The 51,298-nt window shown below is 65.1% G+C and carries 51 protein-coding genes and 1 pseudogene; 32 read left to right on the top strand and 20 right to left on the bottom strand.

Annotated elements, in window-relative coordinates:
• The first annotated feature begins 214 nt into the window (after positions 1-214).
• Positions 215-808 carry a TetR/AcrR family transcriptional regulator gene (locus DFR69_RS08275; protein WP_110036800.1) on the top strand — a complete coding sequence of 198 codons (594 nt, stop codon included), beginning with the start codon at positions 215-217 and terminating at the stop codon, positions 806-808.
• Here DFR69_RS08275 and DFR69_RS33905 read toward each other — a convergent pair.
• From DFR69_RS33905 to DFR69_RS08255, 4 genes are all read right to left on the bottom strand, one after another.
• Positions 805-1,548: a hypothetical protein gene (locus tag DFR69_RS33905; protein WP_146229233.1), complete on the bottom strand. Its 744-nt coding sequence runs from the start codon at positions 1,546-1,548 to the stop codon at positions 805-807. The genes DFR69_RS08275 and DFR69_RS33905 overlap by 4 nt on opposite strands.
• A 300-nt stretch (positions 1,549-1,848) precedes the next feature.
• Positions 1,849-2,109, bottom strand: a complete 261-nt coding sequence (locus DFR69_RS08265; RefSeq protein ID WP_110036798.1) for a hypothetical protein — start codon at positions 2,107-2,109, stop codon at positions 1,849-1,851.
• Positions 2,110-2,174: 65 nt separating this feature from the next.
• Entirely contained in the window at positions 2,175-2,378 is a 204-nt protein-coding gene (locus tag DFR69_RS08260) for a hypothetical protein (RefSeq protein ID WP_110036797.1), read from the bottom strand.
• A gap of 9 nt (positions 2,379-2,387) precedes the next feature.
• Positions 2,388-2,582 carry a three-helix bundle dimerization domain-containing protein gene (locus DFR69_RS08255; RefSeq protein WP_244198146.1) on the bottom strand — a complete coding sequence of 65 codons (195 nt, stop codon included), beginning with the start codon at positions 2,580-2,582 and terminating at the stop codon, positions 2,388-2,390.
• A 209-nt stretch (positions 2,583-2,791) separates the two neighbouring features.
• Here DFR69_RS08255 and ppk2 point away from each other — a divergent pair, with 209 nt between their 5' ends.
• Together ppk2 and DFR69_RS08245 are read left to right on the top strand one after the other, a co-directional pair.
• A complete protein-coding gene (gene ppk2, locus DFR69_RS08250; RefSeq protein ID WP_244198145.1) occupies positions 2,792-3,730 on the top strand; it encodes a polyphosphate kinase 2 in 939 nt (312 codons plus the stop codon).
• Between the two features lie 146 nt (positions 3,731-3,876).
• On the top strand, positions 3,877-5,148 hold the full coding sequence (locus DFR69_RS08245) for a low temperature requirement protein A (protein ID WP_208643927.1): 1,272 nt from the start codon (positions 3,877-3,879) through the stop codon (positions 5,146-5,148).
• Between the two features lie 36 nt (positions 5,149-5,184).
• Here DFR69_RS08245 and DFR69_RS08240 read toward each other — a convergent pair whose 3' ends face one another.
• Positions 5,185-5,733: a TetR/AcrR family transcriptional regulator gene (locus DFR69_RS08240; protein ID WP_110036796.1), complete on the bottom strand. Its 549-nt coding sequence runs from the start codon at positions 5,731-5,733 to the stop codon at positions 5,185-5,187.
• A gap of 89 nt (positions 5,734-5,822) precedes the next feature.
• On the opposite strand from DFR69_RS08240, the gene DFR69_RS08235 reads away from it, so the two are divergent.
• Positions 5,823-6,716, top strand: coding sequence for an LLM class flavin-dependent oxidoreductase (locus tag DFR69_RS08235; protein WP_110036795.1), 894 nt, complete (start codon positions 5,823-5,825; stop codon positions 6,714-6,716).
• Positions 6,713-8,017, top strand: coding sequence for an FAD-binding oxidoreductase (locus tag DFR69_RS08230; protein WP_110036794.1), 1,305 nt, complete (start codon positions 6,713-6,715; stop codon positions 8,015-8,017). The genes DFR69_RS08235 and DFR69_RS08230 overlap by 4 nt, the downstream gene beginning before the upstream one ends.
• Before the next feature lie 473 nt (positions 8,018-8,490).
• On the opposite strand, the gene DFR69_RS08225 is transcribed toward DFR69_RS08230, so the two are convergent.
• The 5 genes from DFR69_RS08225 to DFR69_RS08205 form a co-directional block, all read right to left on the bottom strand.
• Positions 8,491-9,348, bottom strand: a complete 858-nt coding sequence (locus DFR69_RS08225; RefSeq protein ID WP_110036793.1) for an aldo/keto reductase — start codon at positions 9,346-9,348, stop codon at positions 8,491-8,493.
• Entirely contained in the window at positions 9,345-9,782 is a 438-nt protein-coding gene (locus DFR69_RS08220) for a cupin domain-containing protein (RefSeq protein WP_110036792.1), read from the bottom strand. Before DFR69_RS08220 ends, DFR69_RS08225 begins: the two co-directional genes overlap by 4 nt.
• Positions 9,783-9,871: 89 nt before the next feature.
• The gene (locus DFR69_RS08215) at positions 9,872-10,201 is read right to left on the bottom strand and encodes a carboxymuconolactone decarboxylase family protein (protein ID WP_110036791.1); all 330 of its coding nucleotides are present in this window, start codon (positions 10,199-10,201) and stop codon (positions 9,872-9,874) included.
• A 66-nt stretch (positions 10,202-10,267) separates the two neighbouring features.
• Positions 10,268-11,398, bottom strand: a complete 1,131-nt coding sequence (locus tag DFR69_RS08210; protein ID WP_110036790.1) for an alpha/beta hydrolase — start codon at positions 11,396-11,398, stop codon at positions 10,268-10,270.
• A complete protein-coding gene (locus DFR69_RS08205; protein WP_244198144.1) occupies positions 11,347-12,684 on the bottom strand; it encodes an MFS transporter in 1,338 nt (445 codons plus the stop codon). The genes DFR69_RS08210 and DFR69_RS08205 overlap by 52 nt, the downstream gene beginning before the upstream one ends.
• Before the next feature lie 152 nt (positions 12,685-12,836).
• On the opposite strand from DFR69_RS08205, the gene DFR69_RS08200 reads away from it, so the two are divergent.
• The 7 genes and pseudogenes from DFR69_RS08200 to DFR69_RS08175 all read left to right on the top strand — a co-directional run bounded on the left by DFR69_RS08200 (position 12,837) and on the right by DFR69_RS08175 (position 18,468).
• Entirely contained in the window at positions 12,837-13,751 is a 915-nt protein-coding gene (locus DFR69_RS08200) for a helix-turn-helix transcriptional regulator (RefSeq protein WP_110036789.1), read from the top strand.
• 44 nt (positions 13,752-13,795) lie between these two features.
• Positions 13,796-14,164 (top strand): annotated as a pseudogene (locus tag DFR69_RS35665) (SDR family NAD(P)-dependent oxidoreductase); the annotation flags it as partial.
• A 40-nt stretch (positions 14,165-14,204) separates the two neighbouring features.
• Positions 14,205-14,558, top strand: a complete 354-nt coding sequence (locus DFR69_RS35660) for an SDR family NAD(P)-dependent oxidoreductase (protein ID WP_308633197.1) — start codon at positions 14,205-14,207, stop codon at positions 14,556-14,558.
• Positions 14,555-15,046 (top strand): cyclophilin-like fold protein, encoded by a 492-nt coding sequence (locus DFR69_RS08190; RefSeq protein WP_244198143.1) that lies wholly within the window; start codon positions 14,555-14,557, stop codon positions 15,044-15,046. The genes DFR69_RS35660 and DFR69_RS08190 overlap by 4 nt, the downstream gene beginning before the upstream one ends.
• 37 nt (positions 15,047-15,083) lie before the next feature.
• Complete coding sequence (locus tag DFR69_RS08185) at positions 15,084-16,106, top strand: zinc-dependent alcohol dehydrogenase family protein (RefSeq protein ID WP_110036788.1); 1,023 nt, start codon at positions 15,084-15,086, stop codon at positions 16,104-16,106.
• A 365-nt stretch (positions 16,107-16,471) separates the two neighbouring features.
• Complete coding sequence (locus tag DFR69_RS08180) at positions 16,472-17,278, top strand: hypothetical protein (RefSeq protein WP_110036787.1); 807 nt, start codon at positions 16,472-16,474, stop codon at positions 17,276-17,278.
• Complete coding sequence (locus tag DFR69_RS08175; RefSeq protein WP_110036786.1) at positions 17,275-18,468, top strand: helix-turn-helix domain-containing protein; 1,194 nt, start codon at positions 17,275-17,277, stop codon at positions 18,466-18,468. Before DFR69_RS08180 ends, DFR69_RS08175 begins: the two co-directional genes overlap by 4 nt.
• A gap of 376 nt (positions 18,469-18,844) precedes the next feature.
• Here the strand turns inward: DFR69_RS08175 and DFR69_RS34790 are convergent, their stop codons facing one another.
• Both DFR69_RS34790 and DFR69_RS08170 read right to left on the bottom strand, forming a co-directional pair.
• Positions 18,845-19,333, bottom strand: coding sequence for a restriction endonuclease subunit S domain-containing protein (locus tag DFR69_RS34790; RefSeq protein WP_146229232.1), 489 nt, complete (start codon positions 19,331-19,333; stop codon positions 18,845-18,847).
• Between the two features lie 872 nt (positions 19,334-20,205).
• Positions 20,206-22,605: an N-6 DNA methylase gene (locus DFR69_RS08170; protein WP_110036785.1), complete on the bottom strand. Its 2,400-nt coding sequence runs from the start codon at positions 22,603-22,605 to the stop codon at positions 20,206-20,208.
• Positions 22,606-23,210: 605 nt separating this feature from the next.
• On the opposite strand from DFR69_RS08170, the gene DFR69_RS08165 reads away from it, so the two are divergent.
• Positions 23,211-24,224 carry a DUF4365 domain-containing protein gene (locus DFR69_RS08165; protein WP_146229231.1) on the top strand — a complete coding sequence of 338 codons (1,014 nt, stop codon included), beginning with the start codon at positions 23,211-23,213 and terminating at the stop codon, positions 24,222-24,224.
• 662 nt (positions 24,225-24,886) lie between these two features.
• Here DFR69_RS08165 and DFR69_RS08160 read toward each other — a convergent pair.
• The 3 genes from DFR69_RS08160 to DFR69_RS33895 form a co-directional block, all read right to left on the bottom strand.
• A complete protein-coding gene (locus tag DFR69_RS08160) occupies positions 24,887-25,210 on the bottom strand; it encodes a hypothetical protein (RefSeq protein WP_110036783.1) in 324 nt (107 codons plus the stop codon).
• A 59-nt stretch (positions 25,211-25,269) separates the two neighbouring features.
• A complete protein-coding gene (locus tag DFR69_RS34785; protein WP_147123854.1) occupies positions 25,270-25,620 on the bottom strand; it encodes a hypothetical protein in 351 nt (116 codons plus the stop codon).
• Between the two features lie 353 nt (positions 25,621-25,973).
• On the bottom strand, positions 25,974-26,567 hold the full coding sequence (locus DFR69_RS33895; RefSeq protein ID WP_146229230.1) for a hypothetical protein: 594 nt from the start codon (positions 26,565-26,567) through the stop codon (positions 25,974-25,976).
• Between the two features lie 119 nt (positions 26,568-26,686).
• Here DFR69_RS33895 and DFR69_RS08150 point away from each other — a divergent pair, with 119 nt between their 5' ends.
• The 7 genes from DFR69_RS08150 to DFR69_RS08125 are packed head-to-tail and all read left to right on the top strand — an operon-like array spanning position 26,687 to position 32,653.
• On the top strand, positions 26,687-27,004 hold the full coding sequence (locus DFR69_RS08150; protein WP_110036781.1) for a hypothetical protein: 318 nt from the start codon (positions 26,687-26,689) through the stop codon (positions 27,002-27,004).
• On the top strand, positions 27,001-28,770 hold the full coding sequence (locus tag DFR69_RS08145) for an alpha/beta hydrolase (RefSeq protein ID WP_110036780.1): 1,770 nt from the start codon (positions 27,001-27,003) through the stop codon (positions 28,768-28,770). Before DFR69_RS08150 ends, DFR69_RS08145 begins: the two co-directional genes overlap by 4 nt.
• 41 nt (positions 28,771-28,811) lie before the next feature.
• Entirely contained in the window at positions 28,812-29,429 is a 618-nt protein-coding gene (locus DFR69_RS08140; RefSeq protein ID WP_146229229.1) for an LppA family lipoprotein, read from the top strand.
• A 24-nt stretch (positions 29,430-29,453) separates the two neighbouring features.
• Positions 29,454-29,825, top strand: a complete 372-nt coding sequence (locus DFR69_RS33890) for a hypothetical protein (protein WP_146229228.1) — start codon at positions 29,454-29,456, stop codon at positions 29,823-29,825.
• Between the two features lie 41 nt (positions 29,826-29,866).
• Positions 29,867-30,460 carry a DUF3558 domain-containing protein gene (locus DFR69_RS08135; RefSeq protein ID WP_167456190.1) on the top strand — a complete coding sequence of 198 codons (594 nt, stop codon included), beginning with the start codon at positions 29,867-29,869 and terminating at the stop codon, positions 30,458-30,460.
• 1 nt (position 30,461) lies between these two features.
• Entirely contained in the window at positions 30,462-31,934 is a 1,473-nt protein-coding gene (locus DFR69_RS35520) for a PPE domain-containing protein (RefSeq protein WP_110036777.1), read from the top strand.
• The gene (locus tag DFR69_RS08125) at positions 31,931-32,653 is read left to right on the top strand and encodes an ESX secretion-associated protein EspG (protein ID WP_110036776.1); all 723 of its coding nucleotides are present in this window, start codon (positions 31,931-31,933) and stop codon (positions 32,651-32,653) included. The genes DFR69_RS35520 and DFR69_RS08125 overlap by 4 nt, the downstream gene beginning before the upstream one ends.
• An 86-nt stretch (positions 32,654-32,739) precedes the next feature.
• Here the strand turns inward: DFR69_RS08125 and DFR69_RS08120 are convergent, their stop codons facing one another.
• Entirely contained in the window at positions 32,740-33,834 is a 1,095-nt protein-coding gene (locus DFR69_RS08120; RefSeq protein WP_110036775.1) for a DUF1152 domain-containing protein, read from the bottom strand.
• Between the two features lie 71 nt (positions 33,835-33,905).
• On the opposite strand from DFR69_RS08120, the gene DFR69_RS08115 reads away from it, so the two are divergent.
• Positions 33,906-34,655: a GntR family transcriptional regulator gene (locus DFR69_RS08115; protein ID WP_110036910.1), complete on the top strand. Its 750-nt coding sequence runs from the start codon at positions 33,906-33,908 to the stop codon at positions 34,653-34,655.
• Between the two features lie 661 nt (positions 34,656-35,316).
• On the top strand, positions 35,317-36,207 hold the full coding sequence (locus DFR69_RS08110; protein WP_110036774.1) for a hypothetical protein: 891 nt from the start codon (positions 35,317-35,319) through the stop codon (positions 36,205-36,207).
• A 144-nt stretch (positions 36,208-36,351) separates the two neighbouring features.
• Here the strand turns inward: DFR69_RS08110 and DFR69_RS08105 are convergent, their stop codons facing one another.
• The 4 genes from DFR69_RS08105 to DFR69_RS08095 all read right to left on the bottom strand — a co-directional run bounded on the left by DFR69_RS08105 (position 36,352) and on the right by DFR69_RS08095 (position 38,648).
• Complete coding sequence (locus DFR69_RS08105) at positions 36,352-36,696, bottom strand: histone-like nucleoid-structuring protein Lsr2 (protein WP_110036773.1); 345 nt, start codon at positions 36,694-36,696, stop codon at positions 36,352-36,354.
• 148 nt (positions 36,697-36,844) lie between these two features.
• Complete coding sequence (locus tag DFR69_RS08100; RefSeq protein WP_110036772.1) at positions 36,845-37,615, bottom strand: MmyB family transcriptional regulator; 771 nt, start codon at positions 37,613-37,615, stop codon at positions 36,845-36,847.
• 1 nt (position 37,616) lies between these two features.
• Complete coding sequence (locus tag DFR69_RS35515) at positions 37,617-37,745, bottom strand: hypothetical protein (RefSeq protein WP_261774494.1); 129 nt, start codon at positions 37,743-37,745, stop codon at positions 37,617-37,619.
• A 69-nt stretch (positions 37,746-37,814) separates the two neighbouring features.
• Positions 37,815-38,648, bottom strand: coding sequence for a helix-turn-helix domain-containing protein (locus DFR69_RS08095; protein ID WP_110036771.1), 834 nt, complete (start codon positions 38,646-38,648; stop codon positions 37,815-37,817).
• A gap of 665 nt (positions 38,649-39,313) precedes the next feature.
• Between DFR69_RS08095 and DFR69_RS08090 the strand changes: the two genes are divergently transcribed.
• The 10 genes from DFR69_RS08090 to DFR69_RS35120 all read left to right on the top strand — a co-directional run.
• Entirely contained in the window at positions 39,314-40,222 is a 909-nt protein-coding gene (locus tag DFR69_RS08090; RefSeq protein ID WP_146229227.1) for a hypothetical protein, read from the top strand.
• A complete protein-coding gene (locus DFR69_RS08085; protein ID WP_110036769.1) occupies positions 40,219-41,463 on the top strand; it encodes a cutinase family protein in 1,245 nt (414 codons plus the stop codon). Before DFR69_RS08090 ends, DFR69_RS08085 begins: the two co-directional genes overlap by 4 nt.
• Positions 41,460-42,620, top strand: coding sequence for a lipase family protein (locus DFR69_RS08080; protein ID WP_110036768.1), 1,161 nt, complete (start codon positions 41,460-41,462; stop codon positions 42,618-42,620). Before DFR69_RS08085 ends, DFR69_RS08080 begins: the two co-directional genes overlap by 4 nt.
• Before the next feature lie 115 nt (positions 42,621-42,735).
• Positions 42,736-43,482, top strand: a complete 747-nt coding sequence (locus DFR69_RS08075; RefSeq protein WP_110036767.1) for a DUF8176 domain-containing protein — start codon at positions 42,736-42,738, stop codon at positions 43,480-43,482.
• Positions 43,483-43,493: 11 nt separating this feature from the next.
• Positions 43,494-45,368, top strand: coding sequence for an AfsR/SARP family transcriptional regulator (locus DFR69_RS08070; RefSeq protein WP_110036766.1), 1,875 nt, complete (start codon positions 43,494-43,496; stop codon positions 45,366-45,368).
• Between the two features lie 754 nt (positions 45,369-46,122).
• On the top strand, positions 46,123-47,337 hold the full coding sequence (locus DFR69_RS08065) for an AAA family ATPase (RefSeq protein WP_110036765.1): 1,215 nt from the start codon (positions 46,123-46,125) through the stop codon (positions 47,335-47,337).
• Positions 47,338-47,383: 46 nt separating this feature from the next.
• Positions 47,384-49,228, top strand: a complete 1,845-nt coding sequence (locus DFR69_RS08055) for a VWA domain-containing protein (RefSeq protein WP_279629844.1) — start codon at positions 47,384-47,386, stop codon at positions 49,226-49,228.
• Between the two features lie 99 nt (positions 49,229-49,327).
• Positions 49,328-49,630, top strand: coding sequence for a hypothetical protein (locus tag DFR69_RS08050; RefSeq protein WP_110036764.1), 303 nt, complete (start codon positions 49,328-49,330; stop codon positions 49,628-49,630).
• A gap of 421 nt (positions 49,631-50,051) precedes the next feature.
• A complete protein-coding gene (locus DFR69_RS33885) occupies positions 50,052-50,429 on the top strand; it encodes an effector-associated constant component EACC1 (RefSeq protein WP_146229226.1) in 378 nt (125 codons plus the stop codon).
• A partial coding sequence (locus DFR69_RS35120; protein ID WP_146229234.1) for a caspase family protein occupies positions 50,426-51,298 on the top strand: 873 nt, incomplete at its 3' end. The genes DFR69_RS33885 and DFR69_RS35120, both read left to right, overlap by 4 nt.

Raw genomic sequence — 51,298 nt, 5'->3', positions numbered from 1 at the left:
AGCATCATCACCACCATCAAGATGGCGATCACGGCGAGGCCGATGCCGCCGATGATCACCCAGCGCGGGACGCCGCGACGTTTGGGCGGCTCGGAGGTCTGGTAGGTCATGGTCGTCTCCTGGTTCGAGGAATCTGTCCACCACCAGTCTTTGCTATACAAATTGTCTCTGTCAATACGTTTCGTTCGAACTATGTCGTTGCGTATACTTGGGTATGCCGAAACTCTGGAACGACACCATCGAGGAGCATCGACGTGGTGTCCGCGAAGCGATCCTCGACGCCACCTGGGCACTGGTGAACGAGCGTGGCCCGACCTCGGTGAAGATGTCGGAGGTCGCCGAGCGAGCCGGAATCGGCCGGGCGACGCTGTACAAGTACTTCCCCGATGTCGAAGCCATCCTCGCTGCGTGGCACTACCGCCAGATCACCCGACAGGTCGCCTTTCTCGGCGAGGTTCGTGATGGCGCAACTGGTCCCATGCGGCGGCTGTACGCGGTCTTCGGTGCTTACGGCCACCATCAGCGTCGCCGGGCGCAACACCACCGGCACCAGCCCCATGGCAGTGAATTGGCGATGTTGCTGCACCGCTCCGACGAGCAGGTCGAGGCGGCCCAGCGTCAACTGCATGCGCTGGTCGCCGACCTGCTCGCCGACGCGGGTCGGGCGGGGGAGATCCGTTCCGACGTCACGGCCGACGAGCTGGCGACCTACTGTCTGCACGCGCTCACCGCGGCTGACGCCATGGCCGATGATCAGGCGGTCGAGCGGTTGGTGGATGTTGTCATGGACGGACTGCAGAAGGGCTAGGTCGCAGGAATGGTTCCCATGCGGCACTTCTCTGCGCGGTGCCACGATGCAAGGAGCGCGGGGCGCAACGTGAGCAACTGCTCGCTGGTCATTGGGTAGGGCTTGCTCGTGATCGAGGGATTCGTTTTCCGGGTTCCGCAGGTCAGAGCGTCAAGCTGTTCTCGGCCCCGGCCGGAACGGCGAACAGAAGCATCCGCTGGGTGCCCTCCGGTAGACCGGCGAGCCGTCCGGCGAACAGTCGCTGCAGCCGCGCGGTCAGCGGCAAAACGCTGGGCAGATCGGTGGGGGAGCGGCCGTCGGCGAATACGGTAGGCAGTTCCCAGCAGTGCCAGCGGGTTGCCTGAGGCGTCCGCACGCAACTGTCGGCCCACCCGTGCCGAGAGCGCCGGAAAGGTGCTCCGCAGCAGCTGATCAGAACTAGCTTCGTCCAACAGCCGTAGGTCGTGGACGGGGAAGCCACTGCGGGTGAACCCGTCATCGGCCTCGGCCCACTGCACATCATCGACGATCAGCAGCAGCGGAGTGCTCTGGGTTGCAGCGGCTTTCAATAGCGCCAACGTCGCTGCCGCAGTGATCAGCTGTGGTGGTGCCGCACCCGGCGCCAGCCCCATGACCACGCTCAAGGCCTGGCGGTGAGCCGAGCTGAGGTCGTCGATCTCGGCAAGCAGCGGATGCAGCAGTTGATTGAGCGTGCCGAACTTCGACGTGCCCTCGTACTCGAGCGCCGCCGCCCGCAACACTCGGCTGCCCCGGGCCGGCGATCTCGGCCGCCATGTCCAGCACCGCTGTTTTGCCGACCCCCGGCTCGCCCCGGATGATCAACACGGTCTCGGGTGTCTGCCCGTGGACGAATGCCGTCACCCGGTCCCGCTCGACCTCACGACCAACCAGCACGGCGACCTCACCCTGTTCTTGCGGAACTGTCCATTGAGTTAAGTCCACCGTTGCCAGAGTCGACAGCGACTTCACGGTTGTTACTGGTCGCAGAATCGAGGGTGCCGTTCGGAGCCCGGCCGATTCCGGGACCGCGGAGAGCCGGGTCAGGTGAATTCGGCGCACCAGGTGCGCAGCTGCGGGACCGGGATCGCCGAGGCTTCCTCGGCGGGGACGCGGACCGGCCCGGCCGGGCGTCCGCAGAAGGTCGCGTCGATGAGGTAGTCGAGGTCATCGCCGGAGTATGGGTCGCGGTCGATGCCGATGATCGGGCCGTGTAGCTCGACCAGGATGCCCCAGTGGGAACCGTCGATTCCACGGTGCAGGGTGGTCCAGCCGATTTCCTCTCCGAGCGTGAAGTGCGGCATGGGAAACAACCGTAGGGCCGCCACGTCACGATGCGGTGAACCTCCCGCTCGGCGCGGCGGTCGAACTATTCGGCGGCCAGGTCCGGGAACCGCCGGTGCAGGCCGTCGATGAACCGGCGAATCTGGCGCAGGTCGGATTGCCATGCGGCGCGCTGTTGTGGAGAGCCTGCCATGGCCATGTCGGTTTCGAGCCGTGCCGCGTGTGCGGTGAGCATGTCGAGGAATTCGCGGGCTTGAGCCACGTCGGGATCGTCGTCCGGGTGGGTCATGCCGCTGGCTCAGCTGGAGTTCGACAGGACCCGATCAGCGTTGCGTTCGACCAGCAGCGGAACGAATTCCCGGATCGGGGATGTCGCGAAATGCTGGAAGGCGTTGTGGACGATGTCGGCAACGGTGTCGGCGTCGATCTGGGGGTAGCGCTGCTCGAGGCGGGTGACGACCTCACTGATGTGTTTGTCCTCTTCGTTCGCCATAATCCATAGGTTGCGGCCTGTCGGCGAACGGTCAACCTCGCCGGCCCGATCCCGGCAGTATGGCACCGACCGGCCCCACGTGTCTGGCCAGGCAACCCGAGCTTCGCCGGGTCGCGGTCGGGCTCGCCGCCATCTGGTCCGATGACGACCTCGGCGGCTGGCCGCGTGAGTTCACCATCTGGTCGATATCGATGACTATGGTCACGCGGATGACCGATTTCGCGACGCCTCCGCTGCTGCGTGACCTCAGTTCGATCGCCGATCTCGAGACCGCGCTCGACCTGACCGACACCTCCGGTTTCGTCGTCGACGATCTCGATGACGACGATGATCCGCTGCTGTTGACCGCGGACGGTGGTTTCGTCGTCGACACCTGGCGCGAGGGCTACCCCTACGGTGAGCGCTTGGCCCGCCCGGTCTATGAGGCCGACAAGCGGCTGCTGCAGATCGAGTTGCTCAAGTTGCAGAATTGGGTCAAGGCCACCGGCCGCCGCCTGGTGATCGTGTTCGAAGGCCGCGACGCCGCGGGCAAGGGCGGCACCATCAAACGGTTCATGGAACACCTCAACCCTCGTGGCGCCCAGATCGTCGCGCTCGAGAAGCCCAGCGCCCGCGAGCAGACCCAGTGGTATTTCCAGCGCTACGTCGAGCACCTACCCGCGCAAGGGGAGATCGTGCTGTTCGACCGCTCCTGGTACAACCGGGCCGGGGTCGAGCGGGTGATGGGGTTCTGTACACCCGAGCAGCACCGGCGGTTCCTCGGGCAGGTGCCGCTGTTCGAGCAGATGCTCATCGAGGACGGCATCGACCTGGTGAAGTTCTGGTTCTCGGTGTCTCCGCTCGAGCAGCGCACCCGCTTCGCCATCCGTCAGGTCGATCCGGTTCGGCAGTGGAAGCTCTCGCCGATGGATCTGGCGTCGCTGGACAAGTGGGACGACTACACCGCGGCCAAGGAAGAGAACTTCGAGCACACCGACACCGATCACGCGCCGTGGATCGTGGTCAAGAGCAACGACAAGAAGCGCGCGCGCCTCAACGCGATGCGCTACGTGCTGGGCTTGTTCGACTACGACAACAAGGACGACGAGATCGTCGCCCCCGCCGACCCGCTGATCGTCGGCCGCGCCCGCGACGTCGTGGGTTCCTGACCGTCGCGCGGCGGAGTGGCCCCCGGCCGCGTGCGACAACGAAGACTCCCGAGCGCTCGACGCCGCCGAAATCGGGGCGGCCGAACTAAGGTTCGTCTCGACCCTGAGCTGAGCGGGTCGATCATGAACTCGGCGAAAGGCGCACGATGAGCGAACGCACCGAACCTGCGGAGCGCACCCGCTCGCACCGCCTGCGGCCGATGGTCGGGCGCGACCCGCAGGAACCGCATCGCGCCGCGACCCCGCTCGAGCTGCTGTTCGACCTGACCTTCGTCGTCGCCTTCGGTGTCGCGGGCGAGCAGTTCGCCCACCTCATCGCCGAAGGCCACCTCGGCAGCGGGCTGGCCGGATTCACCTTCGCGATGTTCTCGATCATCTGGGCGTGGATCAACTTCACCTGGTTCGCCTCGGCCTACGACACCGACGACTGGATCTATCGGATCACGACCATGGTCCAGATGGTCGGCGTGGTCATCATGACCCTCGGCATGCCACAGATGTTCGCCTCGATCGACCGTGGAGTCGAGCTGGATAACTCGGTGATGGTCTCGGGCTACATCGTCATGCGCGTCGCGATGGTGTTTCAGTGGCTACGCGCGGCCCGCAACGACCCCGCCCACCGCAGTGCAGCACTCACCTTCGCGCTGACCCTCGTCCTGGCCCAGATCGGCTGGGTAGCAGTCGTCATCGCACCGCTGACCGTGGAGCAGGCCTTCGCCGTCGGGGCCGTGCTGATCCTCGTCGAAATGACCGGACCGGTGATCGCCGAACGCTACAAAGGCGGCACACCCTGGCACGTACACCACATCGTCGAGCGCCACGGCCTGCTGGTCATCATCACCCTCGGTGAGGGCGTCATCGGCACCGTGGCGTCGCTGTCGGCGGTCGTGGGCCGACAGGGCTGGAGCCTGAACGCGATTCTGGTCGCGATCGCGGGCATCGGACTCACGTTCGGGCTGTGGTGGGTGTACTACATGATCCCCTCGGCCGAGGTACTCAGCGTTTTCCGCGGCCGCTCGATCGTCTGGGCTCTGAGCCACATCCCGCTCTTCGCCTCGCTGGCAGCCGTCGGAGCCAGTCTACACGTCGCGGCCTACTACATCGACGACGCCGCGCACATCAGCGCCAAGTCGACGGTGCTGACCGTGGCCACACCGGTCGCGGTTTACCTCCTCCTCGTCTACATGCTCTACGCGTACCTGGTGCGAGTGCCCGACCCGTTCCACCTGTTCCTGCTCGCCGCCACCGGCGCGACACTCGCGTTGGCCGTCGTCTTGGCCCAAGGGGGCGTGTCGATGGCCTGGTGCCTGATCGTGGTGATGGTGGCACCGGTGGTGACCGTTGTCGGCTACGAGGCGATCGGGCATCGGCACCAGAGCCGGGCACTGGCGATCAGTCTGGGAACCGAACAGCGTTGACCCAGTGCCCATCTGGGCGACACATCGACGTAGTCGTTACGCCGCTGACCGCTCGGTGGCCAACCCGTCGAGGAGGAACCCGAGCCCGCGTCGCCACCAGTCGGGGTCGAGACGAATCGACTGGGCGTTGAGCCAGATCAGCCGGTCGAGATCGGTGGCCGTGAGGTCGCCGCGTAGTGACCCGTCGGACTGCGCTTGCCGCATCAGCGATTCGCCGTGGGTGACGGCTCGGCCGTTGACCTCCCGGAGTACGTCGGCATCGGGATAGCGGCGCGCGAACACCTCGTTGAACCAGGGGTCGGCCGCTTGGGACTCGCCGAGGGCGAAGACATAGCTGCAGAACCGTTCCCACGATGTGGTTCCGGTGATCGCCGCCATCGCGGTGTCGAGTTTCTGCGCGGCGACATCGGCGACGACCGCGTCGATGAGCCCCTCGCGACTGCCGAAGCGGTGGTAGATCGTGCCGACGCTGACTCCGGCGCGGCGGGCGATGTCCTCGAGCGGGGCGTCCAGACCACGCTCTTCGAACACCTCCGAGGCCGCCGAGCAGATCCGTTCCAGGTTGCGCCGAGCGTCGGCTCGCATGGGTCTTCTCCTGCCAGGAATAACTTGAAGGAGCGTCAAGTTAGATCGGATATCTCAACTTGAGAGTACTTCAAGATACGGAGGATTCCATGACCGACTACGGCCACGAACCCGTCTTCGGCATCAGCATCGACCCCGCCGCCGCAGGCCTCGACAACGCGTTCAAGCTGGCCCGCCACGCCGACGAGCTGGGCCTGGACCTGCTCGCCGTGCAGGACCACGCCTACCAACCCTCCTACCTCGACGCCTGGACCCTGCTGACCTACCTCTCGGCGGCCACCGAACGGATCTCGGTGATGACCGACGTCGCCGACCTGCAACTGCGGCCCCCGGCGATGCTGGCCAAGGCCGCGTCCTCGCTCGCGGTCCTCAACGGCGGACGAGTCCAGCTCGGCGTCGGCGGCGGCCCGTTCCCCGACGCGATCGCAGGTATGGGCGCGGCGGGTCTGTCCGGACGCGCGATGGTCGACTACGCCGAAGCCTCGGTCGAGATCCTCACTCGCGCTCTGGCCGGCGGCCCCGTCGACGCGGGCAACGACACCCACCGAGTCTCCTACGTCGCCGGACCGCGTGCCACCACGGTTCCCCAGGTGTGGGTCGGCGCGCAGAAGACCCGCATGCTGCAGCTGGTCGGCCGACGCGCCGACGGCTGGATCGCCCCACTGAACATCTACGTCCCGCCTGAAGACGTCCCCGAAAAGCAGCGAATCATCGACGACGCCGCCCGGTCGGCAGGACGTGACCCCGCCGAGGTCCGCCGCATCTACAACGTCATCGGAGGAATCGACCTGCCCGCGCGCCAAGGTCTGGTCGGCGACACCAACACCTGGGTCGAGTTCCTGACCGACGCTGTGGTCGACCTCGGATTCGACACCTTCATCTTCTGGCCCGTCGCCGAGGCCACCACCCAACTGGACCTGTTCGCCGCTCAGATCGTCCCCGCTGTCCGCGAGCGGGTCGCACAGATCAGGAAGACCCGATGACCACACTGTCGTCCACACTCGCCACGGTCACCCCGACCGACAAGGCCTACCGCCTGCTGCGCTCGACCTACACCACGGTCGGATCGCCATCGCTGATCCTGCTGCCCCGCTCGGTCGACGAAGTCTCCGAAGCCCTCACCTACGCAGCATCCACGGACCTGCCGGTCTCGATTCGCAGTGGCGGCCATGGACTTTCGGGATCGGCATCCAACGACGGCGGCATCGTCGTGGACCTGGGCGCGCTGAACACGGTATCGGTCACCGACCCGGCCACCGGGATCGTGCGCGTCGGAGCGGGCGCTCGATGGTCGCAGGTGGCATCGGCGCTGAGCCCACACGAGCTGGTGATCAGCTCCGGTGACCACGGCAACGTCGGTGTCGGTGGTCTGGCGACCGCGGGCGGCATCGGCTGGCTGGTGCGTTCCTACGGCCTGACGATCGATCACGTCCGCGCCGCGACCGTGGTGCTGCCCAACGGTGAGGTGGTTCGCGCCGACGCGGCCGAACCCGACCTGTTCTGGGCGATCCGCGGCGCCGGATCGTATGTCGGTGTCGTCACCGACTTCGACATCGAGGCCGAGCATCTGCCCGGTCTGCAGGTGGGCCAGGTGATGATCGAAGTCGACGATGCGGGTACGGCCCTGCGGCGCTGGTCGGAGTACATGGCCGAGGCGCCACGAGAACTGACGATGAGCGGCATCCTCACGATGTCGGGCAGCCGAGTGGTCCTGGCGATGACCGCTGTTGTCGCCGAGGCCGATCCACGCGCCGCCGCCGCGATGCTCGCGCCGCTGAGTAACCATCGCGGCACCTACCGCAGCCCCCTGACACCCGCCCGCTACACCGAACTGATGCCACCAGGCCACATTCACGCCAACCTCGGCCAGCAGGCCACGACCACCACCAACGCCCTGTTCGGGCGGCTGACCGAAGCTTCGGCCTCTGCCTTGGTCGAGGTCGCGCGCCACCGCGCACGTCCGCTGCTACAGGTCCGCGGTATCGGCGGAGCGGTCAACGACATCGCCACGGACGCGACAGCCTACCCACATCGCGATGCCGAGGTCCTCGTGACCGCGACCTTGTTCCCGCCGCTGGGCGGGCGCGAACTGGGGGAGGCGGTCGCGCCGATGTGGCCGCACGCCCTCGGTGCCTACCGCAACTTCGACAGCAGCCCCTCGTCGGCCACCTTCGACCGTGCCTTTCCCGGAGCCACCGGTGAACGGGTGCGGGAGCTGGCGAACCGGTACGACCCTGACGGCGTGCTCTCTCGGACAGGAGGTGGACCTGAGCGAAAATGCTGACCACGCCGGCCGAGGCGCGCCGGGTGGGCGTCTGTGCTGCACCGGAACGGTCGCAGGTTCGATTCCTCGGCAGGACACGCAAAACATGGGCAACTGGAAAACGCCTGGTCATCGCGGATTCTTACGCGATTTAGCGATCCCGGTTCGCCGGTGTTGATCCTATCGCGTACCGATCTCCGATGTGCCCACGCCGGGGCGCATCGGAGATGGAATGTAGGTGACCTGGGTGTATGCGCCGGGCGGCTGGTGATTGAAGCGGATTTCGCCCTGGGCTGCCTTGGGAGTTGCATGCGCGGATGTTCCTGGACGGTTGACCGCGCGGTGAGATGTAGCTCGGCTTGGGGCCGATGTCGTTCGGACGATGATTTCGGTGTGAAGAGGTGGTCTCTGGACCTGAGCCAGCGCGTCGGTGCCGACCAGCACACTCTGGTGCCAGTCGCGCGCTACTGCACCGAACAATCCGAGCGTGTGGCCTACTTTCCGCTGTAGACGGGGAAGACGCTGTGTTCGCCGTAGTCGCGGGCGCGCAGGTTTCGGAGGATGTCCATGTCGTCGTCGGTGATGTCGAAGTCGAGTTGGGCGTTGCTGCGCATGTGGTCAGGGTTGGCGGTCTTGGGCAGTGAGACGGTTCCCAGTTGCAGCGTGTAGCGGATGCAGAGCTGCGGGACGCTGACCCCGTAGCGGTCGGCCATCGCCGCGACGTCGGGGTTGTTCAGGATTTCCCCGTGGGCGATGGGTGAGTATGCCTCGACGAGGATGCCGTTGTCTTGGCAGTAGGCGATGAGTTCGGTCGGGGTGTTGCCCGCGTGGACGAGGAGCTGGTTGACGTGCGGGGTGGTGGTGCAGTTGGCGAGGATGTTGTCGAGGTCGTGCTGTTCGAAGTTGGAGACGCCGATCGAGCGGAGTTTGCCGGCCTGGTAGGCGTTTTCGAGTGCTCGCCATGCTTCGCGGTTGCCCTCGGCGTAGTCGCCGCCTCGGAAGTCGTTCCATGGCTGGGGGCTGTGGATCAGCATGAGATCGACGTGGTCCAGGCCGAGCGTGGCCAGCGAGGTGTCGATCGCGGCGGTGGCTCGGTCGTAGGCCTTGATCTCGGCGGCGAGCTTGGTCGACACGAACAGGTCCTCACGCGCGATGCCGCTGTCACGGAAGCCTTCACCGACGCCGCGCTCGTTGCCGTATGCCTGCGCGGTGTCGATGTTGCGGTAGCCGATCTCGATCGCCGCCGTGACCGCGTCGGCGGCGTTGTCGTCATCGATGAACCAGGTGCCTAGTCCCAGCTTGGGGATCTCGACACCGTTGGACAGGGTGTAGGTCTCGGTCAGGATGGTCATGCGTCGTCTCCGTTCGTCGTGGGCAGCGTGCTGTAGACCTCGTCGGTGACCGGTTCGAGCCATTCGTTGCTGACGTTGGCGCCTGGGGTGATGAAGGCGAGGTGGGAGAACCACGAGTCGGCCTTCGCGCCGTGCCAGTGCTTGGTGCCCGCCGGGACGCGGACGCTGGTTCCCGGCTCCATGCTGACCGGTTCTTCGCCCTCGGCCTGGTACCAGCCGGACCCGGCCGTGCACAGCAGAACCTGCTCGCCGCCGCCCTCGGTGCCGTGGTGGATGTGCCAGTTGTTGCGACAGCCGGGTTCGAAGGTGATGTTGGCGACGGGCACGCTCCCACCGGTCAACGGAGCGTTGTAGCTCTGGCCGGTGAAATATTGCGCGTAAGCGTCGTTGGGTTCCCCGAGCGGAAAGATCTGGTCGAATTCATCGGTGCTCACGGTGTCTCCTGTTCTGCGCTTCGTGGAGGGGCTTCGCCAGATGTCGAGCTGTTGAGCGGAGCCTGGGCTTGGGCAGCTGGGGTTGTTCGTCAGTTGCCGAAGACTTGTTTGGCGACGGTCATGGCGCTCATGCCGTTGGGCCAGCCGGTGTAGAAGGCGAGCTGGGTGATGGCTTCTTTCAGTTCGGTCTCGGTGAGGCCGTTCTGTCGCGCGTAGTCGAGGTGGAAGGTGAGTTGGTCGGTCTTGCCCATCGCGGTGAGCGCGGCGACGGTGATCAGGCTGCGGTCACGTTTGGACAGGCCCTCGCGTTCCCATACCTCGTCGAAGAGGACCTTGTCGGTGTAGTGAGCCAGGCCGGGCGCGAAATCGCCGAACGCGCGTTGCCCGCCGGTCCAGCCGGTGCTCTGCTCCTGGGTCATTGCTCGTCCTTTCGTCGTCAGTGTCAGGTCCTGGCCCAGCATGCGGGACGACCGCCGCTGTGCAGGTCAGGCCAGGTTCTGCGTGTAGAAGGCGGTCAGCTTGTCGAAGGGAATGAGTTCGGTGCGATCGTAGAGATCGACATGCCCGGCACCGGGGACGATGACCAGTTCCTTGCGGTCACCGGCGAGTCGGTATGCCTCTTCGCTGAATTCACGGGAGTGGGCGTTCTCGCCGGTGACGAACAGCATCGGGCGCGGGGAGATGGTCTCGATGTCGTTGAAGGGGTAGAAGTTCAGGAACTTGACGTTGCTGGACAGGGTGGGGTGGGTGGTGGTTTCCGGTGTCGCACTGTCGGGGGTGACCGCGCCGCGCTGGGTGCGGTAGAAGTCGTAGAACTCGCGCTCGATCGGGGTCGATTCGGCGGTGAGTTCGTGCACGGTGCCGCTGGTGTATTCGGCGGGGCCACCTCGGAATTCGATGTCGCGTTGGGCGGCGGCGTCGTCGATCATGGTGCGGCGTTGGTCGAGGGTGACCGAGTGGTTGAGCCCGTTGCGGGCGGCGGCACCCATGTCGTACATGCTGACTGTCGCGACGGCCTTGATGCGTGGGTCGATCTTGGCGGCCGAGATCACGAAGCTGCCGGAGCCGCAGATGCCCAGGGCGCCGATGCGTTCGGGGTCGACGGTGTCCTGGGTGCGTAGGTAGTCGACTCCGGCGGAGAAGGTTTCGGTGTAAACGTCAGGGGCGACGGCGTTGCGCGGGTTGCCGTCGCTGCCGCCCCAGAAGGCGGTGTCCAGGGAAAGGGTGACGAAGCCCTGTTCGGCCATTTTGGTGGCGTAGAGGTCGGCGCTTTGTTCCTTGACCGCGCCCATCGGATGGCCGACCACCATGGCCGGTGCCCGGGTGCCGGGCGCGAGGTTCTTCGGGACGAACAGGTTGCCCGCCACCTCCATCCGGTACTGATTCTGGAAGGTCACCGGCTGCTTGGTGACCTGGTCGCTGGTGTAGAAGTTGTCGGCCCCGTGGGACAGGTCCCCGGTGGCCAGGTTCGCCGCCGGGGAGACCGGGGCGGAGCTGTTGGTGGTGTCGGCGCCGGTGCAGGCCGCCGCGGTGAGGACCGCCAGTGTGGTGATTCCGGCTCCGGTCAGCTTGCGCAGGCGGTGGCTGCCGGTTGCGGGGGAGAGGTTGGTTCGCATGGTGATTGCTCCTCGATGGCGGAAGTGCTGAAGTGGTTTCGAGCTGCGGTTATCGGGCGAGGGCGAGCTCGCTGGTTTTCGGTGGCGCCGGGAGTCGGCGGTGGCGGGCGGTGGCGGGCGGTGGCGGCGAGCAGGGCGAGCGGGATCAGCGCGGATGCGGTCAGCCCTGCCCCGAGTACGGCAGGCCCGACGACGCCGAGGGCGGTGGTCAGGGTGGTCGCGGCCAGGGCCGAGCCCGCGGCGGTGCCGAGGTTGAACGCGGCAGTAGCCAGCGACGACGCAAGCGTCGAACCGGGTGCGGCGTGGCGCATGGTCTGCGCGATGAGCACCGGGTTGGCACCCAGACCGGTCGCACCGAGCAACACGACCACCCCGACGACGATCAGTGAATGTGACGCGGTGGCGGCCAGGACCAGCAGCAACGTGGCGGTAGCGGTGATCGCGGCGGCGATGACCGGCAGGGGGAACCGGTCGCCGAGACGGCCACCCAGAGCCGTGCCACCGACCGCGCCGATTCCGAAACCGACGAGCACCAGCGGCACCAACGCCGAGGCGATGCCCGCGCGGTCGGTGAGCAGCGGGCTGATGTAGCTGTAGGCGCCGAGGAACCCGGCCTGGGCCAAGGTGATCACCGCGAGCACCACCCACATCCGCCACGGCCGCACCCCTGCCACCTCAGCCGACAGCTGCGCCCGAAGCGACACGGCGGCCGTTTCGCGGTCGTCGGCAGGTGTCAGTTTGACGACGGCCACGATCGTCACCAACGACAGGATCGCGAGAATCCAGAACGAACCGCGCCAGCCCGTGAGCTGCCCGGCGAAGGTCCCCAGCGGAACACCCGCGACCACGGCCAGGCTCAGCCCGCCTGACATGACCGCCAACGCTCGAGCGCTCGCTCCGGGTCCGGCGGCGCGCGTGGCCGTCACCGCCCCGACTGCCCAGAACGTGCCGGTCGCCAGCGCGGTGACCACGCGCGAGGCCGTGACCACGGTGAACGAATCACTGACCGCGCCGAGGACATGCCCGAAGGCGAATACCGCCAGCGCTCCGATCAGGGTCGCTTTCGCGGGGAGTCGCACGGTGGCCAGCGCCATCACCGGTGGTCCGATGATCATCCCGACCGCGAACGCGGTGACCAGCAGTCCGGCCCGCCCGATGTCGACGCCGAGGTCGCCGGCGACCTCGGGCAACAGGCCCGCGAGCATGAACTCGGTGGTGCCCATGAGGAAGATGCCTGCCCCGAGCACGTAGACCACGGTGGGTAGCCGGGTTGCCTGCGCTGTCACTGCCGCCTCTTTCGTCGCTGCTGATTCGCTGTCCGGAATCCATGCAACGCCGAATACGGCGTGTGTGGGAGGCGAGGCTGACAGGGGTGCTGCCAACACCCCCCCTCACAGCACCTGGCACGGGTGGTGAGCTGGGCCGTAGCCTCGCAGACATGGACAGCCAGCAACGTGCGGCACAGATCGGTGAGTTCCTCGCCTCACGGCGCGCCAAGATCACCCCCGAACAAGTCGGCTTGCCGGTCTATGACGCGGCCAAGCGCCGGGTGAAGGGATTGCGCCGCCAAGAGGTCGCCACCTTGGCCGGACTCTCGGTGGACTACTACACCCAGATCGAACGCGGCAAGGTCACCGGCGTCTCAGAGCAGGTCCTCGACGCGATCGCCCGGGCACTCGAACTCGACGAAGCCGAACGCTCCCACCTTTTCGACCTGCATCGCGCGATCACCACCGGCCCGCAACGTGCCCGTCCACGCCGGACCAAAACTGCCCGACTGATCGTGCAGCGGTTGCTCGACGCTTCGACGGTGCCCGCGTTCGTGCGCAACGCCCGCCAGGATCTGGTGTGCGCGAACCAGCTCGCCTACGCCTTCTACGCGCCCATGTATCCCGACCCTCTGCATCCCGATATCAGCACACCGGTGAACTTCGTGCGGTTCTGCTTCCTCGACCCGGGAGCCCGCGAGTTCTACCCGAATTGGGACCAGGCGGCCGACAACGCGGTCAATCTCCTGCGGACCGACGCCGGACGTGACCCGTATGACCGCACCATCTCCGATCTCGTCGGCGAACTGTCCACGCGCAGTGAAGAATTCCGTGTGCGCTGGGCCAAACACAATGTGCGCCTGCACTACACCGGCACCAAACACTTCCACCATCCCGTCGTCGGTGACCTCGAGGTGGCCTACGAAACGATGCCGCTGCCCGCCGAGCCCGGTCTGGTTCTCACCTTCTACAGCCCCGAACCCGCCAGCCCCTCGGCCGATGCCCTGTCGCTGCTGGCGAGTTGGAGCGCAACCAATCTCACCGCCCCCGCACCGCAGCAATCCGCACGGACCGATCCCCACTGAATCAGCCCGGTCCCCACCATCGCGTCCCCGAGAAGGAGTCATCGATGTCCCATGCTGACAGCTTCGCCGGAAAGACCGCGTTCATCACCGGCGCGACCAGCGGCATCGGCCGCGCCACCGCCCTGGCCTTCGCCCGCGCCGGAGCCAACGTCGTCGTCGCCGACATCAGCGAGGACGGTGTTCGTGACACCGCCCGAGCCATCACCGACCTCGGCGGCAACGCCCTGGCGGTGCGCTGCGACGTCACCCGCGCCGAGGACGTCGAGGCCGCACTGGCCGCCACGATCGACACCTACGGTCGCCTCGACGCCGCGTTCAACAACGCCGGTGTCGAGCAGCCGACCGCGCCCCTGGCCGACATCTCCGACGACGAGTTCGACCGCATCATGGCCGTGGACGTCCGCGGGGTGTTCCTGTGCATGAAACACCAAATCCCGCTCATGCTCGCCAACGGTGGCGGCGCGATCGTCAACAACCTCCTCCGGCGCGGGCGTCAAAGGGTTCAAAGACCAATCCGCCTACGCCGCAGCCAAACACGGTGTCATCGGGATGACCAAGTCCGCCGCACTGGACTACGCGAACCAGGGAATCCGGATCAACGCCATCTGCCCCGGCATCATCGACACCGCCATGATGGACCGCTTCACCGGCGACGACGCAGGCCGAGCCCGCGTGATCGCGCAGGAACCGATCGGCCGCATGGGCACTCCCGACGAGATCGCCGACGCGGTGCTATGGCTGTGCTCGGACGCAGCCTCCTTCGTCGTCGGTGCCGCCCTCGTCGCCGACGGCGGACAGACCGCGTGAGCCCACGCCGCGTCATGCTCGCGGCGGCCGCGATGCTCGCCACCGTGCTCGCCGGCTGCGCCAACAGTTCGGCGCCCTCGCCCACCACCGCCGCATCACCCACACTCGACCAACCAGGCCAGGAGCAAACGCTCATGCGTATTCGACTCACTGCCGGAACGGCCGAAGCCACCGGCCATCTCTACAGCAACGCGACCTCCCGCGACTTCGCCTCGCTGTTACCGGTCACGATCACCACCCACGACCTCGGTGGGCGCGAGATCGCCGGGCCCCTGCCACGTGCCCTCACCGGCGGCGACGGGCGCAGCGACTACCGCGCGGGCCAACTCGGCTACTGGTCACCCAGCAGCGATCTGGCCATCTATCACCACGAGGATGGGTTCCGCATCCCGAGCCCCGGGATCGTGATGATCGGCGAGATCGAGACCGGCCTCGACGCCATCCTCGCCGCGGCACCAGATCGGCCCCTCACCATCACCACCGACTGAGTTCAGGCACCGCCAACGACCGAGAGGAAGGTTTTTCATGCGTGGAGTAGTGATGTACGCACCCGGCGATGTGCGCGTCGTCGAACGCGAGGACCCGCAGATCATCGACCCCACCGATGCCGTCATCCGCATCACCGCGACCTGCATCTGCGGATCGGACCTGTGGCCCTACCGAGGTGTCGAGCCGGTCGACCACACCCTGATGGGCCACGAATACGTAGGCATCGTGGAAGAGATCGGCGCCGACGTGGCAACGTTGAAGGTCGGTGACTTCGTCGTCGGATCGTTCTGCATCTCCGACAACACCTGCCCCATCTGCCGCGACGGATACCAATCCCGCTGTGTGCACGGCTCTTTCGTCGCCGGGGCGATCGGCACCCAAGCCGAGAAGGCGCGCATCCCCTACGCCGACGGCACCCTCGTGGCCACCCCCGGTCAGCCCGACGAGGACCTGATCCCGTCGCTCCTCGCGGCCTCCGACGTGCTCGGCACCGGCTGGTTCGCCGCCATCGCCGCAGCGGCGGGCCCCGGCAAGACCGTCGCCGTGGTCGGCGACGGCGCAGTCGGCCTCATGGGTGTACTGGCCGCGAAACAACTCGGGGCCGAACGCATCATCGCGATGTCGCGCCACGCCGACCGCCAGACTCTCGCTCGCGAGTTCGGTGCCACCGACATCGTGGAAACCCGGGGTGACGACGGCATTGCCGCGATCAAGGACCTCACCGACGGGCTCGGCGCCCACAGCGTCATCGAAGCCGTCGGCACCCGCGAATCGATGATGCAGGCCATCGGCTCGACCCGCCCCGGTGGCCACATCGGCTTCGTTGGCGTCGCCCACGACGTCGCCCTGCCCCTGGACAACGTCTTCTTCGCCGAAGTTCACCTGCTGGGCGGTCCCGCGCCGGTCCGCCGGTTCCTGCCGGAGCTGATCGACCTCATCTGGAATCGGAAAATCGACCCTGGCAAGGTCTTCGACCAGGTCCTTCCCCTGGACCAAGCGGCCGAGGGTTACCGATCCATGGACGAACGCAAAGCGATCAAAACGCTGCTCACGCTGTAACAGGCGGCCCAGACTCCCACGTTTCCCCGTGGAATCGAACCTGCAACGATAAACGACGGCTCTGACCTGTGAAGATGCCGTCGCAGGTTGGTGCCCTCGGCGGGGCACATCGAAGAAGGGAACGCGGGTGACCTGCAACTGGGGAGCGGGCGGCTAATCGTCGAAGCCGCGTACCCGCTGTAGGCAGCTGCGGCCCTGATGAGCTGCTGGGCAGGACACGGCCTGAAACCCCATCGACGCCAGTGCATGCCTCGGCCAAGATTTCGTCACCACCGCCAGTGAAGTCATGAGGGGTTTTCATGCGGCAACACACCGCTGAGGTTCAGTTTCGTACGCGATTTACTGCATCTGGTAGAGTTCTGTGCGTGAGCGAACAACAGGACGTCATCGCCGAACTCGGAAATGCTGGAGTGCTCGCGGGTATCCGATGGGCGTATCAGTCGGCGACAGCACGGTTGTTGACGACCTCGGCCGACGACGCGGCCTTCGATGACCCCGGGTGGGTCGGTACCTCTCGCTTCAAACTGTTTACGGACCGCCTGGACCGCGTGTTCGCGTGTAAACGGTACTCGGTCAATGGTGGCGATCCTGACGCCGCGCTCGACCTGCTGTACGCACAGCTGCCCAGCAATGAAATCGAGTCGATGCCTCGGCTGGACCCGGGCGTTGTGGTGCGTAACAATCTCAACCTGAGCAATGGTTGGTCGTTTGGGGATAAGCGATTCCTGCTGGCCGCGGCTGGTTTCGGCAAGCTGCGTGAGCTGCCTTGGTCCCAGAAGAGTCCGACCAAACAAAAGGTGGCCTCCCAGCCCGACGCGTATCCTGACCAGGGCTCGCTGTTCGACGGCGACGCCGACACAGAGCTGAGCACTCTGGAAGCGCAACTCAAAGAAAGCCAGAAGCTGGATATGACCACCTTCGTGGTCGGCCACAGCATCGATATGGTCAGTGGCGACATCGAACTCGGGTTCGGTCGTCCGCGACTCAATTCTGCTGGCGGTGACACATGGCTGTGGCTTGAGAACCTGCTCAAACTGCCTCCTGTCAGTGGTGGGCGGCGTGGCGACACCGGCCCTGGTCCCACTGGGCTGGATGTAGAGCCGGATGCTCCCGTGCGTCTGCGGCGTCGGCCTGCCACCGAGTCCGGCGGCGATGCCATCGGTGCACAGTGACCACACGGTCCTCGACTACCGACCGAACGATCGAGGCGGCCGCTTTCTTCGACGGCGGCCGCCTGACATTGGCACGCCAGCTGGCTGGCTTGCGTAAGACTGCCTTGGCGGCAATGGTCGACAAGAGCCCGACTGCGGTTGCCAGCTGGGAGTCCGGTGCCAAGCGCCCGTCTGCTGCCGCGGTCGCTCAGTTGGCACTCGGGCTTGGGGTAGATCCGAGTTTCTTCGTAGTCCGTCCCGACGACGTCGCTTCGCTCAGCTGTACTCCGCACTTCCGGTCGTTGCGGTCTACCAGTCAACTCGCACGCGACCAAGCCTTCGCCTACGGGCAACTAGCAGTCGACATCTCCAGCTGTCTCGAACGGCACGTCGAGTTTCCCGAAACCGACCTGCCGAGCTTCCCTGTCGATGTCGAGCAGGATGACGACGACGGTCCGGAACGAGCGGCGCGGCTACTCCGCCAACGATGGAATTTCGGAGACGGCCCGGCCGGCCACCTCATCCGCACCCTTGAGAATCATGGTGTGCTGGTTGTATTCAGTCCTGACCAGGCAGCGGATGTCGACGCATACTCCTTTGACAGCCGACTGCGTCCCGTCGTGGTTTTGAATCCGATCAAGCGCGACTACTACCGGCAGCGGTTCGACGTGGCACATGAACTCGGCCATCTGCTGATGCACAGCGACGCCGAACCGGGCGGCAGGATCGTAGAAAATCAGGCCAACCGCTTCGCATCCGAACTCCTGATGCCAGCGGACCTTATCCGGGGAGAGCTGCCGACAAGTATGGGAGGCAGCGCCTGGAGAGACTTGCGCCAGCTCAAGGAGCACTGGGGTGTCAGCATCCAAGCGCTGCTCTACAGGGCTCGGACGCTCGGTGTGCTGAGCGATGTGTCCTACCGCAACGCGATGGCGACGATTTCGGCGCGCGGCTGGCGACGCGACGAACCCGCATCGATCAAGGTGATGGAACAACCGTCGCTTCTTCCGCGTGCCGTCGAGCTGCTTGACAGCGAAGGAATCAGCGAGAAGACACTGATCGAGCAATGTCTGGTTCCTGCCGAACTGTTCCGAACGATTACGGCTCGAAGTCCACTTCCGACTATGCCGAGTGCGACGATTCTGGCGAACGACAGCGGGACCGCGGGCAAAGTCGTCTCGCTGTTCGATGGACCATTGACCAGCGGTTGATGTGCTAGAGCACGATCAGGGCGTGCATTGGTCGGTGTCCAGCGCTCTCACCAACCCTGCTAGCGGCTGACTTCTGTTTGGGACCTTGCCACGACTGGGCCCCAGCGGTTCCAGAGGTTGTTCATCGTCTTGGCCAAGGATTACATATCTGAGCGTGGAGCGTGGTGCTCGATCATGGCATGCCTCGGTGGTCGACGCCAGCTGCGTTTCTGCGAGGAACTGGCAATGTTCGCGCGGGTGAGTCCGCCGATCCCGTTGCGCGCTGGATCGTCGCGGAACACGCCCGCGCGATAGGTCTGGCTGTCGCAGCGGTGAATTAGCGATAGGCTGCTGGACCTGATCCATTTGACTGGCGAATGTTCGGTTTGACACTTGCTTATGAGGAACTCATCGACCTTTCTGCGTTGATAAGTGCCTGTGCGGACAACTCGCGGGAGAGCTTCCGCCGACCCTGAGCGCTATCGCGGATCTCATCCATGCGTTCACCTAATTCTGCCTGTATATGTAGAGGGGGAATCGGAATTGGGAAGGTTGTTACCGCGTCGCCCGCAATACCGGCGAGGTTCGTGGTCATCTGCGCCCGCGCCTGGAACCATGTTCGTGCAACAGGTGTCGCCAGGTACGCGTTGACGTACCGTGGATCGAGTGCGTCGATATTGACCTCCAAGCGAAAAACATGGTCGTCATGGGTGCATTCCGAAATTTCGCCACGCCACATGGCTGCCTTACCTACCAGCTCAAGGCTGTTGTTTCGGCAGATGAGAATGTTACCTGATGAAATTCGGACCGCAGGAAAATTATTGGGTGGTACGTCTATTTCCCTAACGTCGGATAGGTCCAAGCCCCACTTCTGAATATTTGCCACGCGAATGTAGGGGCGGGGATGCCTGTCCGGACGATTTCGGGGAGATTTTGATACTCCACGTTTCAGTACTGACAGTCCATTGCTCCCCAGAGCTCTCAAGTCGTACTTCGAGCTTTCCTGGCTTGCTCCTTGAACGGATTCAAAGGCAGAACGGAGAGTCCACCGATTAACCCTTGAGCTGCCAACTATTATTGAACGGGGTCTCTGCTTGAGAAGCCGGTATTCAATCCCGAGCTCGGACAAGAACTCGATGTTCCCCTCTTTCTCGAGGAGATCCGCCTCGTCCGAGAGTCGGGACGCTTCAAGTATCTCGTTGGAGTATTCCGCAGCGATCCTGATTTGTTCTTGACGATCGGGGACAGGAACCTTCAGGGCTTCGAAATTTTCGGGCGTTATCCTACGTCGCCCACTATGTCCAACGGTAAGAGCTTCGACCTGGCTACGGAAAGTGCTCGTGCGACAGAGAATATGGAGATACTCTGGTACAAGGCGGTCTGGGCCGCTGACATCATATATCGGATACTCCGAGCTGAATCCGATCGGATCAGAGTCGTTCGGAACTAAGCCGATCGCACCGTTCCGGATATCGATCTTTGAGAAGACGAGATCATCAGGATGGGCTAGCCATGTTTTACCGGCAAGCCGCGTTTCCGGAGAGCGTAGTGAGATTGACCCATCGAAGTGAATAGAACCATATCGAACTGATCCCGCAGTATGCTCGTCGCGACGCCTCGAAACGAGCGTACCGATTTCTTTCAGGCTCCGATCCGTTCCCGACCAAGTTTGAGAAAGCACGCTTTTGACATCCCAGCGCGAAAGCCGGGAGGACGAGACTCCTCGTATGACCACCATTGAATCTGCTGCACCTACTCCTACTGGAAGAATTCGGATTCTTGTCGCTCGATGGAACCGGCTGGATCCTTTTCGAAGTCGCGGATGCTGTCGAGCACTTCCGGCAGCTCGTTCGGCACATGTGGACCTGTCTCACCGGACCCGGTGATGCCAGCTGCTGATACTTCGGCCATGAGGACCGGGTAGTCCCACTCCTTCTTTCGGCGGAGTCTAACTTCGGAGTCTATTCTCATTTCGAGAGCGTCTTCGCGACCTTTCACATCCCGTAACATCGCACGCGCTTTCGCCTTGCCAGCTGGTCCTAGTGCTCTTGAGAGCTGCAGTCTGAGCTTCTTCTCTTTCGCACTGCCCACACCAGCATCCAGTATCTCGTTTAGTAGAGGCAGAAGTGTGGTGTCACCTCCTACTTCAGCCAGGGCTCGGTCGCTTCTTAGTTCGTCGATCAGGCTTTGGAGCTCCGTTCTCACATCAATGTCTATCCGCTTTGTAAGGTCGCTCCACTCGCGCACCTCATGGTCAGTGAATCGGCGCAGAAATACCAGCGAAGTCTTCACGGTAGCATTCGCGGAGCGAAATACCTCGTGGGGAATGGATATGACAGAACTTAGTTTTGCTCGACCTTCTACGTATTCTCTCAACCATTCTGTTGATGGGTTATTGAGGATTCCGTCGGGTAGTACAATGCCCATTCTCCCACCCGGTTTAAGGAGTGAGATGCATCGCTCAACAAACACTTCTTCCGTTGCCCGAGACCGGCGGACTTTCGCTTGACCCATAGGCGCGGCAATCGGGCTGCGGCCTATGTCGAATAGCTCCAGGATCGGCCGCCTACTTTTCGCAGCTTCGACCATCCGGCCGTGTGCTAGGGACCAGCGGTCGCCGTATTTTTCGCTATATTTCTTAATGTAGGATCGATCAACGTTGACTTGCGCTTGTTCTGTAGTTCCAACGAGCTGGTCGTCGCCTACTGTGGCCCCAAAAGGTGGGTTGGTCAGCACTATATCGAACTGGCCAGGGAAGACCCCGCCCGTATCCAGCAGCCCGTCATGGTAGTAGATGCCGCCGTGGCCATCCCCATGCATGATCATGTTCATTTTGGCGGTCCGTGCGGCACGTGCTTCGGCATCTACGCCGAAAATTGAATTACGACTGACCTTGCCTAATCTCGAGTCCGGTGATGAGGTGTCCAACTCAGCATTTATCTTTGAGACGGCATCGCTGATCGCTTCGTCGAGCTTGTCTTCGGTCCAGCCAGCCTTCGCTGCCTTCTCGGTCAACTCCCTCTTGGCTGCTTCTTTCTGTTCAATGATAGACTTCTCGATATCATCTTTTATATGTTCGAAAGTCTTGATTAGAAATCCGCCTGTGCCGCATGCCGGGTCGCAGATGCGCTCGCCTTCTTGTGGGTTGAGTGCTGCGACCATGAATTCGACGATTGGCCTCGGAGTAAAGAATTGCCCGAGTTCTCCGCGGAACGTATCTCCGAGGAACCTCTCGAAGGCCAAGCCCTTGATGTCATCTCCCGTATCGGAAAGATTGAAACGTTCCAGCATTCGAACGATCCGCACGAAAGTCGGATAGGTTACTCTAATCCGATCATCTTCGGGAAAGAGATTATCGGCCTCAAATTTGCGCTTCGTGACTTCAAACAACTGGTTCAGTACGCCGGGATCCTCGACATCTAGGAGGTTTGCTCGCGCTACTTCCTTTATCTTGTCGGTGGTGAATACTTCAGCCTTGCCCATTCGTTCGTATGCCATCTTGATGAACAAGATCCTCGAAATATCGTCGAAGGCTGCGCCAGGCTCCATCTTATGGTTGTCTCTGAGTATGGAGTGGCATTCATGGAGTAGACGCTGGAACTCATCTCGTGTGAAGGTCTTTGTGGCGCGACGCACGGACTCAAGCCGCGTCGGGACCAGGATGTCGGCCGCTGACGGGATCTCGACGATTTGTATTCGCTGTCCCGGTGCGCCAGGAGTTAGGCGGAAGAAAGAGTGCTCTTTGTTGTTCTGGCAAACTAGAAATTCGGCTCCCACGGCCCTAGCGTAGCTCTCGCCCTGGGCATAGTCACGCACATCGATCGAGACATTATCTGATTTTACTTCGACGACAATTATGTAGTCGCGGTTATCCCTAAGAGCTTGCGCGTCCTTGGCGACAACTATGTCCGCGCGGCTCGATGAGCGGCCGCTTTGGGTGCGCCTCTCTTGAGACATCTGATCTAGTGAATATCCCCACTTCTTGTGGAGTCGATAAATGAAGAGCTGGCGTACGTGCTCCTCAGGGGTCGCCTTTCGCCAGGCGAGGCGTAGTGGCGCCCAGATCCAGCCGCCCTGCATGTGCAAAGGGTCGTCGCCGTCCTTGTACGGAACATCCGGGGCTCGCGTTGGTTTCCTGCCGACCGGAGCGTTCGTCATCGTGTCCCTTGCCTTCCGTACGATCGAGTCCCTCGGACAGGGAGACAATAGTCGTGTGCGGTGACGGGATGCACAGACACATCCTGAGTGGGCGTGACGTCAGCAGCGTGCAGGAGCTCTCAGGTGGGCCATCGCGGCGTCACGGTGAAGAGACGTTCGAAGGTCCTACCGATGCTGCTGGCGGATCCGACCTACGACTGGGTACCACAGCACCAATTGGATCCGGACATGGACGCGACTCGATGGCAGGGCCGCCGACGCACGCCCCCCTCGAGGAGCTGGCTGCCGAGTGCGGCGCTTCCGCTCGTAAGGTCCAGAGACAGCTGGTTCGGTTCGGAGGGGCCTCGTAAGCGCGAGGCCGTCGTTGACCAGTGAGTGCCCTGGCCTGCGCACCTCTTGGATCGCCCCGCAAATGCCGGCGAGCAGAACGACCTGCTCGATCAGCTCAAGCTGGCCACCGAGTCGTGCATTCCCTCCCCATCAGAACCTGGCGGCAGCAGTTAGACTCGACGAACTTCGCGTGCGCTCCCTGACACCCGCCCATCCTGCCGGACTTCACGGGCGGTCGAGGGGACGCCTTCGGTGTAGATAGGACTACTGCAAACGTGGCTGGATCTGAGCGCGGTCGGATCGCGCATCGCAAGCGGCGCAGCCTGAACCAGATGCAGGGAGACTCTGGTGAGGAATTGGTCGCCGCGGCGTTCCCGCGGCAGTGGTTGACTCGCAAGATCGGCGCCGACTTCGGGATCGATCTGCACGTCGAGGTCTTCGACTGGACCGACGAAAGCCGAAAAAGTGCCGACACTCTCGGAGAGCACTTGTTCGTCCAGGTGAAATCCCGTGCGACGTCGACATTTCGGACGTTTACGCTCCATGAGCGTAGGAACGTCTCTAAGTACGGGCTGAAGCGGACGAGCAGCGGCGAGTCTGCCCGGATCGAGGTCCTGCCCTGCGTTCTAGATGTCGACGAGATCCTCACGATCGAGGCGATGGGCAACGCCACGCCCGTGTTGCTGTGTGTCGCGACAATGGACACCGAGCTCATCTACTACGTATGCCTCAACGACTACATTTCCAGAGTTCTACTTCCCAGCAATCCCGACTTTGCCTCGCAAACGACAGTAACAATCCATATTCCGACGCAGAACGTGTTGGACCGCGATGATGCGAGCATTGCCTACCTCTGGTTGCTTGCTCGCCGGTCGAAGCTGTATTCGGCCTTCAATACCTTCAACTACCAGCACAACGAGATCCTCTATCTACTAGATGATTTGGACCATTACAGGCACGAGATCGCTACCGGGCTGAGCCCGCTACCCGACCATATCCTGGCTATGGTCGAGCACTTTCTCTCCTCGAACCTCAGACTCGACATCTGGCGGCCCATCGGTCGTGGAGGCTGGTTCGTCTTGCACGATGTTCAAGCCCGATTCGTGGCGCTGCGTGGGCAGCTGCCTTCGTATCGGCAACCGCTCGACGACATGCAGATGATCATGGCTGGCATCGAGATCCAGACCACCTTCGCTATGGCCGCCAATCTGAGCAGGATCTACGAAGAGGTGGTCAGGGAAGCGCGCCTGCCGACATGGCATTCACGTCTTGGCAGCAAACCGCAGTAGTCATTAACAGCCGTGACCAGGTCGACAAGGACTGATCTGCTGCGGAATCAAGCGGTTTCACTGAGCTGCACGCTGTTCAGCCGGGCTCTTCGAACGCGCTGCAACGCCGCATATCGCGTGTTCTCGGTGACAGATACCCTGATCGGGTGACAGATACGGTGGTCGGCCACACCGGTCCTTCGCGCGTAAGGAGCAAATGACAGTGAGAATACTCGAACATATGAGCGAAGGGTGGCAGTCGGTCTGGATGATCGGTCGGACCGTGGTCGAGCCCGGTTGACTCTACGCAGTCCGGGGCGGTTGGGCCACCGGGGCACCGCGCGCATGCCGCAACGGCCACCGTCTCGGCGCAGGGCGTGCGGTCGTCGTCGCGCTGCCGTGCCGCCGTGTCGGTGGGCATCACCGGGCGCACACCTGCCTCGCGTGTGGCGCGATGACCTACAGCCCGCCCGTGCACAACGACTGCGAGTACTGAGCCCACCCAGCGCCAAGTTTCTCGAACTCGGTCGGGGAGACCGGAGCTGAACTTATACTGAGCGCTCCGTCCACAGCCGCATGAGGCAGAGAATTTCCCGTGACCAACCCACAGCCACATCGGCAGCCTTATCCCCAGCCGCGCTATCGGCATCCCGGCATTCCCGAAGCCTCGAAGCCTTGGTGGATCAAACTATGTAAGTCCTGGCGAGGCGGTGCACGATCGAGCCGATCTCTTCGCGCATGATCTCCAGATGCATGTTTGCGTGATCCTCGCTTCGGCGCAACCACCCGTCCTCTTCGACAATCACATTTTTCATGAAGTTGATCGCCGCGGCGCGGATGGCTGTGAGATCTTTCCGCAACCGGTCGTCGTCGGTGATCTCGCCCAGTGCCCGGGTCATCTCTGATCGCAGGTCTTTTAGCGACTGGATCACATGAGGCCAGTTCTCCATGTAGACCGAGTGGTGCAGCGATCGCTTATTGGCAAGGATGTCGAACACCTGAGCCACGACTTTCGCGTTGTGTTCGAGTCGCATGAGTTCGGGAAGAAGGGGCAGGCGCGGGCTGGCTAGGAGTTGTCTACTCTGGCAGTGTGTTCGTCTCGCCATCGGGTCAGCAGTGCCACCGGGTATCCGGGCCCGCCGTTGTTGTCGACAAGGTCGTGGCAGACACCGCACAGAAAGATCGCGTTGGCCGGATCGGATCGTTGTTCGTCGGTCATGTCCTGGTCGTATCGGGCGCTCCCGGACTCTCTGCCCTGGATGTGTGCGAACTTTCCGATGTTGGACTTGAGCAGCGTGTCTGCGGTCTTGACTTCCGGGTCTACGAGTAGCCGGTTGCAGTCGGGATTGGTGCACATGTAGCCCGCGCACGCCGCGACCAACGCTTTGGTTGCTGCCGAGAACCTACCGTTTGCCATCAGACCCCCGATTCCGAAACATGTTGTTCTTCTGGGGAAACCGTACCTGCTTGCCCAGGGACCGAGCCCCTTTCGGAGCAGGCTCGGGCCTCGGGCGAGGAGGTAGTGACTGCCTTCCGCATGGATGCAACGCGCCGTTCGCTTAGCTACTACCGGTTGGCGTCTTCGAACCTCTCCAGAACGGCTAGATGTTGTTTCCACATCGCAGCGGGATTGCGGGTGGGCTCAGGGGAGTGCTCGGCCCAGACTCGTTGGTTCAAGATCGAACGGTGCCCTACTCGGCGGGTAACCTGATCTCGTCGAGGGCGGATCCCAGGCAATTCCGGGGACCAGAAGTCGACGGCACGATCGTCTCAATACTCCAACCAGCTCTTCCGCCCGTAGTACCGGTCCATCTCTTCCTCTTCCTCTGGGGTTGGCTGGCGACTTCTGGTCTGAGGCTGGTCAACCGCGCGTGGCGCTGGAGGTGGTGTGCTGACGAATCGGGACGCCGGAGCAGATGCTGGTTGGTTGTGCAGGCGGGGCTGAGTCGGTGCAGACGGCACTGCTGATCGAGGTGGAGTTGTTGCGGGCTGCGAAGGCTCGGGTTCGCTGGTGTTGGAGGGTGCGGGCGACGTGGATCGAGCCCCGGGGGTCGGCTGGCTGAGCGCATCAGCCCTGCGTTCGGTGAGAGTGGCGAGGCGCGGGTCAGCCTCCAGCGCGGCGATGGCCGCCGAGATCGCTTTCTGGGACTCTTCGACGGCCGCAGTGTGGACTCGGACGATCTCTACGACGAGTTCGTCGGGAGTCAACGCTCTGGCGGCGCCGGACAATTGCACGTCGCGAATGGTTCCGTCCGGATTCACCTCCAGCCGGACGAGGTCGCCGTCGGATCGGGCGGGGGACCGCGAGCCCAGCGAGCTCTGCAGGTGGTTGACCTTGTCGGCAAGCGGGTCGATGTCGCCCACGATTGTGCCTCCCCTCGGCGTGTCGCTCGTCCAGAGTATAAGGTGACCCGAACTGATCACGTGTGAGTGACGGCACCTGGGGGGTGGTTCCAGGGGCGCCGAGAAGGTGGGGCTTTTCCATGGGTGCGTACGACGATCTTGACCTGGACCCGGCCGCCGCGCGGGTTCTGGCGGACGGGTTGGGAACCGCGGGTCAGGAAACACAGGTGATCGGCAAAGGAGGCGCGCTGCCGGACGGGATGCTGGACGCGTTTCCTGGTGGGGATATCGCCGAGGCGTGCAAGAACGCGGCACGCGCTGCCGACAAGTCGATGCAGTCGGCTGGGACGGCGTTGGCTGAGTTGGGTGGGTTGACGGTCGCCGCGATCATCGCCTTCCAGCAACGCGATCAAGCCAACGCCGACGGAATCACGAAGGTGGGCGGGGGGATCAAGTGACCAAGGCTCTGACCGTTGCGCAGGTGCTGAGCTGGCGACCTGAGTCGCTGACGGCGTTGGCGAACGAGTGGAACCGGCAAGCCACCGAGCTCCGCACCAAGATGGACGAGCAGTGGCGGGCGGTCGACAATTCACGCGAGTCCTGGAAGGGCGCCGCCGGCGAAGCGATGCGTACTCGCTTCGAGACCGTGCGCACTCAATCAATGGTCGTGCTGACCGCGCTGGACAAAGGCCGGACGACGGCCACGTTGAGCGCTTCCAACTATCAGGTCGCGAAAACACTGGTGGCGGACGCGAAGACCACTGCCGAAGCCGCACCCAAGAATTTCGAGGTCAAGCCCGACGGCACCTGCGAGATCACAGAGGTCACCAAGCGAGGGCTCTACTCCGCGGTCGGCGGTGACGCTGACCGCTACAGCACGGCGATCGCGGCGCTGAGGACAGATGCCGATGCGTGTACGGCGGTGTTGAAGCGGGCACTGGCCAATGCCGCGGACGTCGACACGGCGGCGACAACCGCGATCAAGGCCGCGTTCACCGGTCTGCCCGACGACGCCAAGTTCGAGAACACCAGTACGTCGAATGTGCCCGTGTCGGTCCCGCAACCTCCGAAAGATGGGACCGCCGCGGAGAATCGGAAGTATTGGGACTCGTTGACACCCGAGCAGCAAGCTGAAGCTGTCCGGACCATGCCCCAAACGATCGGCAGCTTGGATGGGTTGCCCTCTGATGTGCGTGACACGGCCAACCGTAGTTACCTTGCCACCGAAACCGTGCGTCTCGAGCGGGAGTACCAAAGCCTGGTCGCACAGGCCGCGGCCAAACCGGAATCGTTCGCGATCGGACAGAAGCTCGAAGAAGCGAAGAACAAACTCGCCGACGTCAAGGCTGTCACGAAGACACTTGACGGTGCCACGGAACAGCAACCACGCAAGCTCTTGATGCTCGACACGACGAGCGGAGATCAGGTTCGCGCGGCGGTCGCCGTCGGGGATCCGGACACTGCCGACCACATCTCGGTCACGACTCCAGGCTTGACGTCGAATGTGCGTGAGTCTCTGGGCTCGATGGTCAGTGAGGCGGGCGCACTCCAGGATCAGGCGCAATCGCAATTGATCGGCGCGGGGCAGCCCGGAGCCAAGGTCTCGACAATCGCTTGGGTGGGGTACGACCCGCCGCAGAAAGACTCCACGTACCCGGAGGTCGCGCTCCAAAACCGAGCGCAGGAGGCCGCTGTGCCGTTGTCGAATTTCTACGCGGGACTGAACGAGGCCAATCAAAACACTGACCCACACATCACCGCTCTTGGTCATTCATACGGATCGTTGGCCACGAGCCTGGCCTTGCAAGAAAAGGCCGGTGTCGTGGACGACGTGGTGTTCTATGGCTCACCAGGACTCGGTGGAGACTGGCAGCTGAACAACGGCCCCAACCCCTACAACCTGTCGGGGTTGAACGATGCGGTGGAGTCGGCGGACGATCTCGGCCTGAAGCCAGGGCATGTGTACGAGATGACCGAAAAGGACGAGAAGGTAGGCAATCTCAACCACTTTGGTCGTAGCCCCAATCAGATGCCGTGGGTCACGCACCTCAGCACCGACGAAGTCACTGTCAACGGCACCACGTATACCGGCGCCGAAGGTCATTCCGAGTACGGCAGGGTTGATGGCGACACCAAGCAATTGCATCGCAGCGGGTACAACCTGGCCGCGGTCGTCGCTGGGCTTCCGCAGAACGCGATCAATCCGAACGGAGGCGGTCGGTGAGTTCTGGACGACGCGCTCAGGCAGTGCGCCAGGGTTTGACGGTGGTCTGGGTCGTTCTCGGATCCTGCGCGCTCGTAGTCGCTCTCGTAACGGCTATGTGGGTCTGGGCGACTTGGGGTGAAGACCCGTACCGTGCAGAACAAACGAATCACGACGACACGGCTGCCGCTGCGGCCGTTCTGCAGCAACGTGTCACGGCCGAGGAGAGGTCGGCGCAGGTAATCGCGCTGTCGAAGACCATCCAGGACGTGGCCTCCGCCGTATCGCCGGCGACGGTGTGGACAACCCAGCCGGTCCATCACGCATCCTCGGAGTGCGAGGCCCCGTTCGATCGGACCTACGGGGTCGTCGGCGGGTTGACGTATGCGATCAGTCAGTCGCCTATGCCGGAGAAGGTGTGGCCCGAGTTCTACGAGCGCGTTCGTGCGGCCTTGGAACCACACCATCTCGATTCGAACTTCATAGATCAGGCGTCTAAGTCACCTCGCAACCCTAACGTTCCAGCGATAACCTTCACAGACCCGAGCGACGGTACCAAGATTTCGGTGTTCAACTCGGAGACGACAGCGGACAAGCCTGCGGCGACCACCATTTCGGCGACTCTCGGATGTCACCTGCCTGCCATGCAGGTCAGTTCTCCGGTCCGCCCGACCCCATGACCGACGTTGTGATTGGAGTTTGCGATGAGCGCTGACGCCGCCTACACCAGGCAGCTCTTTGCCGCTGCCGAAGCGGGAACCTTCGTCCTGACTGAGGAAGCTGCGCGCGAGTGTGCTGGTCATTTCACCTGGTATGCAAGTCGTCTCACTGAATTTCAGAATCAAATAATGGATCAGTCGAGGCAGTCGGGATTCGGAGGATTCGAGTCAGCTAAGGAGTTGCAGGCGGGTTTCGAGAACAAGGCTCTGCAGGGATACGAAGCACTTGTCCGGGCGGAGCAAGTCGCACATCAGCTGTCGGCGGCGATATATCGCGCCGCGGGTCTGCTGGAAGACGTAGACGCCGCAAACGCAGCAGCGCTGCGCGTGTCCTCACGACAGGTTGGTGAACAGTGAGAATGTCCGATGTCCGGCGATTCGCTCCAGCTTCTATCGTCGTGATCGCCGCCGTGGTGGGCGGATGTGCTGGTGAAAATGCGTCCGACGGAGATGAGTCGGCATCGGTTTCTTCACCGGTGACAACAATTTCTGCCCCTGCGCGCCCGACCTTGACAGCCGCAAACTTGCAGCCACCATCGCAAGACAATAGCTACACTCGTTCGAGTAATCGGCCGAAAGTCGTGGTCGATCCATGTACTTGGGTTGACGATGCCGCAATTCAGGGCACGGGATTCGATCCGCAATCTCGACGCCGCGGAAAAGATATGATCGCGGAGTATTCCTTCCTCGCCTGCAATTTCAAGAAGGGAACCGACGCCACGCTGGTGTTGGAGTCAAGCAATGTGTCGCTGGACGAGGTCCGCAACAAGTACATTGGTGACACTGAAGACATGATCGTCAATGGTCGCCCCGCGGTCAAGTCCACGAAGGGCGACCCGGACGGTTGCTCGATCGACATCCAAACGGCGGTCGGCTACTTCGGGATTACCGTGCGTGTCCACACATCCGGGCGCACACAGGGTATGAGTCCCTGTGACGGAATCCTTGACCTCGCTACCGAATTGGAGCCATCCATCGGCAAGGAGAACTGAAGTGACAGGCGAGGGTTTGACCACCGACGGCATCATCACGGCCCTGACAGGTCAGACTCCTGAGGCACTCGCAGCGAACCAAGGCGCGGCGACCACGAGGCAGCGGGCGGGAGAACTCGCACAATCCGCGGCGAACGCCGCGCACGACCCCGAGTATATCCGCAACATGGAGGACTTCAAGAGCCGTCCGCATCAAGAGATCTACGACCATGCGCAGCAGATGCAGCCCGGCGTGATTCACGCCTCGGCGGAGGCGTGGAAGTTGATCGGGTCCGGGATGCAGTTCGCGACGATGGCACTGAGTAGCAAGGTGCGCAAGTCGGCGGAGAGCGGGTGGCAGGGAGCGTCGGCTGACGCGATGTTGTCGGCGTTGGACCGTTACGTCAGCGAAATGACCGGGATGCAGGACGTGGCCAATGGTGTCGGGTGGAGGCTCGAGTCGGCCGCGCTCGCCGCGGAGGCGGTGAAGGCATCGGTGCCGCCGCCAACATCTGGGACCAGCTCGTCCTCGCAGCTCGTTCCGGGATTGGAGAACCCGGCAGTTCTCATCGGCTCGACGCAAGCTGCCAGCGACGGCCACCAAGAAGCTGTCTGGGCAATGGCGAACCACTACATCCCCAACTATCAACCCGCAGGGCAGGGTGTGCCGACCTTCGGGGCGCCGACAGAGCCCGGCGATGGTGTGAATGTGCCAGGTACCCTGGGAAATTCGGGTCCTTCTTCCGGCTCGCCCCAAAGCGGCGGTGAACCCTCGCCTGCGGGTACGCCGGAACCGACTAGCCCGGGCGGGCAGCAGGGCAGTGAGAGCGCGGGGAACACTGACGACGTTTCGTCGAACGACAGCAGTGACGGCGGCACCGACGGTGCCCAGGAGTCGTCGTCGGGTGCCGATGACGACAGCACGACTGCCGCAGGCGCCGACACCGGTGGCGTGGCGGGCACGCCAAACTCCGGTTCTCCGGGTGTCGGCGGGGGAGTGCCGGGTTCGGCGAATCCTGGCTCTTCGAGTGGCTCTGGAGCTCCCCTGGGCTCAGGAGCAGGATCCCCGGGCGGTCAAGCGGGAGCAGGTGTTCCGGTCGCTGGTCGCGCTGTGGCGGGCAGTCCCGCGGTTCCTGGAGCTTCCGGTGGCGCGGCCGCTGGTGGCCCAGGCGCCCGGGCGGCGTCGGGTATGGGCGGGATGCCGGGAATGGCTGGCGGGGCTGGTCGTCGGCAGGGCGATCAGGACAGTGAGCACAAGGGTGTCCCGGAGTGGATGATCAATCAGCGCAACACGGACGAGCTGCTGGGTCCGCGGAAACCGACAACGCCAGCGGTGTTCGGTATCGATGCGGGGCCGGTCCGGGACGGGGAATGGGAAACCGTGCGCCGTGACGCGCCCGAGGAATCGGTGGGCCCGGCGGCTTTCGCGGCTGATCAGTCGACACAGGACGGTTGGAGTGCAGCACCTGGGGAACGAGGCGAGCGGCCTCGATGAAGTGGCGTTTCACGGCTGATGAGTTTATTTATGTGGCGCGGGAATTCGGTGCTGACCGGTACCCGGCGCCCCTGCGATTGTTGAGCTCGACTCGATATCAGTCGGAGTGGGAGGCGTTGGAGGCATCGTTCAGGTCGCGGATTCCGGTGCGTGGAGACGCGGACCTTGTCCCGGTACTGCAGACGATCTTCGAACCGGAGACCAAGGTTGAGGTGATTGGTCTCCGTCGAACTCCAGTCCGGGCGTTTGGAGCGATCGTGTCGGATATCGGGGTCGCGGTCGTGCAGCACCCCGGCGCATCTGACGACCGTGGCGGCGATGTGTCGGTGCGGGTCGGTTCGGTCGATGTCGTGGCGAGGATGGTGGCCTCGGTGGCTGGCAGCAGCGTTGCCGGTACAGCGGGCCGGTTGGTGGAAAGCTTGGTACGGCTGCAGGGGCGGGATCCGAACGACTCGTGGACTTCGGGCGGGAGCCGGGAGTCGATCCGGATGCGCGAGCTGTTGGCGGCACCCCGAACGAGTAGCGGGCATGTGCAGATCAGCCACGGTTGTCAGACCTCGAGGCCGTCACCGCCGCGGTTTGTCAGTTGGTTCGATGTTCGTGACGACGGCCGATATCTCTACTCCCGCCGGGGGGATGATCTTTACATCGATCCGTGTGGCGATCAGCAGTTCTTGGACGGCCTTCGCCATCTGGTGGGGCTCAATCCACGCGCGTAGTTCGTTGCGAAACGGTTTCCGAGCGCGTGACGGTAGGGGCGTCGGGATGTACGTGGCGCCGCCCCGGGAGACCGAAGTCGAGATTCTCACCGGCTCTCGAGGGAGCGCGCCGTGAAAAGCGGTGGCCGGAATCTGTCCGGCCTTTGGCGTGAAAGCAATTCGCGCAATGTTTCGGCGGAGGGAGTGTCGGTCGCACCTGCCAGCTCAATCACCCTCCGGATGGTGAGCGCGTCGATACCGCGAGCTGCCGCATCCTTCGAATACTGGTCGATTTCGGCAAGCACGTCCGCCGTCGGCGTACGCGCGGCGAAGTGGCCGGATAGTCGGTTGCGCTCAACGTCAACGTCGCTGTACCCACGCCGACTTCGTAGCACCTGTTCGATCTCCGCCAGGCTGGTCGCTGTCAGCACAAGTGTCGACAGGGAATCGTTCGCCAGAACTGTGCCTCGCAGCTGGAAAACGTGTGTTGTGGCATCGTCGATCCGAATAGTGCTGTTCCGCTGAGTTTCTACGGTGCCGCGCCAGCCGGCCGCGCCGGCGGCGAGCAGGCCGTTGGCTTCTGACGGATGCCAGGACCAGATGGGCTCGAATCCCCGCACGTCTGATCTGGTCAGCACCGCGATGTCCGTGGCGTCGAGGCGGGTCAGTCTGGTGTCGACCTCGGCGACGGGAAGTTCGCCGTCCAATCCGACGCCGGCGACTAATACGTGGGAGGTGAGTCCGGACATCGTCGCCGCGGCAAGAGCGACGGAGTCGGCCAGTGGACTACGGAGTCCCGGTTCGTGTCCCGCCGCGACGATATCTCCGCCGACGTCGACGACAACGATCTCCTCGGCATCGAATGCTGCCGCCGCGCTTCTGATTTGGTTGGAGAGTCCTGTCGTTCCCGCGTTGATATCCATCAGCAGGATCGGTAGGTCGATGTGTCGTGTGAGGCGAGGAAGGGTGGAATGCCCGCCCGTTCGCAGACCGGCGGTGGATGTGACTTCGTAGAAGCCGTCATGGCGTATGAGGCCGTAGAAGTCTGCGGAACTTCGTGGCCCAGGACTCGGGTCAATGATCAGCCTGTCCCAGGAATAGCTCATGATCGCCTCAATGCGGAGGTCCGGCATTTTCTGGGCGATCACGGCCGCGGTGACCGCGTCGCCACCTCCGCCTGCGGCGATCGCGATTGCCGTCATTGCTGCGTGGTCGACCTATCTGTAACCCGTACACTGGCTAGTGGCATATGGTACTCAACGAAGGATGCGGGTTGCCGGAAATCGAAGAGGTCTTGCCGAAGTACCTGCAGATCGCGGGATACCTGCGTGATCAGATCGTACGCGGCGACCTCGCGCCTGGTGCGGAGCTTCCTTCCGAGCGTGAGCTGGCCGCGACGTGGCGGGTGGCCCGTCCGACCGCAACGAAAGCGCTCCGTGCGTTGCGTCAGCAGGGGTTCGTCGAGGCTCGGCAGGGCGCCGGCACGTTCGTCCGGGCTGTGAGCCCTGCGGCGCCGCGAGCGCGTGAACGGTATGAACGCGCCGCGGCGATGGGGACGATGTACTCCGATGCCGAGCAGGTGGAGTTTCCGTTCGTCGGTGTCGTCGATGCGCCCGCGTATGTCGCCGCTCAGTTGGGCGTCGGCGAGGGCGAGCGGGTGGTGAGGCGCCAGCGCGTGATCAGCAATGTCGGTGTCGGTCCGATCGAGCTGTCGACGAGTTGGTTCCCCGCGGCTATCGCTGATGCCGCGCCGCGGTTGCTGTTGGCGGAGCGGCTTCGTGGCGGCACCGTCCCGTATGTCGCCGATGCGCTCGGGCTGCGTGATGCCTTCGCGCGAGACCAGGTCTCGGCTCGGTTGGCCGACGAGGATGAACAGTCGGCACTTGGGCTGCCGAATCCGTCTGCCGTGCTGATCTATTGGCTTGTCGCGTTCGACTCCGACGGGACTCCTGTGGAGTTCGACGAGGCCGTCTATCCGCAAGAGCGTTGGGCGTTCCGGCAGGACTACCCGATAATTCTCTAGCAGCCCGGCGATCCGCCGAAAATTTTCCATAGTCGACAAATTGGACTATGCCACTATCCTTTTTAGTGGCATAGTCCAGTTGGTAATCCTTTCGGGCGCTGCGGGGAGGTCAGGCGTGTCAGTCGACGACGCTGATCCGAGCCCGGCCGTCTGATGGATGCAATCGGAATCTCCACTACACGACACCAGGGGTGGTGAGCATGCGGCTCGCATCATGTCGACGTCCGCAAACGGAGCCGATCGCGGCGATCGAGACAACGTGGGACCGTTGCCTGCGCTACCGGCGGGACCTTCGGCTCCCGGCGTTGGTCGTGCCCCGAACGGAGCGGATCATCGTGCGCTGCCGCGACCGCGTTGTGGGCGCGGTGGTAGCTCCGACGACACTGGGAAAGCCTGCGATGGCGCAGCTGGCGGCGGGATTCGTCGTCGCCCATACGTGGTCATCGCGGATGACGTTTCTGACCGCTCCTGGCGATCAAAGTGACATAGAGTCTCTCAGTCGGGCCTTGCTGCGCAGCAACATCGCAACCGATGCCGCCGCGGTTGTGCTGCCATCGCCTCGCGATGAGCGCTGCGGATACCGGCAGTGGGAATCGCCACCGTGCCCCGGACCTCTGCTGCCGATGTTGACGGTGATCGAGGCGATTCTCGGAGTGAGTCGATGAGCGTGCCCGTGTTCGCGTATTACCGGCGACCGTTGGTGCGTGACCGGATTCGGTCGGTCGAGGCCCGGATCGCCGAGGTCGCTGCGGGCTATGGGTGTGGTGACCCTGCTGTCCGGACGTTCGTGGAGTTCGAGTCGCCGATTCGTCTGCTGTGGTCACTGGGGGAGTTCCTGGATCAACGGGTCGACGCCGACATCGCCGGGCAGGTGCGTCACCTGGCTCGGGTCCATGGCTATGACTACGACAAGATGTTCAGCTATCCGACTCCCGCGCCTGCGCTGTGGCAACTGATCTCCCGGCTGGAGGCCGTCGGCGGCGGCGTCGTATTGATTCCCTCGATACACCATCTAGCCGACCTCGAAGTTCCGGAATCGCTTATCCTGCAACACCTTTGGAAGAACCTGAACGCCAGTGTCGTCTGGATAGATGTTCCAACCAGGAACGTTCACCAGTCATCCGCGGTTGACCGTCCGCACCCGGACGGTTCCGCGACCGGGCTCCTTGGCGAATTCGAGGTCAGCCCGTTCGGTGCCGCGCTGCGCATGGCTCGCTTCTACAGTGAGGAATGTTTGGAACGATCCGGGTACGCGGCGATGGCAGGCACGATCGATGAACTGATGGTCGCGATTGTCGGCCCGATCGAACGGCGGTGGAGCGGAAACGTCGACCTACTCGATGAGCGGCTGGCGGTCCGGCTGATCAGGCAGGGGAAGTCCCACTTTCTGATTGTCGAGGTGATCGAGACCCGCGATGGCGGTGACGATCCCCTGGACTCAGCGCTGCCGCGAATCGGTGCGCTTGGGATCAGAGTGCACCGCGAAGGTATCTCAGGCGGTGGGACATTGACGCGCTTCGAGGTGCCACTTCCGGGCCTGGTGGGGCGCTGATGTGGGAGCTGGCTCTTCCGATTGTGCCGTGCGTGGCCGTCCTCGTCTGGTGCGTGCGGGATTCGCGATGGATATCGGTGTCCACCCGCTCGCGCCGGCTGGACTCGGCCGGCCGCGGGCGGGTGGTGAGGTCCGCGAACTCGCCTAAGCCGACGCTGCGTCGTAGGCGGCGATGACCTCGGAGGAGATTCGGCCCCGGCTGGACACGGTGTGGCCGTTTTCGCTTGCCCACGCCCGGATCGCCGCGAGATCGCTACGACGAGTCGAGGGAGCCTCCGTCGCGGCCGGTCGTCGGCTCGAAGGCTTGGTGCGGCCGATGCGGCGGGCGTACGGCAGCCACTGGTCGAATGTTTCGCGCAGTTTGGCTGCGTTGGTGGCGGACAGGTCGATTTCGTATGCTGCGCCGTCGATTCCGAAGCTGACGGAATCTTCGGCGACTGATGTGCCGTCGAAGTCGTCGATGAGGGTGACGACTACTTTGCGCGCCATAGCTTTGTATCCTGTTCGTTTGTTTGTCTGGAAGTGCCCGTTGCAGATACTAATTGTGAATCGGGGTCGTGCCTCGGGTCGGATCGAGTGGTCGCGGACGTTGGGCTTCCACCGTGCGGGCGGACATTAGCTTGAACAGCGCTTCGGCTCAACAGGCGATGGCGGTCGCGTTGTAGAGGCCGTGTACGGACAGGATCTCGAAGCACGCGCCGTATTGGTCGATTTCGAGATTCAGGTGGATCGTTTGTGCGGTGCCGGGGAGCCGGAGGCGGAGTGGAATCGACCGGTGCCAGTGGTAGCTGACTTGCAGAGGTGTGGAGTCCCATGCGGCTCGGAAGTCGGGATTGTTGCGCAGTGTCTGGAAGAGGCTTTGTGCTCGGGGAGCGTCGCGGTAGCGGCCGAGCGAGGCACGCAGACTGCGGATGTTGTAGGGCAGGTGTTCGTGCCAGTCCTCGAGGAGGTCGCGGGCGGTGGGTGTGAACATCCATCGCACGATGTTGTGGTCGGCGTCATCGAGGCCGGGCATGATCCGGTAGAAGACCTTGTTGCCGTGCAGGACGTTCTGGAGTGGGTCGAGGTAGGCGCCCATGACCTCGCAGCGGTCGAGGTAGTCGAGGTGGTGGTGGACGCCGTCGTTGGTGAGGTACCGGCGCAGGCCGGTGATCGGTGGTAGCTCGGCGGCGGGGTGCAGCAGGTCTTGCAGGTGTCGCTGTTGGTCGGGGGTGAGGTCGTCGAAGAAGGCGAACAGACCTTTCTGCACCTTGGGGCCTGGTTTGGTGCGGGTCTGAATGATCTGGTTGAGGCGGGAGATGCCGAATCCTGCTTTGTTGGCGGTGGATTCGCGGGATAGCTGGCGCTTGTGGCGCAGGAATTCCAGCGTGTCGTGGAAGTCGGGCATCCCGGATAGCACGAGGGACATGTCAGTGGTCTCGCTTCTGCGGCGGGATCAGGACGATGTCGACGGCGAGCGCAGCACACGGTGCCGGTGGCTGGTTGGCGACGTCGGGATTGGCTCCGCGATGGCGAGTGTGCTGGGGATTGCTGGTCATGGTCGGGCTCCTTCGTTCGGATGTCTCCGCCCGGGACTTCCGGGGGAGTGGTCGTGGGGCGGTGGAGGGTCAGGTGCTGCTCGGCGGCTCGCATGGGTCGGGGTAGACGAAGCAGAACCGCAGATCGGGAGGGCCTTCCGCTCCGACGCCGAGGTGGATACGGATGGTGCGTTGCTCGCCGGTGTCGGGATCACGCACCTGCAGCGGGTGCACGGTCTTGTGGCCGTAGGCGACCTCGATGCTGTCGGTCCACCGCTGTCGAAAAGTGGTTGCCGCGCTGAGCTTCTCGTGCAGCGTTCGTGCGCGGGGACTGTGTCGGTAGATGCCGAACTTCGCGCGCAGAGACGCGACCATGTAGGTAGCGGCGGCGTCCCAGTGCACGAGGAGGGGCTCGGCGGTGGGTGTGGCGGTGCCGGGGTGGAAGAACCACTGGCTGAGGTTGTCGTCGTAGTCGGCAAGCTCGGGCAGCTCGCTGCGGAAGCGCTCGCTGGCATAGACCACGTTCCACAAGGGGTCGAGATACGCACCGACCAAACCCCGCTCATCGAGACGACGCAACGTCGTGTGGTGCTCGCAGGCGACGGGGCGGGCTCGTAGTTCCTCGATCGACGGCAGCGGTAGCGCTGGCCCGGCGAGTTCGCGGGTGTAGCGGGCTTGGGACTCGTTCATGCCGAACCCGGTGATGAACTGCTCGCGCACTGTCGGCGAGGCCGAACGCTCGCCGCGTTCGATCTTCTTGATCAGGTCCTCGCTGACCTGGAGTCGGCCGGCGGCCTCGGCCCGGGTCAGGCCCCGGGCCTCGCGGACGTGTCGGACCCATCGGCGCAGGTCGGGTATCTCGGATGTGGTGCGGCGGGCCTTGCCTCGCCGCGGTCGCCGGGTCGAGCCGGTCCGCCGGTTCATGTGTCAAGCCCCTCCTATTTGAGTCTTCCGTCGCCCCTCCACCACGCGATAGGTTGAAGGGTTCACTCCCCCGAGTTGATTAACTTCTACCAGAAAGGGAACAGCCCGGCCACCGGCGGTTCACTGTGACCTGGCTGACAATTAGCTACGGACCTCCGTGTGGGGCGCACGGAGTATTCTGGGCACCCTTTCCCCGGTGCGGGACACCCGCCGGAAAAATTCTTCGGTGACACTTTTTGTACCTGTTTCGCTGATCGTTGCAGGCCACCGTGTGTGCGTGTGGGGGGACGGAAACTGGTACCGATTTTTGTCCCCGTCAAAAGGGTGGCGCACCAGTGGTTTTCGGGGTTGTGATGGTGAGGCAATCGCTCCTCCTCTGAAAGGGAAGTCATGGACCTCTACACCATCCTGTCGGTTCTCAGCGCCGGTGCGTCACTGGTCTCGAACGTGCTGGCAATCGCCACGCAGGTGCTGCCGTTCTTCTGATCTTAACTGATCATTTTTTGACTACTCAACAAATGATCAGTTAAGCCTCCCGGCTGCGATCCCGCCGGGAGCCGGGAATCTCCCGGCGGGATCGGCCGCTTCATTCGCCTCAAAACTTCCTATTACTTCTCTACTTCATTCATTCCTTCCCTTCCTTTACCTGAAAGGAGTCATTTGTCATGTCCAAAAACGGTGCTACATCATCCGCGTTCGTGTCCGTCGGGTCGTTCGCTGGTGCCGGAGGCCGGTGCATTCGCCGAGGCCAGGAGGGCTGGATGCTGTGGGGTGGCCGTGCGGTCGCTGTGGGTGCGGTACCGGTGCTGATGGTGTTGGCCGCCCAGCCCGCGAGTGCGATGGCGCCGCTGGCTCCGATCGCGGATCAGCCCGGCGTCACCGTCCCGGCCCAACCCGGAACCACTGCTCCCGCACCGCCTCCGGCCCCGGTCGAGCCGGAACCTCCGGTGTATGTGGAACAGCCGCCCGAGATTCGCAACGGGCCGGAACCGCGCCCGGAACCCTCACCCGCGCCCGCCCCGCCGGTGTATCTGATGGAGTTGCACTCGCCGGAGCCGGTGGAACCGGTCGCGCCGATCGAACCGCCGCCGGACACGATCCGGGTCGGGACGGCGGTGTTCCCCGATCCGGAATGGTTGCCCCCGGAGGTCGGCGACACGATCAACACCGTCAGCGCCGACCTGGAAGCCCAGGCCGCGACGTTCCTGGACTCGGTCGGGCTGCCCGCTGGGCGTTCGGACCGCGTTGCCGGTGCCACTGTCGCCGGGGCCGGGGCCGGTGGCGCGATCGGCGGTGCTATCACCGGTGCTCCGGCAGCGGCACTGGGTGCTGTCGTGGGTGGGCTCGCGGGAGGCACGATCGGCGGGATCGCCGGGGCCGCGATCGGCACCGTGATCGCGATCCCGGTGATCGGCACCGTCACCTCCGGCGTGGCCGGTACCGCGCTGGGAGCAGCGGCCGGGGCCGCAGCCGGGGCCGCCGTGGCTGGTGTGCCTGCCGCAGCGCTGGGGGCCTTGGTTGGCGGCACAGTTGGGGCGGGCTTCGGTGCCGGGGTGGGGGTCGGGCAGCCATGACCGGTCTACGCCTGCTCACAACCACAACCGTCGCCGCCCTCGCCGCGGTCCTCGGCCCCACGAGCGCGGGCCCGGCGAGCGCGCAGCCCGAGGTCGCCGGCCAGAGCTGCCCGGCCCTGTGGGTCCTCGGTGTGCAGGGCACTTCCGAGTCGTCTCCGAACGCTTCCGAGACCGCCGATTCCGGGATGCTCGGTCACTTGCTCGGCCCGGTCGCCGCCGCCGACCCGAGTCTGCTCGCGCGCTCCTACATCAGCTACCCGGCCTCGTTCGGCGGCGCACCGGGCACCGGGGACGGCACCGCCCCGTACTCGGCCTCAGCCAGCACCGGCCTGAACACGCTGCTCGCCGAGTCCGAGCGTGTCGCGGGAATCTGCCCGGGGACCTCGCAGGCGATCGTCGGCTATTCCCAAGGCGCACAAGTCGCTTCGGGGTTCGCGCAGATGGTCGGGGCCAGGGAAGGCCCCGTGGCGCCAGAGCGAGTCGCCGCGATGATCCTCTATTCCGACCCCGACCGCGCTCCCGGCTCGCCGGTGATCGCGGGCCGCCCCGGACAGACGAGCCCGGACCCGGCCCCTGGCACGAGCGGGGCGGCGGTGTCACGGGTGAACCTGAGCAGCGCCGTCGCCTCCGGCGGTGGGATCGCCACCACCTACGGGGTCGATTACGGGGCCCTCACCGGCCGGGTCGCCGACATCTGCGTCGAGGGCGATCTCAGCTGCGCGGCACCGGATCGCGCCGCGCTGCTGCGGGTGGCCGCCCAGATCGCGGCCCAGGCGGACCTGCGCGATCCCGTGGCCGCGATCGGCTCCATCCAGAACCTGCTCTCGGGCGCGCTGGGTGATGCCTGGACCACCGTGGTGCTCAACGACTTCCAGACCGGGCCGGGCACCGTCGCTTATGTGCCCGCGGCGAGTCTGGCCGACCGGCTCACCGAGGCCGCCGACTCCCGTACCCCGGCACCGGGCCCGGCCGAGACCGCCGCCGCGACCGCGCGGTGGGCCGAGATCACGGCCACGGTCGCCGCCAACCCGCTGGCCACGTTGCCGCCGCTGGCGGCGGGACTGTCGGCGGCGTGGGGCCAGCTCGTCTCCGACAATGCCGACTTGGTCAATCCTGCGGTGTTGTTGCGCTACACCGACATTCCTGCCCGCCACACCGGCTATGCCGCCAACGGGCTCATCGCCAGCGGGGCCGCGTGGCTGACCGCCGCTGCCCACGACCTCGCCGGAGGTAACTCATGACCGTCAGCGACTTCTATCAGACACCGCTCCTGCGCGAGGGCGTCCGACCGGGTGACATCGTCCGCGCCAGACCGGTTTTCGCGCCGCAGCTGGCGGGCGCGGCCGGGGCCTGGCAGCTCGTCTACGTCTCCACCGATTCCCGGTCCCAGCCGATCGCCGCCTCGGCCATCGTGCTGATCCCCGAAGCGGTCCCGGAGCCGGGAACCGGGGCAATCTTGCTCTACACCATGCCGTTTCGTGGCCTCGGCGGGCGCTGCGCACCCTCACAACTGCTGGCCACCGGCGCCGAGTCCGACCTCGCCGGCATCGACGCCGCGCTCGCGCGAGGTTGGGTCGTGGCCATCCCCGACGGGCAAGGACTCGGGGCGGGCACCGGCCCGCACACGTTCCTCGCCGCCCGCGCCGCTGGTGCGAAACCGGTCCTCGACCTGGCCCGCGCGGTCTACCGCGCCAGCGATCTGGACCTGCCGGTCGCGCCGGTGGTGGCGTGGGGATACGCCGACGGAGGGCGGGTCGCGGCGGTCGCGGGGGAACTACAGCCCTGGTACGCCCCCGAGATCGACCTGCGCGGTGTCGCCGCCGGAGCGGTGTTCTCCGACCTCGCGGTCCTGGCTCCGCTGGTCGGCCGGGGCACCAGCACCGGTCTCGCGGGGCTGGCATTCGCCGGGCTGATCGGGCTGTCGCACGCCTACAACCAGCTCCCGCTGCGGCACGTCCTCAACGAAGCCGGGCTCGTCGCCGCTGCCGAAGCCCGCCATCTCACCGCCGCCGAACTCGTGCAGCGCTTTCCCGAGCCGCTGGCGCACTGGTGCCGCGAACCCGACCCGTGGAACGACCACTGGTGGCAGCGAGTCCTCGCCCTGGAATCGCTGGCGCACGTGAAATCCGATGTGCCGCTGCACCTCTACCACGGCGAGCTGGACCTGGTCGTGCCGGTGCGCTCGGGACGCAAGGCGATGATCGCCTACCGGCAGCGCGGCACGAGAGTGGACTGGCGTGAATACGACGGCGACCACCGCTCCACCGCGCATTGGGCCATCTCCGATGTCCTGGCCAGGCTCACCACCGACATCCTCAACGGCCCAGTAACCCAACCGACCCCGACTCCCACCCAGGCGTCGGACGAGGCCGAGGCCGAGATGCGGCCCAGCGCGTGAGCCGCCCCTGAACCCCTCCGGGGGAACCTGCCCGCACCCCGGCACCCCACTTCCCCCACCACCGGGGTGCGGGCAGGCCCCGGAGACACCCCCGATCCGAGTCGAGGCGAGATGAATGCCGAGGTACCCGCACAACCCACCTGAGAACGAGGACGACGAGGTCCAAGCCTGGGTCGAGCTGCCCCCGGCTGTTGTGGACCTGCGCCTCGTCGCCGACACCGGCACCGACCACGACGTCGATGAGCACGTTCTGCCGGAGGAGTTCTGGTTCGACCTCGACCGGATACGCACGACTCCCGACGCGGCCGACACCGCCCCGGTTCCCCGACGGGGGACCGGATTGGCGGACCGGCTGCCGCGCAGTGCCTGGGCCGCGCTGGCGGCCACTGTCGCCGTCCTGGCCGGGGTCCTGCTACTGCCGACCGGCACATCCGGCGACATCGGCGCACAGGTGCCATCCACTGCCGCTCCGCCTTCCTCGACCACTCCTGTGCAAGGCCCGTGCACCGGCCTCACCGGTGAGGTGGTCACCGAAAGCGCCGGTGACCCCGCCACTCTGGCCGGGGTCATCGCCTCCTTCGAGGCCGCCTACTACATCCACCGCGACGCCGGGAAGGCGATGCCGCTGCTCGCGCCCGAGAGCGGCATCACCTTCGAGGGACTCGCCGCGGGCATCGCCTCCGTCCCGCCCGGCACCCGCCACTGCGTCGCGATCACCCCGATCGCCCCGACGGCTGCCAACGTCCACATCGCCGAGATTCGCCCGGACCGCACCCGAACGGACTACCTCCAGCTGATCAACACCCGCCCCGCCGACACCGGGGGCGCGCTGCTGATCTCCAACGTCCAGAAGCAGGGATAGGAGCCCCACCGATGAGGCCGCAGGCGCCCTACCTGATCGCCGTCGCCGGACTGAGCTCACGCGCGGGAACCACCACGACCACCGTCGCGCTCGCCCACACCTGGCCCGGCCCCGAAACCGCCCTCATCGTCGAAGCCGACCCCGCAGGCGGCCAACTCGCCGAAATAGTCGGCGCGGACCCACATCTCGGCTCGGCGAGCTTGGCCCGCCGAAAGGCTCTCGGTGTGCTCGTCACCAGGGACCTGCTGGCCCAGCACGTCCAGTATCTGCGCGGCGGGCAAGCGTTCCTCGCAGCGCCGCCCGGACTCGACCCCGAAGATCCGGTCCCGGCCGCTGCACTGCTGACCGATCCGGAGCGGGGCTGGCGGGAGTTCGGTGCGACGGTGTTCGCCGATTGTGGTGTTCCCGAGCCGGGTGCGCCCGCGCATCCGGTCGTCGCCGCCGCCGATGCCGCCCTGTTCGTGGTGCGCGCCGAGTACATCGAACCCGAGACTGCCGCGCAGCGGGTCCTCGATCTGACCCGCCGTCGACGCCCCCGGGGCATTGTGGTCATCGGGGGCAGCCGCGCCTACATCGACGCAATCGGGTTCCCCGTCGTGGGCGAGCTCCCTGCCTCCCACTCTGGGGCCCGTGCTCTGCTGACCGGCCGCCGCTCCCGCCAGCATCTGATCGCGCCCGCACGCGACGCGATCAGCGCCGTGGAGAGCCAATTGCGCCGTTACGAACGCACCGGCCAGTTCGACCCACCCCACATCGGACAAGCTGCCCGCCAACGCCAACGCCAAGGCCGTCCGGTCCAGCGCAGACACCGCAATGAGGACGGGCCCAGGATCTACAGCATCGACCCGCCCACCGTGCCGACACCGCTCGCGCGCCCCATACCGGCCGAGCCGGTCCCGGTCGACGTCGCAGAACCCCCGCCTTCCCCGGCCCGCGAGCCTGCGCGTGTCGACACTGGCGAGGCCGCCGGCGACTCACGCGAGACCGACCTCGCCGCGGCGCCCGAGCCCGTCCTCGACACCCACACCGCACCACTCGAGCCTGCGCCAGCCGAGCCTGAGCCGAACCCGGCACCGCACCCCGTCCCAGCACCGGCGGAGGTTCCGGCGTTGCGGGTGCGGGTGTTCGGGCCGACCCGGGTCTTCTGGCGTGTGCCCGAATCCGGGGAGAGCGTGGAGATCACCGGCCAGCTGCAACCGCGTCTGCGCGAGCTGCTGGCAGTGCTGGCCCTGCATCCGAGCGGGTTGTCGCGCAGTCAGCTGACCGAGCTGTTGTGGGGAGAACGCCCTGCCGATCGCTCCTCGGGCGTGCTGACCAACACCCTGAGCCGACTCCGCAGCGCCCTCGGTGCCGCGACCGGAGGCCGGTTCACCGAGCCCTTGGCCGAGGACCGGGTGCACTACCGGCTTTCCACGACCGCGGTGAGTGTGGACTGGTGGGACTTCACCGCCGCAGTCACCGCACGCCGTCGCGCCAGCAACGACACCGACCGCACCGCCGCGTGCCGGGCGATCACCGCCATCGCCACCGAAGAACTCGCCCTCGACCTCACCGACGCCTGGACCGAACCGATCCGGGAATCCGCGCGCCGCGACACTCACAACGCCCTGGGCTGGCTGGCCACCCACGACGCCGAGCACGACCCCCGCGCCACGCTCGAACTGCTCGAGACCACCGCCCAGACCGACCCCTACAACGAAGCGCTCTGGCGCGACATCCTGCGCCAGCACGCACGCCTGGGCGAATACCCGGCCCTCAACCGCGCCTACGCCTTGCTGACCCGCAAACTCGCCGAGATCGGCGAAACGCCGAGCAGAGAAACCCTTCAACTCCTCGAACACCTCCGCCAAGGTGAAGTCCCCGATCCGGGCACACCCAGCCGCTGAAGAAACCGGCAGAAAACCGTAGAATGAAACCGCTGATCGAATAGAATTCGACACGAACCATATTCGTTGTCTGCAAATTAGTGCGCTCGGTGATCTGTGTGGTGATGTGGCGACTCCTGTTGTTGATGCTTTATCCCGCTCCACCATTCACCTAATTCTTTTCCTGCGCGAGTTTCCGCCTTTTATTGGGCGTCGAATGGCCTGCGCATTCGACGCTGGCAACCTGGGGGGAAATGTGGGGGGAAACGTGGGGGGTTGTGTGGGGGGCCTTCAAAGGGCCCCGGCAGGCTCGCCTATATGTCCAGGTAGATAGCAACATCCGTCGGCGGGTGTCATCCAGGATTGTCTATACACAAAGCTGTATAGACATGCGTCGGCGTCGGTCGCTGTCGCCTCTCCTGTTCTCCCGGGCTACTAACTATTCTCACATTTATCGTGTTCCCGTTCCTTTTCTGTTCTTCCCGTTCTAATTCTTTGAATCATCTTCTTTTTGCCTGGCTTGGCGGTGGGGCTGGGTCGCGATTTCGCGGCGTGGTGCGCATTTCATTCGCGGCTTGCCTTGTTCGCGAGGTTGGCCTCGCGGACAATTTCGAAGAATTTCCGGCGAATTGGGGTTGTGAGGCTGTTCGAGGTCGAGCTAGCGTCGATCCCGTTCCCGGAATTCGCCGGGAAATTCGCAGAAATCCGAATGGCGGCCACGCCGCACGTATGCCGAAAACCGGCGCGAATTCGGAACGGAATTGCAGGAGTCGCAATGCCCACCACACCCGCCACCCCCGCCGCAACCGCTGCACCGGCCGCCGGTCGTCTGCCCAACGGTGAACTCCGCCGCATGGTGGCCGCCGCGCTGGCCGCCGACCCCGTCCGCGAACAGTCGCCCCGCGAAATCGCCACGGGGCTCGGCCGGTCTTCCGGCGCGGTCGGCAACGCTCTCGAGGCGTTGACCGCCGCCGGGCACGCCGAACGCACCTCGGCCGCGCCCCGCCGCTACCGCGCCACTGCCACCACGACTACCGCCGCCGCCCCGGCCACCCCGGCGGCAACGGCCCCGGCCCCCGCCGCGCCTGCCACCCCGGCGGCCCCGGCCCCCAGCAAGCCGCAACCGGCCCGCCGCACCAAGAAAACCGCCACCCCGGCCCCGGCCGCGCCCGCCGCACCGGCGGCCCCGGCCCGCACGGGTAACACGGTGGCCCGGCCGAACGGGCAGGACTACCACCTGCGCAAGCTCGCCGGACGAGCCGATGTGGAGGTGTTGCAGACCATGCGGGCCGCCGAGGTGCCGGTGCTGCTGTACGGGCCTCCCGGCACCGGGAAGACCTCGCTCATCGAGGCCGCCTACGGCGACCTGCTCACGGTGCAGGGCGACGGGGACACCACGGTCGCCGATTTCGTGGGCGAGTACACCCAAACCCCCGACGGCCGTTTCGTGTTCATGGACGGCCCGCTGGTCCGGGCGATGAAAGAGGGTCGGGTGCTGTTCATCGATGACGCGACCCTGATCTCCCCGACCGTGCTGGCGGCGGTGTATCCCGCGATGGACGGCCGAAAAGAGCTGGTGGTCAAAGCAACCGGCGAGGTGGTCAAAGCCGAGCCCGGGTTCTTCGTGGTGGCAGGCCACAACCCCGGCGTGCACGGGGCCATCCTGTCGGATGCGCTGAGTTCGCGGTTCGCGTTCCAGGTGCGCGTGGTGTCCGACCTCGACCTGGCTGCGCAGCTCGGTGTGGAACGTCGCGCGGTAAAAGTGGCGCGCGAGCTGGCCGCCCGGCAGGCCAAGGGCGAGGTCGGGTGGGCCCCGCAACTGCGCGAGCTGTTGGCGTTCCGCAAGATCGCCGCCGCCACCGACCCCGACACCGCGATGGCCAACCTCCTCGGGGCCGCCCCCGAAGAGGACCGCGACGTGGTGGCCGCCGTGATGAAAACCGTGTGCGGCACCACCCACACCCCGCTCGCCCTCGGCCCCCGCCTGTAGCCACCGCCCCACCCGCCGCACACACGCCCGAAAGGTATTGCCCGCCATGACCGGCCACGTGATCACCGCCCCCGCCCCCGCTAGCTCCGCCGGGCCCGCCGGGCCCGGCGCGCCCGCTGCCCCGGGCACCGCCCCCGCCACCGCTTCCGCCCCGGCCGACGCCGGGGCGGGGGCGGGGGCGGCCCCCGCCGCGCCTGCCACCCCCGCCCCCGCATCGGTGCCCGTCACCGGGGGATGGGCCACCCTATCGGCCGCCATGACCGCCGAGGTTCCACCCATCGCCGACCGTGACGATTTGACAGTGAGCATCGCCCCCGGTGCCGCGTTCGGGCACCCGGCGGTGTTCGTGCCCGCACTGCGCGCCATCGAACTCGACGGGGCCCGACTCAAGATCAACCCGGCCACCGCGCACCCGGCCCGCAACAGCGACCGCAACCGCTACCCGGCGGTGTGGGGCGCGCTGGTGCACGAGTGCGCGCACGCCAAACACTCGGTGTGGCGGGCCCCGTTGCTGGCGCACCCGGAGGTGGTGAAGGCGGCCGATTTGCTCGAGGAGTCGCGTATCGAGGCCGCCCAGGTTCGCCGCCGCCCCGACGATCGGCATTGGTTGCGCGCCAGCGCCACCGAGATCGTGATCGGCGACAACGGCGGCCAGACCGCCGCCGCGCATCTCCCACGCACCGCCTACGCTGCCGCGCACAACGCCGCCCTCGTGCTGGGGCGGGTCGATGCCGGGGTGTTGAAAGAGTCCGAGTGCGGGCCGCTGGTGCGCGAGCTCGAGTCCATCCTCGGCACCGACACCCTCGAAAAGTTGCGGGCGATCTGGCGTGAGGCGCACACCGTGGCCGATGCCGACACCGCCGCCATGCTCGAGCTCGGGCGGCGCTGGTTCGACATCGTGGGCCCCGAACCGCACGCCACCCCGATACCGAGCTCACTGTTGGGCGCGGCTATCGAGGCCACCGCCGCCGCCATCGCCCGCGAGGTCGCGGCCAACCCGGTTCCCGCCGACCCGGCCGAGTCCGCCGCCGCCGCGCGCGAGGCTGCCGCCGCCACCGCCAAGGAGGCACAACTCATGGCCGAGCACGTGTTCGGCGATGGTGAGGTACCGGCCCGTTCGCGCACGGTGGCCCGCACCCGTACCGCGCTGACCACGGAACAGAGCGCCGCGAGGGTGCTGGCCCGTGCGCTGGACACCGCCGCCGCCCGGGAACGCGCCACGGTGAAAACGACCTCGGTGGTGCCGCCGGGGCGGGTGCGGATGCGCGGTGTGCTGGCCCGGCAAGCTCAGCTCGCGGCCGGGGCCATCCCGAGCGCCGAGCCTTTCACCCGCACCGCTCGCAAGCCCAGCCCTCACCCGCCGCTGCAGGTCGGCATCGCGTGCGATGTGTCCTCATCGATGAGCGCGTTCGCCGCGCCGGTGTCCTCGGCCGCGTGGATCATCGCCCGCGCCGCCGAGCTGGCCGCGCTGCCCGCCACCACCGCGACCGTGACGTTCGGCGCGAGGGTCACCCCCATCACCTACCCCGGCACCGCCCCCGCCCAGGTGTCGGAGTTCGGTTGCCCGGACAAATACCACGCCCTCGGTGCTGCGACGGTCGCACTCGACGGGGCCCTGGGCCTGTCACGGCCCGGTGCGACCCGGCTGCTGGTCATCATCTCCGACGGCATCTACCGGGACTACGAACGCGAGGCCGCCCAACGCCGAGTCGACGCCGTACGCGCGGCGGGGTGCGCGGTGCTGTGGCTGGCACCGAACACCGGCAGACGCCCCGGCCGCCCCGGGGCCCCGACTCCGCTGAACGGGGCGACCGTGCACGTGGTCACCGACCCGGCCACCACCGCCACCGCGATCGCGCGCGCCATCACCGCCGCCGTGCGCGCCGCCTAGACCCCTGGCCCCGGGCACAGCACGTGCCCGGGGACACCCGGCCCGACCATCAACAACCCAGCCCGCCCCGCACCCGGGGCGGCAACTGCAGGAGACACCGTGACCGATCCCGCGATTCCCACCACCGCCGCGCTCGACGCGATCTACGTGATCGCCAACGCCGTCACCGGCGGCCAGTTCATCATCTACGGACCCGGCCCGCACGACGAGCGTGGCATGTTCACCGTGGCGCACGTGACCGGCGGCTACGCCGCGCCACGTATCCACCTCGTCCATCCCGACGACATCGCCGCCTACGCCGCCGGGGCCGCCGACAAGCTGCGCAAGGGCTCGCACGGCCACGCCGCGACGGTGTGGCTCGACCACACCACCGGCACCCTCCACGAGCGCCTCAGCCGATGAGCGCGTCAGCGAGCCAACCGAACTCGAACCGCGAACAGGAGCACCTCGCGTGAGAGACACTCGCACCCATGACGAGGACGGTGTCATCAAACCGGGAGCTAAACTCAGCGGCAACGACTACCTCGTGGTCAAGTTGAGGTAAAGCGCCGAGGGCAACCATGTCGGCAGGATCCACACCCGCCACGTTAGAGCGTTGACCGGGGGCAGCAGAAAGGCCCGGTGGGTTCCGCCGAAACGGAGACGATCCAACCGAGCATGCCCAATCAAGATACCTACACTTCCCCTACAACTCCACGAGCAGGGAGTCCTTAGCCCGCCGGGTCGAGCCGCTCTGGCGAGTGGCCTACAACCCGGGCGGGTTCCGTCGACGACAAACTCAGAGCGCGTGACCTAGCGTCGCTATCCACGGCAAGATTGCTCCATGCCAGAAGCGAACGGCCAGTTGACTATCCACACCACCGGGGGCGCAGATGAGTTGCTGCAGCTGCTGGACTGGTTTCGCCACGACGACGTGCTACGAGGACGGGTCAGTACACCGCCGACTCGGATTCGCGACGCGCAGATGGGCGACCTCTACGACGTGCTGATGGTGGCACTCGGAACGGGAGGACTCGCGCCCGCGCTGACACGGTCGCTGACCACATGGCTGACCCACCGCCGCTCCGACGTAACCGTAACGGTCACCCGCAACAGCGACGGCACCTCGGTGACCCTTGACGGCAACCGGATCAAATCGCCGGAGGTGTTGCGCGAGCTCCGCGACATCCTCGATGGGGCCGACCCAGACAACCCGCAGTGACCCCGCTCTCCGAACGCCGCGGCTCTCGTGCAGTCCTGATCGGGGTCGCCGAATACACCCACCCTGAGGTGTCGAATCTGACTGCAGTGGCCACAAACCTCACCGATCTGGCGCAGGTGTTGACTGCCGCGGACGGAGGTGGCTTCGAGCCGAAGCACTGCGTCACTGTCACCAACCCCGACCGTCGTAGACACGTCGGGGAAGCCATCAGTCGCGCGGGCCGCGAAGCGACCGATGTCCTGCTGGTGTATTACGCAGGACACGGCATGCTCGACCGTCGTGGCCGACTTCATCTCGCGCTGACCGACAGCGATCCTGATGACATCACGTGGAGCTCAGTGCAGTTCGACATGCTGCGTGAAGCGATCGTCGACAGCGGTGCCCGTGTCCGGATCCTCATTTTGGACTGCTGCTTCTCCGGCCGTGCATTCGAGGCTATGAGCAGCACTTCCAGCCTAGTCGCCGGCCAGGTCGAAATCAGCGGTACCTACGTCATTACTTCCTCCGGTGCGAACGAAACGTCGTTCGCACCGGCAGGGGACCGCAACACCGCCTTCACCGCAGCACTGCTGACAGCAGCGGCCGCGGGTCCTGGGTTGACTCTCGAAGAGGTCTATCGTCGAACCGATCAGCTCCTCATGCGCAACGGACATCCCCGGCCCAAGCGTCGCAGCGTAGACGTTGCTGGCGAGGTTCGCTTGTTCGGCAGCCGCACAGACGAAGTGGAGCTGCGCCGCGCGGCCGGAACGGGGCATGTTGACTCGATGGGCTCCCTTGCGCGGATGCTCCTTGAACGTGGTGAGTTGGCCGAAGCCGAAACCTGGTACCGCCGTGCTTCCAAGGCCGGCAGCACGCTTGCGATGCATAAC

It is taken from the genome of Nocardia neocaledoniensis (assembly GCF_003182135.1).
Lineage (GTDB): Bacteria > Actinomycetota > Actinomycetes > Mycobacteriales > Mycobacteriaceae > Nocardia > Nocardia neocaledoniensis.
The sequence above is the reverse complement of the archived record's forward strand: the minus strand, read 5'-3'. Positions and strand labels throughout refer to the sequence as shown.

Excerpts from the sequence above, each read along its gene's own strand:
- DFR69_RS08275 (WP_110036800.1), top strand. The coding sequence starts at position 215 with ATGCCGAAACTCTGGAACGACACCATCGAGGAGCATCGACGTGGTGTC.
- DFR69_RS08265 (WP_110036798.1), bottom strand. The coding sequence starts at position 2,109 with ATGCCGCACTTCACGCTCGGAGAGGAAATCGGCTGGACCACCCTGCAC.
- DFR69_RS08260 (WP_110036797.1), bottom strand. The coding sequence starts at position 2,378 with ATGACCCACCCGGACGACGATCCCGACGTGGCTCAAGCCCGCGAATTC.
- DFR69_RS08255 (WP_244198146.1), bottom strand. The coding sequence starts at position 2,582 with ATGGCGAACGAAGAGGACAAACACATCAGTGAGGTCGTCACCCGCCTC.
- ppk2 (WP_244198145.1), top strand. The coding sequence starts at position 2,792 with ATGACCGATTTCGCGACGCCTCCGCTGCTGCGTGACCTCAGTTCGATC.
- DFR69_RS08245 (WP_208643927.1), top strand. The coding sequence starts at position 3,877 with ATGAGCGAACGCACCGAACCTGCGGAGCGCACCCGCTCGCACCGCCTG.
- DFR69_RS08240 (WP_110036796.1), bottom strand. The coding sequence starts at position 5,733 with ATGCGAGCCGACGCTCGGCGCAACCTGGAACGGATCTGCTCGGCGGCC.
- DFR69_RS08235 (WP_110036795.1), top strand. The coding sequence starts at position 5,823 with ATGACCGACTACGGCCACGAACCCGTCTTCGGCATCAGCATCGACCCC.
- DFR69_RS08230 (WP_110036794.1), top strand. The coding sequence starts at position 6,713 with ATGACCACACTGTCGTCCACACTCGCCACGGTCACCCCGACCGACAAG.
- DFR69_RS08225 (WP_110036793.1), bottom strand. The coding sequence starts at position 9,348 with ATGACCATCCTGACCGAGACCTACACCCTGTCCAACGGTGTCGAGATC.
- DFR69_RS08215 (WP_110036791.1), bottom strand. The coding sequence starts at position 10,201 with ATGACCCAGGAGCAGAGCACCGGCTGGACCGGCGGGCAACGCGCGTTC.
- DFR69_RS08210 (WP_110036790.1), bottom strand. The coding sequence starts at position 11,398 with ATGCGAACCAACCTCTCCCCCGCAACCGGCAGCCACCGCCTGCGCAAG.
- DFR69_RS08200 (WP_110036789.1), top strand. The coding sequence starts at position 12,837 with ATGGACAGCCAGCAACGTGCGGCACAGATCGGTGAGTTCCTCGCCTCA.
- DFR69_RS08185 (WP_110036788.1), top strand. The coding sequence starts at position 15,084 with ATGCGTGGAGTAGTGATGTACGCACCCGGCGATGTGCGCGTCGTCGAA.
- DFR69_RS08170 (WP_110036785.1), bottom strand. The coding sequence starts at position 22,605 with ATGACGAACGCTCCGGTCGGCAGGAAACCAACGCGAGCCCCGGATGTT.
- DFR69_RS34785 (WP_147123854.1), bottom strand. The coding sequence starts at position 25,620 with ATGGCAAACGGTAGGTTCTCGGCAGCAACCAAAGCGTTGGTCGCGGCG.
- DFR69_RS08150 (WP_110036781.1), top strand. The coding sequence starts at position 26,687 with ATGGGTGCGTACGACGATCTTGACCTGGACCCGGCCGCCGCGCGGGTT.
- DFR69_RS33890 (WP_146229228.1), top strand. The coding sequence starts at position 29,454 with ATGAGCGCTGACGCCGCCTACACCAGGCAGCTCTTTGCCGCTGCCGAA.
- DFR69_RS08125 (WP_110036776.1), top strand. The coding sequence starts at position 31,931 with ATGAAGTGGCGTTTCACGGCTGATGAGTTTATTTATGTGGCGCGGGAA.
- DFR69_RS08120 (WP_110036775.1), bottom strand. The coding sequence starts at position 33,834 with ATGACGGCAATCGCGATCGCCGCAGGCGGAGGTGGCGACGCGGTCACC.
- DFR69_RS08110 (WP_110036774.1), top strand. The coding sequence starts at position 35,317 with ATGAGCGTGCCCGTGTTCGCGTATTACCGGCGACCGTTGGTGCGTGAC.
- DFR69_RS08105 (WP_110036773.1), bottom strand. The coding sequence starts at position 36,696 with ATGGCGCGCAAAGTAGTCGTCACCCTCATCGACGACTTCGACGGCACA.
- DFR69_RS08100 (WP_110036772.1), bottom strand. The coding sequence starts at position 37,615 with ATGTCCCTCGTGCTATCCGGGATGCCCGACTTCCACGACACGCTGGAA.
- DFR69_RS35515 (WP_261774494.1), bottom strand. The coding sequence starts at position 37,745 with ATGACCAGCAATCCCCAGCACACTCGCCATCGCGGAGCCAATCCCGAC.
- DFR69_RS08095 (WP_110036771.1), bottom strand. The coding sequence starts at position 38,648 with ATGAACCGGCGGACCGGCTCGACCCGGCGACCGCGGCGAGGCAAGGCC.
- DFR69_RS08090 (WP_146229227.1), top strand. The coding sequence starts at position 39,314 with ATGTCCAAAAACGGTGCTACATCATCCGCGTTCGTGTCCGTCGGGTCG.
- DFR69_RS08085 (WP_110036769.1), top strand. The coding sequence starts at position 40,219 with ATGACCGGTCTACGCCTGCTCACAACCACAACCGTCGCCGCCCTCGCC.
- DFR69_RS08080 (WP_110036768.1), top strand. The coding sequence starts at position 41,460 with ATGACCGTCAGCGACTTCTATCAGACACCGCTCCTGCGCGAGGGCGTC.
- DFR69_RS08075 (WP_110036767.1), top strand. The coding sequence starts at position 42,736 with ATGCCGAGGTACCCGCACAACCCACCTGAGAACGAGGACGACGAGGTC.
- DFR69_RS08070 (WP_110036766.1), top strand. The coding sequence starts at position 43,494 with ATGAGGCCGCAGGCGCCCTACCTGATCGCCGTCGCCGGACTGAGCTCA.
- DFR69_RS08065 (WP_110036765.1), top strand. The coding sequence starts at position 46,123 with ATGCCCACCACACCCGCCACCCCCGCCGCAACCGCTGCACCGGCCGCC.
- DFR69_RS08055 (WP_279629844.1), top strand. The coding sequence starts at position 47,384 with ATGACCGGCCACGTGATCACCGCCCCCGCCCCCGCTAGCTCCGCCGGG.
- DFR69_RS33885 (WP_146229226.1), top strand. The coding sequence starts at position 50,052 with ATGCCAGAAGCGAACGGCCAGTTGACTATCCACACCACCGGGGGCGCA.